Source organism: Bradyrhizobium sp. WBOS08 (genome assembly GCF_024585125.1).
GTDB classification, from domain to species: Bacteria; Pseudomonadota; Alphaproteobacteria; order Rhizobiales; family Xanthobacteraceae; genus Bradyrhizobium; species Bradyrhizobium japonicum_B.
The window spans coordinates 5,469,957-5,526,517 of sequence record NZ_CP028988.1; the positions used below are offsets into that span (position 1 = coordinate 5,469,957).

Here is a 56,561-nt window from a genome sequence, read left to right on the forward strand (position 1 = left end):
GATGCGCGCCGGGCAGTCCTTCAGCTTTGCTGCGGTCTGCGCGCCGATCGTGCCGCCGGTCGTGAGCCCGAGATGGCAGACGATGATGTCGGCGCCGGCGATCGCCATCGCGGCGGCTTCCTTCTCGCTGAAGACGTACGGCGTCGTCAGGAGGTCCTTCTCCCGCGCTTTGGCGATCATGTCGATCTCCAGCGCGTAGGACATGCCGGTTTCCTCGAGGTTGGCGCGGAACACGCCGTCGATCAGACCCACCGTCGGAAAATTCTGCACGCCGGCAAAGCCGAGCGTCTTCAACTGGTCGAGAAAGACGTCCATGTCGCGGAACGGATCGGTGCCGTTGACGCCGGCGAGCACTGGCGTCTTGCTGACCACGGGCAGCACTTCGCCGGCCATCTCCAGCACTATGGCGTTGGCGTCGCCGTAAGCCATCAGCCCCGCCAGCGAGCCGCGACCGGCCATGCGATAGCGGCCGGAATTGTAGATCACGATGAGATCGACGCCGCCGGCCTCCTCGCACTTGGCGGACAGGCCGGTGCCGGCCCCGCCGCCGACGATCGGCTCGCCGCGCTTCGCCATCTCGCGGAATCGTTTCAGGAGTGCAGCGCGCTCAAACCGGGCCATCGGTCACCTCGCTAGCCTCCGCCGCGCCCCGGTGCGGCCGAACAGGGTTCGGAATGCACTGACGATGGCGGCGGCGAAATCGGGATCGTTGATGTTGTTGGGAATGCGGATGAGCTGGCGGTTGCCGGTCTGCCGCACGTCGCGCTCCAGCGCGCGGAACAGGGCGGCATCAGCGTCCGGGTCCCAGAATGGCTGGCCGCGCGCATCGAGTGCGGAGACGCCGCCCTCGGGCAGGAAGAAGCGCACCGGGCCATCCATCTGGTTGAGCCGTTCGGCGATCCAGCGGCCCATCCGCTCATTCTCTTCGACAGTCGTCCGCATCAGCGTCACCTGCGGATTGTGGACGTGGAACTTGCGGCCGCGGTAGCGTTCGGGAATTGTGTCGGGCGCGCCGAAATTGACCATGTCGAGCGCGCCGACCGAGCCGACATAGGGCAGGCGGGTGCGGATGATCGCGCCGAAGCGATCCTCGGTGGCGGGAAACACGCCGCCCATCAGCAAGTCGCAGATCTCGGTCGTCGTAATATCGATGACGCCGGCGAGCTGGCCGGATTCGACCAGCTTCTCCATCGAGCGGCCGCCGACGCCGGTGGCGTGGAAAACGAGACATTCGAAGTCCGCGCCCAGATCCGCCGCGATCTTCTGGACCGCCGGTGTCGTCACGCCGAACATGGTGATGCCGACCGTAGGCAGTGCTGTGTTGGCGGCGCGCTGCCCGGCCTCGCGCTGATCGAGGCGCGCCTTGACCATGCCCGCGATCGCGTTGGCGCCGTTCGACAGCACGGCGCGCGAGATCGAGTTCAGTCCCTGAATGTCGGTGACCGAGTGCATCATGGTGATGTCGGCGGGGCCGACATAGGGCCCGATATCGCCGGAGGCGACGGATGAGATGATCAGCTTGGGCACGCCGACCGGCAGGGTGCGCATGCCCGGGGCAACCAGCGAGGCCGCGCCCGAGCCGCCGGCCGAGATCACACCGGCGACATTGCCCTGGCGCCGCAGCCAGTTGGCGAACGCGTCCGCCATCGCCGTCACGGCCGCGCCGCGGTCGGCGCCGAACACGGCGGCGCCGCCGCGGCCATGGTTCAGCGCGATCTCCTGCGCGGAGACATCGCAGCTGGCGTGCCTGCCGCTGGTGGAGACGTCGACCAGCCGCGTGCGCAGGCCGGTCTCGGCGACGATGTCGCGGATGAAGCGGAGCTCAGTTCCCTTGGTGTCGAGCGTGCCGACGACCAGCACGACCGGCGGCCCCGACGACTGCGACGTCGCCGACTCGCGCTTGCGCCGCGCCGTCTCGTCGAGGCGCGATACCTGCGTCGAGAGCGTGCGTGCCGCCGCTTCGATCCGGGCGATCGGCGCGGGTTGGGACCAGCGTGTCGGCGGCGTCGGGTTGGAGATGTAGATCCGGATCGGGCCGCTCGGTCGGGCGGCCTGCGGCGCCGGCTTCGCCTCCGGGCCTGCCGCCGGCACGTCGAGATCCGGCGTAAGCTCGGCATGCAAGCCGACGCCGAGCAGGCGCTGCTGCAACTCGCGGTCGGCTGCGAGCCGCGCCGAGTCGATGATGCGGTTGATGCGGCCGTTGACCATGATCGCGACGTTGCGCGAGATCGCGGTCGCCACGCCGATGTTCTGCTCGATCACGAGCACGGACATGTCGCCGTCCTCACCCAATCGCAGCAGCATCTCCTCGACCTGGGCGACGATGACGGGCGCGAGGCCTTCGGTCGGTTCGTCCATGACGAGGAGTTGCGGGTTGGTCAGCAGCGCGCGCGCGATCGCCAGCATCTGCTGCTCGCCGCCGGAGAGCTGGCTGCCGCCATGGTCCTTGCGCTCGGCGAGGCGCGGAAACGTGTCGTAGATGCGCTCGACGGTCCAGGCGCCCGACCGCATCCCGCCGGCAAGTTGGAGATGCTCGTCCACGCTGAGCGAGCGCCAGAGGCGGCGGCCTTGCGGCACATAGCCGACGCCGAGGCGCGCGATGTGAGCGGGCGGCCGCCGTGTGATGTCCTCGCCGCGGACCCGGATCGAGCCACCGCTGACCGGCACCAGCCCCATGATGGCTTTGCACAGCGTGGTCTTGCCCATGCCGTTGCGGCCGACGACGGAGAACACGCCGCTCTCCAGCGAAAGGTCGACGCCCTGGAGCGCGTGCGAATGGCCGTAATAGACGTCGAGCCCGCGGACCTCGAGCGCAGCAGAATTGCGGCGGGCCTCATTCATGGCCGCCTCCGAGATATAGCTCCTGCACTTCGGGATCGGACTGAATCTCTTCCGGCGGGCCTTCCTTGAAGATGCGGCCGTTGTGCATCATCGTCACGCTCTCGACGACGCGCAGCGCCACGTCCATGTCGTGCTCGATGATGATGTAGCCGATATGGGTCGGCAGCGAGGTCAGGATCTCGATCAGCTCGGCGCGCTCGGTCGGCGAGAGCCCTGCGGCCGGTTCGTCGAACAGCACGAAGCGCGGGGCGCCGGCGAGCGCCAGCGCGATTTCGAGCTGGCGCTGCTGCCCGTGCGCGAGCTCGGCGACGCGCTGGTCCTTGACCCCGGTCAGATGCACTGCCTGCACCAGGCTGTCGGCGGCGTGCATCAGCGCGTCGTTGTGGCCGGGACGCAGGAACGAGAACCGTCCGCGCGAGACGCCGCGGCAGGCGAGGTAGACGTTGTCCTGCACGGTGAGGCCGGGAAACAGCGCGGAGATCTGATAGGTGCGCCGCAGCCCCCGGCGGATGCGTTCATAGGGTGGGAAATGCGTGACGTCTTCGCCGAAGAAGCGGATCGTGCCCGATGTCGGCGGGAAGTCGCCGGTGATGCAGTTGAACAGCGTGGTCTTGCCGGCGCCGTTGGAGCCGAGCACCGCGCGGCGTTCGCCGGGACGCACGGTGATGGTGACGTCGGTCAAGGCCGCCAGCGCGCCGAACAGCCGCGTCACGCCGCGCAGTTCCAGTGCTGCGCCGGCGCCGACGGCGGAAAGGCGCTGGGCGACGCTATCCATGGCCGCGCCCTCCGCCCTGGCGGCTCGTCTCGCGAAGCCGGCTCTGGCGCCAGCGCTGCCAGAGACCGATGACGCCGTCCGACGACCAGAACACGATGGCGAGAAAGCCGAGGCCGATCAGCAGGCGGAAGCGGTTGCCGTCGAGCCCGATCTTGACCAGGAAGTCGAGCGCGAAGGTGCGCAGGAGCACGAAGACCAGCGCGCCGATATAAGGACCGACCGGGCGGGTGATGCCGCCGACGACGGCGATGATGAGGATGTCGATGCAGGCGCCGACGCTGACCGAGCCGGGCGAGATCTGGCGGTAGTTCCAGACCTGGAGCACACCGGCAAGGCCAGCGATGAAGGACGCCACCGCATAGGCCGCGACGCGGTGGGCATTGACGTTGAAGCCCAGCGCGGACATGCGGCGCGGATTGTCGCGCACGCCCTGGAGGGCGAGACCGAATGGCGCGCGGGAGATGTAGTCGACCGCGAAATAGCAGAGCCCGGCTGTCGCCAGTACGACATAGTAGAACGGAATGTCCGCCCGCCAGTCGACACCCCAGAAACGCGGCGTCGAAACGTTGTTGATGCCGGTGTGGCCGTTGAAGATCGCCCAGTTCTGGTTGGTGAAGTAGTAGAACGCGGCGCCGATCGCCAGCGTGATCATGATGGTGTAGATGCCCTCGGTGCGCACCGCCAGCGCGCCGCCGAGCGTGCCGAAGACGACTGCCAGCGTCAGCGCCATCGGCACCGCCAGCCACCACGGCCAGCCGAGGCTGATATTGGCATTGCCGCTGACGCCGAACACCGCGACCATGTAGGCGCAGAAGCCCGCGATGGTGAGCTGCATCAGGCTGACCATGCCGCCATATCCGGCCAGGAACATCAGGCTGAGCGCGACGGTGCCGAGGATCAAGGTGGTGGCAAAGATCTCGATCAGGAAGAAGCCGTTGGCGATCAGCGGCATGATCAGCAGGATGGCCGCCACGATCCAGGCCGCGGGATTGTTGATGTCGGGCCAGGCGCGCGCAGCCGGCCGTCCCACCGTCGACGCGGGCCTGTGAACCTGAACGCGGGCGTCATGCGTGACGGACATCTCAGCGCCTCGCCAGCAGGCCCTGCGGCCGAAGCGCCAGCACCAGCACCATGATCAGGAAGGTCACGACGATGGCGTAGGTCGGGATGTAGACCGAGCCGAGCTGCTCGGCGAGGCCGATGATCAGCGCGCCGAGCGCGGCGCCGGGAATCGAGCCCATGCCGCCCACGATCACGACGACGAGCGAGGCGAGCAGGAAACGGATGTCCTCGCCGGGCGAGAGCGACTGGAAGGTGCCGCCGACCACGCCGGCGATGCCGGCAAGCCCGGCGCCGAGCGCGAAGACGAGCACGAAGACGACCTGGATGCGGACGCCGGTCGCGGCGAGGATGTCGCGGTCGTCGACGCCGGCGCGGATGATCATGCCTGCCCGGGTGCGGTTGAGCGCGAGCCACATCGCGATGCCGATGACCGCGGAGGCGAGGAAGATCACGAGCCGGACCAGCGGATAGCGCAGATAGACCGGCTCGCCCGAGGATTTCACCGCGGTGAGCAGCGGCAGCTCGATCGGGCCGATCAGCCAGTTTGGGGTCTGGATCTGGTAGAAGTCGCCGCCGCAGGCCCACAGCATGAGGTCGGCGAACACGATCGAGAGCCCGATCGTCACCATGGTCTGGCGCAGGTCCTGGCCCTCCATGCGGCGGAACACGAGAACCTGGAGCAGCACGCCGACCAGCGCGGTCAGGACGAAGGCGACGATGAACGACAGCACCCAGGAGCCGGTGGAGGCGCTGATGGCATAGCCGACATAGCCGCCGAACAGATAGAGCGAGCCGTGCGCGAGATTGACGTTGCGCATCAGGCCGAAGATCAGCGTGAAGCCGCTGGCGACGAGGAAATAGAGACCTCCGAGCGTGATGCCGTTGAAGAGCGCGTTGAGAAACACCCGCTTGCGGCCGACAGCCTCTTCGAGGCCCGGCGGCCATACCGCGAAGATCAGCCACAGCGCCACCGCGACCGCGATGATGACGATCAATGCCCAGGCGGGATGACGCTCGACGAAGCGGCTCATGATTGCCGTTCCGTCTCGATGTCGATCCAACCCTCTCCCTGCAAGCGAGGTGAGGGGGCGCGCAGACCGTCACCGGCCGCAAGCCCTGCCATGAACGTGCGCTCCCTGTCGACCGCGGTCCTCGTGTCGGGACCGCGTTCCGCACATCCTAATGGGGCTGATGGGGACGCATTTGATCGTGAGTATCTTTTCGCGCGCCCGTCAGGCGCGCAAAACCTTGGCGGCGCGGCGATAATCGGTCGGGGCCATCCCGACATTGGCGGCGAAGAAACGCGTGAAGCCGCTTTGCGAGGAGAAGCCGAGATCGAAGCCGATATCGGCGATCGGCGCCTCGCTCGCCACCAGCGCCTCCAGCGCCTGCTCCATCATCAGCGTGTTGAGATAGAGGTGCGGCGTGACGCCGGTCTGGGTGCGGAACAGCCGGTAGAAGTGCGGTCGCGACAGGCCGGATTCGCGCGCGATGGTGTCGAGCTCGATCTCGGCGCCGGGACTTTCCGACATCATCTTGATGCACTTGCGCACGCGAAAATCGGTGACGGAGCCGTTCGCGCGCGGATCGCGCGCGGCCTCCGCCTGTTGCCAACTCTCGTCGTAGCAGATGTCGATCAGCCTTCTCAGCTCGCCGTCGAGGCTGTTGAGCGAGGGGGCGCCGCAGACGAGGGCGGCTGCGTGCCTGATATGCTTGTCCAGCGCGACCGACCGCGTGAACTGGGTCCGGCCGAAGCGCAACCGGTCGGTGCCGGGCGCATCGGGCGCAAACCATTCCGCGTTGACATAGAGCACGAAGAAAACGGCGCCGCCTTCGAGGTCGGACGGCAGGAAATTATGCGGCTCCCATGGATTGACGGCGACGACGGAACCTTCGGTGAGTTCGTAACGTCCATCGCTGACATCGATGCATGCGGGACGCCCCCCGACATGGAAGATCAAATGACCTTCACGATGCGCGTGGATGTTGAAAGGGCGGTTCAACTGATAGACCGTCGCCCGGCCGAAGCGGCCGTGGAAGACGGCGAGCGCCCGGCTCATGCCTTCCCTCCCAGAAGCTCTTCGTTTTTCCGATAGCGTTCAACAACCGGGGAGAGAATGCAAGTGCGCCACGCGTCGCGCCTTTACAAATCTCTCCCCGGTCAGTCATCGCCCGCGATGGGACTACGTCAGTACTTCTTACATTCCGGTACTGTACGGCTTGGCAAACCGATCTTGGCGAACACTGCAGGATCATAGCCCAGCGTCTGGTTGACGTTGGGGATCACCTTCACGACCTTCGAGAACAGCGCGCCCTTGCCGTCGTCGACGACTTCGGTGACGAAGTTCGTGCCGATCGCCTGCCGGTTGGAGTCGAGCTTGATCTTGCCGTTGGGCGCGTCGATCTCGATCTTGGCGAGGGCTTCCTTGTACTTGGCCTGGTTGTTGGAGAGATCGCCGTTGACCTGACGCAGCGCCATGATCAGCGCCATCGTCGAACCGTAATAGTTGGTGGCGAGCAGTGACGGGCTCGGGAAGCGCTTGTTGGGCGGGAAGGCGTCCTGATAGGCCTTCACGAATTTCTGCCAGCCCGGATCCTCCCAGGTGTCGGCCTGTCCGCTCGCCGCGATGGTGCCGATCAGAGCGTTCTTGGCGTTGCCCTTGGACGACAGGATGGTCTGGTCGATCATGATGGAGCCGCCCATCAGATGCGCCTTGCCGCCGGCCTGTTGATATTGGTTGAGGAAGTTGACGGCGTCGGCGCCGCCGAGGCCCAGATAGATCGCATCGACATCGTCGGGCAGCGCCGCGATGACCGAGGCGAAGTCCTTGGTGCCGAGCGGCACCCATTGCCGGTTGGTGACCTGTCCGCCGGCGCCGCAGAATTCGAGCACGAGGCCGAACACCTGGGTGTAGATGAAGGAATAGTCCTCGCCGACGGTCGCGATCTTGCGATACTTCTTCTCCTCATAGGCGTATTTGCCGAGGCCAACCTGCCACTGCGCGCCGTCCATGTTGTAGCGGAAGAAGTTCGGGGCGGGATCGACATAGGTCGTTTCCTGGGCACCCGAGGCGGCGTTGATGAAGGTCAGCTCCGGATGGGTCTTGGCGAAATTCTTGACGGCGATGCCTTCGTCGCCGGATAGCGGGGACAGCAGGATCTGCACCTTGTCCTGCTCGATCAGTTTGCGCACGGCACGGACCGCGGAATCGGGCGTGGCGTCGGTGGAGGCGATGATGAACTCGAGCTCCTTGTCGCCGACCTTCTTGCCCAGCACGTTGAGCGCGGTCTGGTGGCCGCGGATACCGTCCTCGCCGAGCACCGTGTAGGTGCCTTCGAGCGTGGCGGTGACGCCGACCTTGATCTTCTCCTGCGCGATCGCCGCGCCTGAAAGAAACAGGCTGCTCAGCGCGAGCAGTCCCACACTGCATTTCGACATTTTGCTCCTCCCTGTATCGCAGCTTTGTTGCCGCGCGACGCCCGTGGCTCTCGAACAGCCCGCGGCTTTGGAGGGAAGCTAGCCGAAGTCGAATGCGCCTGCCCGCGTGCGCGCCTCGTCCGGTTTAACGGGCAGTCTCATTTTTGAATGTTGCGGCGCAAGTTGTTTTGCAGTGCAAGCGGCCACCAGGCTGTGCCTCGATGCATCGCCGTCCTCGGCATCTCACACCCAGCCGCCATCCACGATGTAGTGCTGAGCGGTGCAGGCGGAGGCTTCGTCGGAGGCGAGAAAGACGGTGAACCTGGCGACCTCGTCGGGCACGAGCTTGCGCTTCAGGCATTGCCGCTGCATCAGCTCCACCTCGCCCTCCGGCGTCATCCATTTCTCGAGCTGGCGCTCGGTCATGATCCAGCCCGGCGCGATCGCGTTCACGCGGATATTGTAGGGACCATAGTCGCGCGCCAAGGAGCGCGTCAGACCGATGACGCCGGACTTGCTGGCCGTGTACGCAGCCATGCCGCCTTGTCCGGCGATCCACGACACCGAGCCGAAATTAATGATGGCGCCGGCCTTTGCCGCCTTCATGTCCGGCAGCACGGCCTGCGCCGCAAAGAACTGGTGCTTCAGGTTCACCGCGATGCGATCGTCCCAATACTCCGGGGTCATCTCCTCGGTCTTGTGCCGTTCGTCATTCGCCGCATTGTTGACGAGGATGTTGATCGCGCCGTGCGCGCTGCGCGCCTCCGCGACGCCGGCTCGCAACGCGGCGATATCGGTGAGGTCGACGTGCCGGAAATGCGCGGCCAGACCCTGATCGGACAACTCGCTCGCGAGGCGTTGACCTTCCTCGGCCTTGATGTCGAAGAACACGACCTCGGATTTCTGTTGCGCGAAGCGCCGCACGATCGCAGCGCCAATTCCCGATGCGCCACCGGTGACAAGAACGACCTTGCGGGCGAGGTCGGAATAAACGGCGGTCATGGACACCTCTCGAGTTGCGTTTGCGGGACGGCGCAGGGCGCCGCCATATCTCCCTGGACCAACCTTAGCTGTTCCCATCTGAGGTCCATAGATCAGAATTTTAGTTGCGCACCTCAAAAATCGAAGGCAGGATTGCGATCAACGAATAAAAGCCGGTGGGAGGATGTGATGAGACTGCTTGGGAAGCTGGGACTCGCCGCTGCCGCCTGTCTGCTTTGGGCCAATTCGGCCGCAGCCGACACCACGATCAAATGGCTGCACATCGAGGTCAACCCGGCCCAGGTGAAGATCTGGGAGGAGGTTGCGCGCAACTACGAGGCGTCGCACCCCGGCGTGAAGGTCGAGATGCAGTTCCTCGAGAACGAGGCTTACAAGGCCAAGCTGCCGACCATCCTGCAATCGAAGGACCGGCCGCACATCATCTATAGTTGGGCCGGCGGAGTGCTGAAGGCGCAGGTCGAGGCGGGCGTGCTGGAAGACATCACCGATTCCGTGAGGAGCGGCGGCTACGGCGACACGATCGCACCGGCGGCGCTCGCCGCCTTCACCCAGAACGGCCGCGTCTTTGGACTTCCGATCGCGCTATCGCAGGTCGGCTTCCTCTACAACAAGGATTTGATGGCCAAGGGTAATGTCGATGCAAGTAAGATCAAGACATGGGACGATCTGCTCGGCGCGGTGAAAACGCTGAAGGCCGCGGGCGTTACGCCGATTGTGGTTGGCGGTGCCGACAAATGGCCGCTGCATTTCTACTGGACGCATCTCGCAGTGCGCGTCGGCGGCAAGCCGGCCTTCGATGCAGCGCTGAAGGGTGAGAATGGTGGCTTCGCCGGGGAGACCTTCCAGAAATCCGGCGAGCTGTTCAAGCAGCTGGTCGATCTCCAGCCGTTCCAGAACGGCTTCCTCGGCTTCAAGAACCCGCAGGCCGTCGGCTATTTCGGTGACGGAAAGGCCGCGATGATCCTGGCCATCTCGTCCTTCTATCACACCCAGCGCGCACTCGCCGCCGACAAGGTCGGTCTCGGCGACGACAAGCTTGGCTGGTTCGATTTTCCGGTCGTACCCGGCGGCAAGGGTGAGCCGTCGGACACGCTCGGCGGCATCACCGGCTGGTTGATCACCAAGGGGGCGCCCAAGGAAGCCACCGACTTCCTGAAATTCTTTATCTCCAAGGACGTGCAGGCGCGGCTTGCCGCCGGCAACTTCATCGTTCCCGTCGTCAAGGGCGGCGAGGCCGGCTTCAACAGCGCCTTCATGAAGCAGATCGCGGCCAATCTGGCGAAGTCCAACTATCACCAGAACTTCTATGACCAGAGCCTGGGCCCCTCCGTCGGCCGCGTCGTCAATGATGTCACCGCGGAAATCGCCGGTGGCAGCATGAACCCGCGGGACGCTGCGAAAGCCATCGAGGCGGCGTGGAAGCAGGGCAATTGAGGTGGCGCGGCGGATCGCGATCGCGCCGGCGATGCGTGTTGCCGCCGAGACGGCGCCGCGGGCCGCGATTCGCGGCCCGAGCTGGGACGGCCGCTTCACGGTCCTGATCCTGTTCCTGCCGCCGGCGCTGCTGTTGTTCACCCTGTTCGTGGTGTTGCCGATCGGCGAGGCCGCCTGGTACTCGGCCTTCAACTGGAACGGGTTCGGCAGGCCAACCAACTGGATCGGATTCGACAATTACCGTTTCGTGCTGGAGACGCGCGCCTTCTGGCTCGCACTGCGCAACAACGGGCTGATCATCGCGGTCTCGCTCGCGATCCAGCTGCCGCTTGCGCTGACGCTGGCGCTGATGCTCGCCGAGCGCTTTCGGGGAGCCGTGGCGCTGCGCATGCTGTTCTTCATGCCCTACATCCTGGCCGAGATCGCGACCGGGCTGATCTTCTCGTTCGTCTATGACGGCGACTACGGCCTGGTCGCCTCGATCTGGCGCGCCTTCGGCGCCGAGCCGCCGCATCTTCTGGCCTCGACCGACACGGCGATGCTGGCGGTGCTGGTCGTGATCGTCTGGAAGTATTTCGGCTTCCACATGATGCTGTTCATCGCCGCGCTCCAGGGCCTCGACAAGAGCCTGGTCGAGGCGGCGAGAATAGACGGTGCGACGCGCTCGCAGGCGCTGCGTCACGTCGTAATCCCCTTGCTCTATCCGACGATCCGGCTCTCGGTGTTCTTCGCCATCGTCGGCTCGCTGCAGCTGTTCGACCTGGTCATGCCGCTGACGCGCGGGGGCCCTGCGGACTCCTCCAACACCATGGTGAGCTTCCTCTACAACAACGGCATCTCGCGCATGCGGGTCGGCTACGGCAGCGCCATCGGCGTGATCCTGTTCGTGATCTGCGTGACCTTTGCCTTCACCTACAAGCGATGGTTCATGCGCGATGAGTAGTGCCGAAATCGCCCGCGCGCCGTTCGATCCCGCCGTGCCGCTCAAGACGGTGTTCCTCGCCGTCGTCACCGTCTTCGTGCTGGTGCCACTGCTCGCGACCGTGCTCGGAGGCTTCAAGTCGCTCGGCGAACTGCGGGTCAATCCGTTCGGCTGGCCCATGCACTGGGAGTGGCAGAATTACGCCGACATCCTGTTTTCGGCGCGTTACTGGCAGCTCCTGCGCAACTCGCTGATCATCTCGACGCTCACGGTGACGTTGACCCTGATCGTCGCGTCGATGGCGGCTTTCACCTTCGCCCATGTCAAGTTCTACGGCAGCTCGATGCTGCTGAGCTACCTGACGCTCGGCCTGCTGTTTCCGGCCGCGACCGCGGTGCTGCCCCTGTTCATCAAGGTACGCGACCTCGGACTGCTCGACACCTATTTCGGCGTCGCGCTGCCGCAGGTGGCCTTCGGCCTCGCCATGAGCGTGCTGCTGCTGCGGCGCTTCTTCAAGGACATTCCGCACGAGCTGCTCGAGGCGGCGCTGGTCGACGGCTGTAGCTACATCAAGTTCTTCCGCTACGTGACATTGCCGCTGTCTCGGCCGATCCTGGCGACCGTCGGCACCATCACCTTCGTCAACAGCTGGAACGCCTATCTGCTGCCGCTCGTGATGCTCAACACCGATGCGCTCTATCCCTGGCCGCTCGGCATCATGGTCTACCAGGGCGAATATTCGTCCGAATGGCACCTGATCCTGGCCTTCATCACGCTCACCATCCTGCCGACGATCATTCTGTTCCTGCTGGCACAGAAACACATCGTCGCCGGTCTCACCGCAGGCGCGGTGAAGGGATGAGGACTTCACGGAGAACGCAATGAGAAAAGTCGGCATCGGAATCATCGGCTGCGGTGTGATCAGCACCGCCTACCTCAAGGCAGCGCAGCGCTTCCCGGTCATGGAGGTGAGAGCGCTGGCCGACATGCGCAGCGACATGGCGGAGCGGCAGGGTGCCGCCTTCGGGCTGCCGGCGATGCGGGTCGATCAGCTGCTCAAGCGTGACGACGTCGAGATCGTCATCAATCTCACCGTGCCGCTCGCCCACACCGATGTCAGCCTCGCGGTGCTGAATGCCGGCAAGCACGTCCATTCAGAGAAGCCACTCGGCATCAACGTCGCGGAGGCCCGCAAGGTGATGGATCTCGCCGCGCAGAAGAATCTTCGCGTCGGCTGCGCGCCCGACACGTTCCTTGGCGGCGGACACCAGACCGCGCGCAAGCTGATCGACGACGGCGTCATCGGCACGCCGGTGGCGGGCAGTGCCTTCTTCGGCTGCCCGGGTCACGAGCGCTGGCATCCGGCGCCGGGGTTCTATTACTTGCGCGGTGGCGGCCCGATGCTCGACATGGGTCCATACTACATCACCGATCTCGTGCAGCTGCTCGGACCGGTCGCCAGCGTGATGGGCTCGACCGCGCGTCCGAAATCCGAGCGTCTCGTCACCAGCCAGCCGATGAACGGCAGCTTGATCCCGGTGGAGGTTTCGACCCATGTCGCAGGCACGCTCGAATTCGAGAGCGGAGCAGTCGTCTCGATCGCGATGAGCTTCGACGTGCCGAAGCACCGCCATGCGCCGATCGAGATCTATGGCGACAAGGGCAGCATGCTGGTGCCGGACCCGAACCGCTTCGGCGGCGAGGTGCAGGTCGCCAAGACCGGCGGTGAATGGGAGACGGTGCCGTTGACCCACGGTCATGTCGAGGGTGAGTTCCGTTCCATTGGTGTCGCCGATATGGCCGCCGCGATCCTCGACAACCGGCCGCATCGCGCCAGCGGCGCGCTCGCCTTTCACGTGCTGGAGGTGATGGAGGCGTTCCAGACCTCCGCCGACGAGGGGCAGCGCGTCAAGATCGAGAGCCGCGTCGAGCGGCCGGCGATGCTGCCCACGGGGCGTGAAACCGGACAGATCGATTGAGGGAATGACCATGCGCAAGGCAATGATTGTTTGGGGCGGCTGGCCGGGACACGATCCGGATCTGTGTGCCTCGATGATCCGCGGCTGGCTCAGGGCGGAAGGTTTTGAGGTCCGGATCGAAACGACGACGGAAGCATTCGGCGATCCGGCGATCCATGATCTGTCGTTGATCATCCCGATCTACACCATGTCGAAGATCGAGAAGCCGGACGCGCTGAATCTCTGCGCTGCGGTGCGCGCAGGCGTCGGGCTCGCCGGCCATCATGGCGGCATGTGCGATGCTTTCCGCGAGTCGGTCGAATACCAGTTTCTGTGCGGCGGGCAGTGGGTCGCCCATCCCGGCAACATCATCGACTACAAAGTCGACTTGACGAAGCCGGACGACCCCATCATGAAGGGCCTGAAGAGTTTCGAGCATCGTTCCGAGCAGTACTACATGCATGTCGACCCCGCCAACGAGGTGCTGGCGACGACGACCTTTACCGGCGAGCACGCGCCCTGGATCGAGGGCGTGGTGATGCCCGTGGTGTGGAAAAAGCGCTATGGCGCGGGCAGGGTGTTCTATTCCTCGCTCGGCCACCGCGCCTACGAGCTCGACGTGCCGGAGATCCGCACCCTGATGACTCGCGGCATGCTGTGGGCGGCGCGCGAATGAGCGCTGGCGCGACGCAGCCGGTGGTTCGCGCAACGCTCGAGGATGTCGCGCGGGCCGCCGGCGTTTCGCTCGCGACCGTCGACCGCGTCGTCAACCGGCGAGAGGGCGTGCGCGCCAAGACCGTCGCGCGTGTCGAGGCCGCCGTCGCCAAGCTGGGCTACCGCGCCGACGTGGCGGCGGCGCGGCTCGCACGCGGGCAGAGCTTTCGCTTCGCCTTCGTGCTGCCGTCCGGCAGCAACAGCTTCATGACCAATTTGGCCGAGCAGGTCCAGCGCACCGCAGACTGGCTTGCCGGCCAGCGCGGCTTCATCGACATCCTCCATGTCGATGTGTTCGATCCGGATGTGCTGGCCGGCACGCTGGAGGACTTGTCGCCGGCCTATCAGGGCGTCGCCGTCATCGCGCTCGACCACCCAAGGGTGCGCGCTGCGATCGACGAGCTAACCGCGCGCGGGGTCGCCGTGGTGACCCTCGTATCGGACGCGCCGAGCTCGCGCCGCCTGCATTATGTCGGCATCGACAACCCGGCCGCGGGACGAACTGCCGCAACGCTGCTGGGACGCTTCCTCGCCGGCCGCGATGGGACGGTCGCCGTGATCGCCGGGTCGTTGTCGCTGCGCGATCACACCGAGCGGCAGTTCGGTTTTCACCAGATCCTCTCCAGCGAGTATCCGAACCTGCGCATGCTACCGGTCATCGAGGGCCGCGACGACAGCGCACGCACGCGGGAGCTCACCACCGCGCTGCTGGCGCGCCATGCCGATCTCCGCGGCATATATTGCTGCGGCGCCGGAAATCGTGGCATCGCCGATGCGCTCGAAGCCTCCGGCCGCGCGCGCGAGGTGGTCTGGATCACCCACGAGCTGACCCAGTACACACGGCGTTTCCTGGTGCGCGGCACACTCGATGCCATCATCAACCAGGATCCCGGCCACGAGGCGCGGTCCGCGGCGCGGGTCCTGCTCGCGCATTGTTCGGGCGAGCCGATCAGCCCCGATCAGGAGCGCATCCGCATCGACATTTTTCTGCGGGACAATCTGCCGTAACGTTGTGCAGCGGTCGCAAGGCTAGCTCAGCGCCTTGTAGCTCGCTTTCTTGCAGCACGAACCTCTGGGAGATCGCGATCAGCATCCGCGCGATCGCGTCCCGCGCCGGATGAGGCCATCATGCTGGTCGCGTTCGACCTGCGCCACGATCAGAGCGTGCGGTATCTGGATGCCGCGACGACGTCGGTGCGGCCGCGGCGGTTGCGCAGGGCTTCGGCAGTGCGCCGGCGGCGGCGACGCGGCAGCCCCGGACCGCGCGGCTAGAACAGCCGTCCGCCGTTCGGCACCGGCTGGCTCGGCTGCACCAGCACGACCTTGCCGTCGGCATCGGGAAAGCCGAGCGTCAGCACCTCCGAGATGACAGGTCCGATCTGGCGTGGCGGGAAATTGACGACGGCCGCGACCTGTTGTCCTACCAACGTCTCGATCGGATGGTTTTCGGTGATCTGGGCCGAGCTCTTGCGCACGCCGATGGCGGGCCCGAAGTCGATCCATAGCCGAAACGCCGGCTTGCGCGCCTCGGGAAACGGCTTGGCGTCGACGATGGTGCCGACGCGGATATCGACGGCGAGGAAGCTGTTGAAGTCGATGGTCGGCGTGGCGGCGGCTGCGGGATCGTGGGTGACGTGCATGGGGATGTCCGTTCGGCGAGGTGGCGTCGTTCGCAATATTGTCGCGCGGAGCGGAGTTTCGTACAACGCCGTGTCCATCACGATGCGTCATGCGCGAGGAAGGTCTTGCCCAACATCATCTACGGCATCAAGAACTGCGACACCATGAAGAAGGCGCGCGCCTGGCTCGACGGCCATGGCGTGCCTTACGCGTTCCACGACTACAAGGCGGCCGGCGTGGAGAAGGACAAGCTCAAGCAGTGGAGCGACAAGGTCGGCTGGGAGACGCTGCTCAATCGCGCCGGGACGACGTTCAAGAAGCTGCCCGATGCCGACAAGGAAGGCCTCTCCGAGAAGAAGGCGCTGGCCTTGATGCTAGCGCAACCATCGATGATCAAGCGGCCGGTGCTGGAAATCGGCGGCAAGCTGCTGGTCGGGTTCAAGCCGGACATCTATGCCAAGGAAGTCGGCGCCAAGTCGCGCTGACGCCAAGTCGCGCTGACGCCAAAGCGCGATGAGAATGTCATCGCGCGTTCCGCGTCTTAGTTCAGCTCGATGATCTCGGTGGCGACGCCGGGATCCGGCTGGTCCGCGAACTCGACCAATTCGGCCGTCGCGATGCGGCCGGGCGCACGATGGAAGAGCTCACGATCGATCAGGGCGCGCAGTTTCGGACGCGGCAGCGCGTCATTTCCGCGCATCAGATTCTTGATCTCGAAGCCGCCGTCCTCGCAGAAGGTCTTGACCGATGCGATGACGTGACAGACCTTGCCGTCGGTCTGGAAAGGCAGCAGCAGCCGTTCATAGGCGACGATGCGCCCGTAGATGTCGTCGACGTCGGCAACGCTGTAGACCGGCAGCCCGCGCGCCACGCATTCGAGATAGATCGGCATCACGAGCGGCGCGAGTCGTGGCCCGAGATACTCCTCGAGCAGAACGCCCTTGCCGGTATGTCCATAGGCGCGCGAGATGCGCGTGTTTTCGCTCTGGATGATCAGGCGCGGGGCCGGCGTCGACGTATCCACCGTATAATAGATGAGATCGGACAGCTCCTCCTCGAGCCGCGCGGGCTGATACTCCCAGACCGCCGGCGCGATCTGCTCGCGCGCATAGAGTCGCAGCCACGTGTTCAGGAGATCACGCTGCCTGATCGACTTGACGACGGAAGGAGCGGCGCTGGCGAAATCCAAGACAATATTCCAGACCATCAAAAACCTGCGCACGATCCCATGTGCGGGAAAATTATTGATGAAGGCTGGCGCACGGAACGAAAGACCGTTAACGACGACTTGACGACCGGTGTCTTGCGAACCGGGAGGCCGGGCAGGCACGACATCACACACCTCCGACTAAGGGAGCATTTGTATCCCAGCCGGAGACCTGATCTGCTCAGCTTTCCGCCTTGCCTAACCCCCGTCACCTCCGGCATATTCCGCGCCCGGAGGCGGCGTTCCGGATGGGCTATCAAGGACAGGCTCCAAGGCCACCGGAAAGCCGAAGCAACAAGGATAGCCACGCAGCTAGCGCGCGGGCAGGGGGAAATCCGTTTGGCCGATGAGTTCATTCTCGAAACGGAAGGCTTGACCAAGGAGTTCGCGGGCTTCTTCGCCGTCCGCGACGTTGCGCTCAAGGTTCGCCGTGGGAGCATTCACGCGTTGATCGGCCCGAATGGGGCCGGCAAGACGACCTGCTTCAATCTTCTGACCAAGTTCCTCAAACCGTCTGCCGGAAAAATCCTGTACAAGGGGCAGGACATCACCGCGATGGCGCCGGCCGACGTGGCTCGCCTGGGGCTTGTTCGTTCGTTCCAGATCTCGGCGGTATTTCCGCATCTCACCGCGCAGGAGAACGTCCGTGTCGCGCTTCAACGCCAGCACGGCTCTTCGTTCGATTTCTGGCGCTCCAAATCGGTCCTCAACCGCTTCAACGACCGCGCCCGCGAGCTCCTCAACGATGTCGGTCTCAGCGAGTTTGCCAACACGCCCGCGGTCGAGATGCCCTATGGACGCAAGCGTGCACTCGAAATTGCAACCACGCTCGCGCTCGACCCGGAGATGATGCTGCTGGACGAGCCGATGGCCGGCATGGGCCACGAGGACATCGACAAGATCGCGGCGCTGATCAAGCGCATCTCCGCGAAATACACCATCCTGATGGTCGAGCATAATCTGAGCGTCGTGGCCAACCTCTCCGACATCATCACCGTGCTGACGCGCGGGCAGGTGCTCGCGCAAGGTCATTACAGCGAGCTCACCAAGGACGAGCGCGTCAAGGAAGCATACTTGGGAGCCGGGCATGCCTGATACTGCGATGGCCGAGGCTCCGGCCAAGATTGCGACCGGCGGAACCATCCTTCAAGTCCGCAACCTCGAAGCCTGGTACGGCGAGTCCCACATCCTGCACGGGATCAACTTCGACGTGAACGCGGGCGAGGTCGTCACCCTGCTCGGGCGCAACGGCGCCGGCAAGACGACCACGCTGAAGTCGATCATGGGCATCATCGGCAAGCGTACCGGCTCGGTGAAGTTCAACAACCAGGAGATCATCCGCGCGAGCTCCGACAAGATCGCGCGCATGGGCATCGCGTTTTGCCCGGAAGAGCGGGGCATATTCGCCAGTCTCGACGTGCGCGAGAACTTGATGCTGCCGCCGGTGGTCCGTGAAGGCGGATTGCCGCTCGAACAGATCTTCGAGCTGTTTCCGAACCTGAAGGAGCGGCTCAACAGCCAGGGCACCAAGCTGTCCGGCGGCGAGCAGCAGATGCTAGCGATCGCGCGCATCCTGCGCACCGGCGCGAGCTTCCTGATGCTGGACGAGCCGACCGAAGGCCTTGCGCCCGTCATCATCCAGCAGATCGGCCACACCATTGCGCGGCTCAAGAAGGAGGGCTTCACGATCCTCCTGGTCGAGCAGAATTTCCGCTTCGCCTCCACCGTCGCCGACCGCTACTACGTGGTCGAGCATGGCAAGATCATTGACGGATTTTCCAATGCCGAGCTTGCCGCCAACATGGACAAGCTCCACACCTATCTCGGCGTGTAGCTGTGCAGGCCGGACCATCGAGAGTAATCATCAAAGCCATACTGGGGAGCGGATCATGAAGCACGGCATTTCGGCAATGTTGCTCGGCACAGCCCTGGCCTTCGGTTCGGCAGGTGCCGCGGTCGCGCAGGATAAGAACATCAAGATCGGCGTGCTGACCGACAATTCGGGACTCTATGCCGACCTCGGCGGCCCCGGCTCGACCGTCGCCGCGCAGATGGCGATCGAGGATTCCGGCCTCGCGGCCAAGGGCTGGAAGCTCGACCTGATCTCTGCGGACCATCAGAACAAGCCCGACATCGGCACCACGATCGCCCGGCAATGGATCGACGTCGAGAAGGTCGACATCTTCATGGATGTCCTGAACTCCGGCGTTGCGCTGGCGGTCAACAATGTCGTCAAGGAGAAGAATTCCATCCTGATCGACACCGGCGCAGCGACGTCGGATCTCACCAACGCGCAATGCTCGCCGAACACGGTCCACTGGGTTTATGACACCTACATGCTGGCCAACAGCACGGGGCAGGCGCTGGTGAAGTCGGGCGGCGACACCTGGTACTTCCTGACCGCAGACTACGCCTTCGGCCATGCCCTCGAGCGCGACACTGCCGCGGTCGTGCTGAAATCGGGCGGCAAGGTGATCGGCAACGTCAAGCATCCCCTCAATACCGCCGACTTCTCGTCGTTCCTGCTTCAAGCGCAAGCGTCCAAGGCCAAGATCATCGGCATGGCGAATGCCGGCGGCGACACCACCAACACGATCAAGCAGGCGGCGGAGTTCGGCATCGTCTCGGGCGGCCAGAAGCTTGCGGGCCTGCTGCTCTTCATCACCGACGTGCACGCGCTCGGCCTGAAGGTGGCGCAGGGCCTGAACTTCACCGAGACCTTCTATTGGGACATGAACGACGGGACGCGCGCGTTCTCCAAGCGCTTCTCCGAGCGCATGAAGAACAAGGCGATGCCTTCGATGGTGCAGGCCGGCGTCTATTCGGGCCTGCTGCACTATTTCAAGGCGCTGGAGGCCATGGGTGGCAATCCGCATGACGGCGCCAAGGTCGTTGCCAAGATGAAGGAGATGCCGACGGACGACGCGCTGTTCGGCAAGGGCACGATCCGCGCCGACGGCCGCAAGCTGCATCCGGCCTATCTCTTCGAGGTGAAGAAGCCCGAGGAGTCCAAGGGACCCTGGGACTATTACAAGCTGATCGGCACGACCCCCGGCGAGCAGGCCTTCCGGCCGCTGTCGGAAAGCGCCTGTCCCCTGGTGAAGAAGTGAGTCGGCCGCGCCCGCGGGCGCGGCAGAATGAATTGGCATAACGCGACCGGGTACGAGATTGATCGATGCAGGCTCTATACGCTCAGCTACTGGTGGGACTGATCAACGGCTCGTTCTACGCGCTGCTCAGTCTCGGGCTTGCCGTGATCTTCGGCATGCTCAACATCATCAATTTCGCCCATGGCGCGCTCTACATGATGGGCGCCTTCGTCGCCTATTTCCTGCTGAATCTCGGCGGCATCAATTATTGGTGGGCGCTGCTGCTTGCGCCCATCATCGTCGGCATCTTCGGCATGATCCTCGAGCGGACCATGCTGCAATGGCTGACCGGGCTCGATCATCTCTACGGCCTGCTCCTGACCTTCGGCATCGCGCTGATCGTGCAGGGCGTGTTCCAGAACTATTTCGGCTCGTCCGGCCTGCCTTACGCCATTCCGGACCAGCTCAGGGGCGGCATGAATCTCGGCTTCATGTTCCTGCCGATCTACCGCGGCTGGGTGGTCGTGTTCTCGCTGGTCGTGTGCCTCGCGACCTGGTTCCTGATCGAGAAGACCCAGCTCGGCGCATATTTGCGCGCCGCCACTGAGAATCCGACTCTGGTGCGCGCCTTCGGCATCAACGTGCCGCGCATGATCACGCTCACTTACGGTCTCGGCGTGGGCCTTGCCGCGCTCGCCGGCGTGCTCTCGGCGCCGATCAACCAGGTGCGGCCGCTGATGGGCGCCGACCTCATCATCGTCGTGTTCGCGGTGGTCGTGATCGGCGGCATGGGATCGATCATGGGCTCCATCATCACCGGCTTCGCGCTCGGGGTGATCGAGGGTCTGACCAAATATTTCTACCCCGAGGCCTCCAACACCGTCGTGTTCGTGCTGATGGTGCTGGTGCTCTTGGTGAAGCCAACGGGATTGACGGGAAGGGCGGCCTGATATGACAACCCTGACGGACGACACGCTGCCGGTGACCCCTCGCGCGATGCGCGACGAGATGATCGTTTTCGTGGTGATGGCGCTGCTGCTCGCGACGGTGCCGTTCACGGGCGTCTACCCGTTCTTCGTCATGCAGGCGCTGTGCTTTGCGCTGCTTGCCTGTGCCTTCAACCTCTTGATCGGCTATGGCGGCCTGCTGTCTTTCGGCCACGCGATGTTCCTGGGCACCGCCGGCTATTGCAGCGCGCATGCGCTGAAAGTGTGGGCCTTGCCGCCCGAACTCGGCATCCTCGTCGGCATCGCCGCGGCGTTCGTGCTCTCGCTCATCACGGGCTACATCTCGATCCGCCGCCAGGGCATCTACTTCTCGATGATCACGCTGGCGCTGTCGCAGCTCTTGTACTTCATCTACCTCCAGGCCCCGTTCACCCACGGTGAGGACGGCATCCAGGGTATCCCGCAGGGACACATGTTCGGCATCTTCGATCTGTCGAAGCCGACGGTGCTGTATTACGTCGTGCTGGCCGGGTTCCTCGCCGGCTTCCTCCTGATCTTCCGCATCATCAACTCGCCGTTCGGGGAGGTGCTGAAGGCGATCCGCGAGAACGAGCCGCGGGCGATCTCGCTCGGCTACCGGACCGACCAGTACAAGTTCCTGGCCTTCGTGCTTTCGGGCACGCTGGCCGGCTTTGCCGGCTCGCTGAAAGTGTTCGTGGCGCAGAACGCCTCGCTCACTGACGTGCACTGGACGATGTCGGGCGAGGTCGTGCTGATGACGCTAGTCGGCGGCCTCGGCACCATCTTCGGCCCCGTGGTCGGCGCCTTCGTCATCATCGCCATGCAGCAATATCTGGCGGGTTTCGGCCAGTGGGTGACGGTGATCCAGGGCGCGATCTTCGTGGTCTGCGTGCTCACCTTCCGCCGCGGCGTCGTCGGTGAAATCGCGCATTACTTCCGCAGATCGCTCTAAGTAATTGATTTAAGGTCAATTTACTTGCCGCGTGAAAGCGGTGGATGATCCGGCTCCGCGGGCGTGAGATGACACGCGCGCGGCGCGAAAATGGTTTATGACAGTTCGATGACGGCCCCTCGGGCCGTGCCATTTTCCAACCGGTAGCCACTCCCCATGATGCGATGGTTTCGTGCTTTCCTGCCCAAGGAAGAACGGTTCTTCGACCTGTTCGACCGACATGCCCAGACGGTGATCCAGGGCTCGATCGCGCTCCAGGGCATGCTCAACGGGGGCGAGGAGACACCGGTCTATTGCCAGCGCGTCAACCAGTTCGAGAACGACGCCGACAACATCACCCGCGAGGTGCTGACGGCGGTGCGCCGCACCTTTATCACCCCGTTCGACCGCGGCGACATCAAGAACCTGATCACCTCGCTGGACGACGCCATCGACCAGATGCAGCAGACCGCCAAGGCCGTGATGCTGTTCGAGGTCCGCACTTTCGAGCCGCCGATGCGCGAGATCGGCGGGCTTCTGATCGAATGCGCCAATCTGGTCGGCCGTGCCCTGCCGCTGATGCAATCGATCGGCCCGAACGTGGCCATGCTCACCGCGATCACGGAAGAGCTGGGCAAGCTGGAGGGCCGCGTCGACGATCTCCACGACATCGGGCTGAAGGAGCTGTTCCTTAAGCACCGCGACGGCAATGCGATGGACTTCATCGTCGGCGTCGAGATCTACGACCACCTGGAGAAGGTGGCCGATCGTTTCGACGACGTCGCGAACGAGATCAACAGCATCGTCATCGAGCAGGTATAGCGCATGATCCGGAAAAGTGTGCAGCGGTTTTCCGCTCAGATCATGCGCAAGCTTTAAGTAGGGCCTCGCCGTGGATGCAGCGTTGGGTCTTCCCATCCTGGTCGGCTTGATCGCCGTCGCGCTGCTGTTCGACTTCCTGAACGGCCTGCACGACGCCGCCAATTCGATCGCCACCATCGTCTCCACCCGCGTGCTGCGGCCGCAATTCGCAGTGTTCTGGGCCGCGTTCTTCAACTTCATCGCCTTCATGGTGTTCGGGCTGCACGTCGCCCAGACCATCGGCACCGGCATCATCGATCCCGCGATCGTCGATCCCCAGGTGATCTTCGCCGCGCTGGTCGGCGCCATCGTCTGGAACCTGGTGACCTGGGCGCTCGGCATCCCGTCCTCGTCCTCGCACGCGCTGATCGGCGGGCTCGTCGGCGGCGGCATGGCCAAGGCCGGGATCTCGGCTGCGGTGTGGACTGGATTGTCCAAGACGGTGCTGGCGATCGTGCTGTCGCCGCTGGTCGGCTTCCTGCTCGCGATGATGCTGGTCGCGATCGTGTCCTGGGCCTCGGTGCGCTCGACGCCGTTCGCGGTCGATCGCGCCTTCCGCATCCTTCAGTTCGCCTCCGCCTCGCTTTATTCGCTCGGCCATGGCGGCAACGACGCGCAGAAGACCATGGGCATCATTGCGGTGCTGTTGTATTCGCAGGGCCATCTCGGCAGCGACTTCTCGGTGCCGTTCTGGGTGGTGCTGTCGTGCCAGGCGGCGATGGCGCTGGGCACCTTGATGGGCGGCTGGCGCATCGTCCGCACCATGGGCCTGCGCATCACCAAGCTGACGCCGATGCAGGGCTTCTGCGCCGAGACCGGAGGCGCGGCGACCCTGTTCATGGCGACCTTCCTCGGAGTCCCGGTCTCGACCACGCACACCATCACCGGCGCCATCGTCGGCGTCGGCGCGGCCCGCCGCGTCTCGGCGGTGCGCTGGAACGTGGCAAGCTCGATCGTCTATGCCTGGGTGATCACGATTCCGGCGTCGGGCATCGTCGCGGCACTGACCTGGTGGGCGGTCCAGCTCTTCGTCAAGTGACGAGCTTCAGCCCGACGATTCCGGCGACGATCAGGCCGATGCTGGCAAGCCGCAGCGCCGTAGCCGGCTCGCCGAACAGGACGATGCCCAGCGTCGCGGTGCCGACCGCGCCTATCCCGGTCCACACCGCATAGGCGGTTCCCACCGGCAGCGATTTGAGCGCGAGGCCGAGCAGGACGACGCTGCCGGCCATGGCCACCAGCGTGACGACGGACGGAACAAGCCTGGTGAAACCCTCGGTGTATTTCAGGCCGATCGCCCAGGTGATCTCGAGAAGCCCGGCGACGAACAGGATGCTCCAGGCCATGACGACCCTCCATTCAGGCAGGGTCGTCCCCGCGGCTGAGTTGCTGAGAAACGGAAGGCCGTCCTTCCCGAAAGGCGATATGGGGCTGGCCGAATGGCTCTGCAATCACCAAATGAGGCTTGATCAGGCCCGTTTTCCCTGCCACACGCTCCCGCCATGTCCGACATCGCCATCACCACAGCCGAATCGCCGGCCCGTTCCCCGCTTGCCGCTGAAGTGGCGCGGCGGCGGACCTTTGCGATCATCTCCCATCCTGACGCCGGCAAGACCACGCTGACCGAGAAGCTGCTGCTGTTCGGCGGCGCCATCAACCTGGCCGGCCAGGTCAAGGCCAAGGGCGAGCGGCGCAACACCCGCTCGGACTGGATGAAGATCGAGCGCGAGCGCGGCATCTCGGTCGTGACCTCGGTGATGACCTTCGAGTTCGAGGGCCTCGTCTTCAACCTGCTGGACACGCCGGGCCACGAGGACTTTTCGGAAGACACCTATCGCACGCTCACCGCGGTCGATTCCGCCGTCATGGTGATCGACGCCGCCAAGGGCATCGAGGCGCGCACCCGCAAGCTGTTCGAGGTGTGCCGCCTGCGCGACATCCCGATCATCACTTTCATCAACAAGATGGACCGCGAGAGCCGCGACGTGTTCGAGCTGCTCGACGAGATCGAGAAGACGCTGGCGCTCGACACCACGCCGATGACCTGGCCGGTCGGCCGCGGCCGCGACTTCCTCGGCACCTATGACGTCGTCAATGGCGGCGTGCGCCTGCTCGAAGGCGGCGGCGCCAAGACCGGCGCGGCGCAGCAGATCGCGATCGAGGAGCTCGCCAAGCTCAACGCCAATCTCGATGTCTCCGCGGTGAAGGACGAGCTCGAGCTCGTCACCGAGGCCTCGAAACCGTTCGAGCTCGAGGCCTTCCGCGAAGGCCATCTGACTCCGGTCTATTTCGGCAGCGCTCTGCGCAATTTCGGTGTCGGCGACCTCCTGGAAGGCCTCGGCAAGTTCGCGCCCGAGCCGCGCGCGCAGGACAGCGACCAGCGCAGGGTCGAGGCCACCGACCCGCGCATGAGCGCCTTCGTGTTCAAGATCCAGGCCAACATGGATCCGAACCACCGCGACCGCATCGCGTTCGCTCGCCTCTGCTCGGGCAAGCTCAGCCGCGGCATGAAGGCCAAGCTGGTGCGCACCGGCAAGAGCATGCCGCTGTCGAGCCCGCAATTCTTCTTCGCCCAGGACCGCTCGGTCGCGGACGAAGCCTTCGCCGGCGACGTCGTCGGCATTCCCAATCACGGCACGCTGCGCATCGGCGACACCCTGACCGAAGGCGAGGATTTCAACTTCGTCGGCGTGCCGAGCTTCGCGCCGGAAATCGTCCGCCGGGTGCGGCTCACCGACGCGATGAAGGCCAAGAAGCTGAAGGAAGCGCTGCAGCAGATGTCGGAAGAGGGCGTGGTGCAGGTGTTCCGCCCGCGCGACGGCGCCCCGGCATTGGTCGGCGTCGTCGGCGCACTGCAGCTCGACGTGCTGAAGGCGCGGCTCGAGGCGGAATATTCATTGCCGGTCGAGTTCGAGGTCAGCGAGTTCCAGCTGGCGCGCTGGGTCTCCTCGGACGACCGCAAGAAGCTCGACGCCTTCATCGCCGCCAACACCTCCAGCATCGCCGACGACGTCGACGGCGATCCGGTGTATCTCGCCCGGAACGAGTTCTATCTCGGCTACACCAAGGAGCGCGCCGAGGGCATCGAGTTCATCAACGTCAAAGACGTCAAGAAGAAGGGGTAGCGGGGGGCGTTGTGGCCCCGCGGTTAGCTACACACTGTCATTCCCAGCGAAGGCGGGGAATCCAGTACTCCGCAGCCCATCGATTCGATCATTGTCGTCACGGCGTACTGGGTCGCCCGGTCAAGCCGGGCGAGGACGCCGGAGTTGAACGCGAGCATGTGAACGCGTCTCGGCTTGACGTGTTCATTCCCGATGCCGCGTTCGCGTGATGTGGCGCAGCATTCCCGTCATCATCCTGCTGACGATCTCGACGGCTGCCGCCGGCGCGCGACCTCGCCAGATCAATCCGATCCCGTTTGCGCACGAGCCGTGCAGCGTGCTCGACGGCCGGTCATGCACGCCGTCCTATTGCAGCCCGCTCGAGCCCGGGCCCTGCATTCCCGAGATCGATTACCCCTATGGCCAGAACCTCCAGCTCACTATCCAGAGCGTTCCATTGGAGGCGGACCGCGCCAAATATCAAAAGCCCGATCACGACCTCGAGACGATCGGCGACCTCTTCGCCGCGTTGCGCAGCTGCTGGTCGCCGCCATCGGACAATGCGCGCGCGGGCATGCAGATGTCGGTGCGTTTCAGCTTCAACAGGGACGGCGGCCTGATCGGCCCGCCGCGCCTCACCTATGCGACGCCCGGGGTGCCCGCACAGACCCGAACCAGCTATCTCAACGCGATCAATTCATCGCTGAAAGCCTGCCTGCCGCTGAAGTTCACCGGCGGTCTCGGCGGCGCGCTGGCAGGGCGGCCGATCGCCATCCGTTACGTCGATAATAGGGAGCTCGGCAAGTAGACGAAGCTCTTACCCCTCATCCTGAGGAGCGCGCTCGCGCGCGTCTCGAAGGATGAATGGCCTCGCTTGTTGCAATCAGCCGGGCCTGCATGGTTCGAGACGGCGCTTACGCGCCTCCTCACCATGAGGCTTCAGAGTTGCGACGCGCGGCCAATCGATGATACCTCAGAGCCGGGGGCTGCTTTGCGGGGAGGATATCGTGGGTCTGCTGGTCATGATCCTGGGGCTGGTGTTGTTTTTCGCGGCCCATGTTTTCACAACCAAACGAGATGCGCGCGCGCAGGCGATCGCGAAGCTGGGTGAGGGCACCTACAAGATGCTCTACGCGCTGGTCTCGTTCGCCGGCCTCGCGCTGATCATCTGGGGCTTTGCCCACTACCGAGCCACCGGCTGGATCGACGTCTGGTATCCGCCGAAGGCGATGAAGCACATCACGCTCGCGCTGATGCTGCCTGCGGTGATCCTGGTGGTCGCCTCTTATTTGCGCGGCCGCATCTACGCGACGCTGAAGCATCCGATGCTGGCCGGCATCAAGCTGTGGGCTGCGGCGCATCTTTTGGCCAATGGCGATCTCGGCTCCATCATCCTGTTCGGCTCGTTCCTGGGCTGGGCCGTCTATGACCGCATTTCGTTGAAGCATCGCACCGATGCCGGCGGCCCGCCGATTCCCGTCGGCGGCGTCACCAACGATCTGATCGCGGTCGCGGTCGGTGTGGTCGCCTATGTGGCCCTGGCGTTCGCGTTCCATCCGGTCGTGATCGGCGTGCCGGTCGTCGGGGTGTAGCTAGCCGCTCAGCGCAAGACCAATCCGCGCAGCCGTGCGCGGAAACGTGACAAAAGCAACAAGCCGAGGGCGTTCCGATGGACTGGTCGCAATCTCAGATTCCGCCGATGCGGCTCGAGGCGCGGTTCGGCGATCGGGTGGTGCCGGCCTTTTGCGACCGGCCGGCGAGCCTGTGGACGATGATCGCGGACGCCTGCGCCCGCAATCCGGATGGCGAGGCATTGATTGCCGGCAATGTCCGGCTCAGCTGGCGGCAGGCCGTGGAGCAGGCGACACGGATCGCGGCGGGGTTTCGCAAGCTGGGCTTGCAGCGCGGCGACCGCGTCGCGATCCTGCTCGGCAACCGCATCGAATTTCCGCTGCTGCTGTTTGCCGCCGCGCATGAGGGACTGGTCACGGTGCTGCTGAGCACGCGCCAGCAGAAGCCCGAGATCGCCTACGTGCTTGCCGATTGCGGCGCGAAGATCCTGATCCACGAGGGCTCGCTGGCCGAGCGGCTGCCCGACGCGCAGGACGTGCCCGATCTGATCCATCGCGTTGCCATCGACGAGGATCCGGCCCGATCGCGTTTCGCCGCGCTCGCCGACAACGCGCCGGCACCGGCGCCTGTCGAGGTGAGCGAAGAGGACACCGCGATGATCCTCTACACCTCGGGCACCACGGGCAAGCCGAAGGGCGCGATGCTGGCGCATTGCAACATCGTCCATTCCTCGATGGTGTTCGTGTCCTGCCTGCAATTGACGGGGGCGGACCGCTCGATCGCGGCGGTGCCGCTCGGCCATGTCACCGGCGTCGTCGCCAACATCACCACCATGATCCGCTGCGGCGGCGCGCTGATCATCATGCCGGAGTTCAAGGCCGCCGATTATCTCAAGCTCGCCGCGCGCGAGCGCGTCACCTACACGGTGATGGTGCCGGCGATGTATAATCTCTGCCTGCTGCAGCCGGATTTCGACGGCTACGACCTGTCGAGCTGGCGCATCGGCGGCTTTGGCGGCGCGCCGATGCCGGTCGCGACCATCGAGAAGCTCAAGGCGAAGATTCCCGGCCTGAAGCTGATGAACTGCTATGGCGCGACCGAGACGACGTCGCCTTCGACGATCATGCCGGGCGAGCTGACCGAGAGCCATATCGACAGCGTCGGCCTGCCGTGCCCCGGCGCGCGCATCGTCGCGATGGATCCGGATGGGCGCGAACTGCCGCGCGGCGAGATCGGCGAGCTCTGGATCCAGAGCGCCTCCGTCATCAAGGGCTACTGGAATAATGCCAAGGCGACCGCCGAGAGCTTCACAGGCGGATTCTGGCACTCCGGCGATCTCGGCTCGGTCGACGCGGAAGGGTTTGTCCGCGTGTTCGACCGGCAGAAGGACATGATCAATCGCGGCGGCCTGAAGATCTATTCGGCCGAGGTCGAATCCGTGCTGGCCGGCCATCCCGCCGTGGTCGAGAGCGCGATCATCGCCAAAGCCTGCCCGGTGCTGGGCGAGCGCGTCCATGCCGTGGTGGTGACGCGGGCGCCGGTGGCCGACAGCGACTTGCGGGCCTGGTGCGCGGAGCGGCTGTCCGACTACAAGGTTCCCGAAACCATGGCGATCACGGCCGACCCGTTGCCCCGTAACGCCAACGGCAAGGTCTTGAAGCGGCAGCTCCGGGAGCTGCCCGGAGCTTGAGCCGGGGAGGGCCCATCCGGGCTCTCCCGGGTGGTTAACGCCTTGATTGGGCTCGCTTTGCCTTGCCTCCGCCATATCGTTAGGGTACCTCGCCGCCACACGGGGGACGGGATTCCTGACGCGGACGCTTCGGCGCGCGCACCCGGACGGGTATGGGATTAGCATAAGTGTCTGAATTATTTGACGAAGTCGACGAGGAAGTACGTCGCGAACAGTTCAAGAAGCTGTGGGACAAGTATTCGATCTACTTCATCGCCCTGATGGTGCTGGTCGTGGCCGCGGCCGCTGGCTGGCAGGGCTACAAGTACTTTGAGGCCAAGAAGGCCGCCGAGGCCGGTGCCGCCTTCGAGAAGGCGGCGGAGCTGTCCGAGCAGGACAAGCACGCCGAGGCTGAGGCCGCCTTCACCGAGCTCGCCGCCAAGGCGCCATCGGGTTATCGCACCCTGGCGCGGCTGCGCGCCGCCGCCGAGGCTGCCGCGCGCGATCCCAAGGCCGCCGCGAAGATGTACGACGATCTTGCTGCCGACCGCAGCGTCGGGGGTGAGTGGCAGGACTTGGCGAAGATCCGCGCCGCCGGCCTCGTGCTCGACAGCGCCAGCTATGCCGACATGCTGCAGCGGCTGGAGCCCTCCGCGGCGCCCAAGGCGACCTACCGCCACAGCGCACGCGAGATGCTGGCGTTGTCGGCCTGGCGCAACAACGACATGACCGCGGCCCGCAAATGGCTCGACGCGATTGCCGAGGACAATGAAACGCCGCCTGGCCTGCGCTCGCGCGCCGAGGCGCTCCAGGCCCTGCTGCCGCCCGTCGCCAAAAGCTGACCCAAGAGCTGATAAGAGCTGACAAGAGCTGACGACAGACGGGCCCTCTGACGTAAACGAGACACACGATGCGCCGTACGCCACGCTTGATCGCAGCCGCCGTCCTGATCGCCTTCACCGGCGTCCTGGGCGGCTGCTCCAGTTTCGATCCAAGCGACATGCTCGACTTCCTCGACACCAAGAAGAAACTGCCGGGCGACCGCAAGCCGGTCTTCCCCGAAGGTGTGCCGGGCCTCGAGCAAGGCGTGCCGAAGGATCTCTACAAGGGCGCGCAGCAGCAGCCCGATCCGAACGCGCCTGCCGTCGCGGCTTTGCCCGCGGAGCCGCCGCCCGAGCCGGCCAGGCCGGGGAAGGGCGCCAAGGCGAAGCAGACCAGGCAGCCGGCCGCTGCCGTCGCGCCGGCCGAGGCACCTGCTGGCGAGGTCGACGGCGAGGCCCAGCCCGAGGCGGCGCCGCCCACGGCCGCTCCGCCGCCCAAGCACAAGATCGTCCGCAAGCGCACCACCGCGCCGCCGCCGGATCAGCCGGTCCAGCAGGCGCAGCCGACCCAGACCACGCAGCAGCAATCGCAGGGCGCTTTCCCGGCGCCGCTGCCGAGCGGCAGCTTCTCGCGCTGATCATTCATTTCATTGACACGCGCAGCCCCGGCAGCGCACGAATGCCCGATGTCCTTCACAATCGCCATCATCGGCCGGCCCAATGTCGGCAAATCGACGCTGTTCAACCGCCTGGTTGGACAGAAGCTCGCGCTCGTCGATGATTTGCCGGGTGTCACCCGCGATCGCCGCGAGGGCGAGGCCAGGCTCGGCGATCTCCACTTCACCATCATCGACACCGCCGGCCTCGACGAGGGCGCCAAGGGCTCGCTGACCGCGCGCATGCAGGAGCAGACCGAGGCCGCGATCGCGCAAGCCGACGCGCTGTTCTTCGTCATCGATGCCCGCATTGGCCTCACCCCGACCGATCGCGCCTTCGCCGATTTCGCCCGCAAGGCCAACAAGCCGGTGCTGCTGATCGCCAACAAGAGCGAGGGCAAGCACGGCGATGCCGGCGCGATGGAAGCCTTCGCGCTCGGCCTGGGCGATCCCATCCAGATCTCGGCCGAGCACGGCGAGGGCATGGGCGAGCTCTACGATGCGCTCGCCAAGCTGATGCCGGAGCCCGTCGACGAAGACGAGATCGAGGACGATGCGCCGCTCTCCGAGGAAGAGGCCGCAACGCGCCCGATCCGCGTCGCCATCGTCGGCCGGCCCAATGCCGGCAAGTCGACGCTGATCAACCATCTGCTCGGCGAGGAGCGGCTGCTGACGAGCCCGGAGGCCGGCACCACGCGCGATTCCATCGCGGTCGAGATCAACTGGAGGGGCCGCGATTTTCGCGTGTTCGACACCGCCGGCCTGCGCCGGCGTTCGCGCATCGAGGAGAAGCTGGAAAAGCTCTCGGTCGCCGATGCGCTGCGCGCGGTGCGCTTTGCCGAAGTCGTCGTGCTGATGATGGACACGCAAAACCGCTTCGAGGAGCAGGATCTGCGCATCGCCGATCTGATCGAGCGCGAGGGCCGCGCCATCGTGCTCGCCGTCAACAAATGGGACCTGATGGAGACCAAGGGCGGCGGTGCGATCTCGACTTTGCGCCGTGATGCCGACCACTGGCTGCCGCAGGTCAAGGGCGTGCCTATTGTCGCCGTCTCGGGCCTGATGGGCGAAGGGATCGACCGCCTGATGCAGGCGATCCAGGACGCCTATGCGGTCTGGAACAGGCGCGTGCCGACCTCGGCGCTCAATCGCTGGTTCGAGCAGGCGGTCCAGGCCAACCCGCCGCCGGCGGTGTCCGGCCGCAGGCTGAAGTTGAACTACATCACGCAGAACAAGGCGCGTCCGCCGAGCTTCGTGCTGTTCTGCTCGCGCGCCGATGCGGTGCCGCAATCCTATTTGCGCTACCTCACCAATTCCATGCGCGAGAGCTTCGATCTGCCCGGCACGCCGGTGCGCATCACGCTGCGCGAGAAGGCCAATCCGTTCGCGCACAAGCGCAAGCGCCCGTCGTGAGTGACGGCGCCGGCGAGGCGGCGGCGCAAGGCGCTGTGCCGGCGAGGGGCGGCGCGGTCGTTTTCATCTTCGTCACCATCCTGCTCGACATGCTCGCGCTCGGCGTGATCATGCCGATCCTGCCGAAGCTGATCGAGAGCTTCGTCGACAACGACACCGCGCACGCGGCCCGCATCTTCGGCCTGTTCGGCACCGCCTGGGCGCTGATGCAGTTCGTGTTCTCGCCGCTGCTCGGCGCGCTCTCCGATCGCTTCGGACGGCGGCCGGTGGTGCTGCTGTCGAATTTCGGGCTGGCCGCCGACTACGTGCTGATGGCGCTGGCCCCGTCTCTGCTCTGGCTGTTCATCGGCCGCGTGATATCGGGCATTACCTCCGCCAGCATCTCGACCGCCTTTGCCTATATCGCCGACATCACGCCGCCGGAGCGGCGCGCGGCGGTCTTCGGCAAGGTCGGCGCTGCCTTCGGGGCTGGCTTCATCTTGGGCCCGGCGCTGGGCGGCCTGCTCGGCGACATCGATCCGCGCCTGCCGTTCTGGGCCTCGGCAGCGCTGAGCTTCGCCAATGCGCTCTATGGATTGTTCGTCCTGCCGGAATCGCTGGCGCCCGACAAGCGCGCGCCGTTCCGCTGGAGGAGTGCCAGTCCGGTCGGGGCGCTGCGTCTGTTGCGATCCAATGCGGTGCTGGCCGCCTTGTCGGTCGTGAACTTCATCGCGCAGGTCGCGCATGTCGTGCTGCCCTCGACCTTCGTGCTCTATGCGACCTATCGCTACGGCTGGGATTCCAAGACCGTGGGATTGACGCTGGCGATGGTCGGCATCTGCGCCATGGTGGTGCAGGGGCTCGCGATCGGCCCCATCGTGCGCGTGCTGGGCGAGCGGAACGCGCTGTTGCTCGGCCTGTGCTGCGGCGCGCTCGGCTTCGCAGTCCTGGGCGCGGCGCCGACCGGGCGCTGTCCTGGATCGGCATTCCTATTCTGGCGCTGTGGGGGATCTCCGGCGCCGCGTCGCAAGCCCTGATGACGCGGCTCGTGTCGCCCGATCAGCAGGGCCAGCTGCAGGGCGCGACCGCGAGCGTGCAGAGCGTCTCGCAACTTGTCGGCCCGTTCCTGTTCACGCTGACCTTTTCCTACTTCATCGGCAGCAGCGCGCCGCTGCATTTGCCCGGCGCGCCATTCCTGCTCGCAGCGGTGCTGATGGTGCTGTGCACGGCCATCGCCGCGCGCTCGCTGGCGGCCACGAAGACGGTCTCGTAGGGTGGGCAAAGGTGCGCAAGCGCCGTGCCCACGATCTGTTCATGAAACGAAGAAATCGTGGGCACGCTTCGCTTTGCCCTACAGCGGCGTTTTCTGAAGCCCCAAACGAAATGCCCGGGACAAGCCCGGGCATGACGTCGTTGAGGCTGTGCGGAGCGCTACGCGCTCACTTCTTCACCAGCGGGCAGTCGCTGTCCTTGAGCGGCTTCGCCGCGTCTTCCGCCGAGATCGTGGCGATCTGCTTGTAATAATCCCACGGTCCCTTCGACTCCTCGGGCTTCTTCACCTCGAACAGATAGGCCGGGATGAGGCGGCGTCCGTCCTGGCGCAGCGGCCCGTTGCCGAACAGCGGATCGTTGGTCGGCAGCTCCTTCATCTTGGCGACGACCTTGGCGCCGTCATGCGGATTGCCGCCGAGCGCTTCCATCGCCTTGAGATAGTGCAGCACCATCGCGTAATTGCCGGCCTGGGTCATCGAGGGCATCGCGTTCTTGCTGGCGAGCTTGGAGAACCGCTTGGACCATTCGCGGGTCTTGTCATTCATGTCCCAGTAGAACGATTCGGTGAAGGTCAGGCCCTGCGCGGTCTTCAGGCCGAGCGAGTGCACGTCGTTGATGAACAGCAGCAGCGCGGCGAGCTTCTGGCCGGCGGAGACGATGCCGAATTCGGCCGCCTGCTTGATCGAGTTCGTGGTGTCGCCGCCGGCATTGGCAAGGCCCACGACCTTGGCCTTGGACGATTGTGCCTGCAGCAGGAAGGACGAGAAGTCCGCGGTGTTGATCGGATGCTTGACGCTGCCGAGCACCTTGCCGCCGTTCGCGGTCACGACCGCGGTGGTGTCACGCTCGAGCGCGTGACCGAAGGCATAGTCCGCGGTCAGGAAGAACCAGCTGTCGCCGCCGGCCTTGGTCAGCGCCTTGCCGGTGCCGTTGGCCAGCATGTAGGTGTCGTAGGTGTAGGAGATCGTGTTCGGCGTGCAGGCCTTGCCGGTCAGGTCGGCGGAGGCGGCGCCGGAGTTCAGCAGCACCGCGTTCTTTTCCTTGACGAGGTTGCTGACGGCCAGCGCAACGCCGGAGTTCGGCGTGTCCGCGATGGCGTCGACCTTCTCGTTGTCGATCCACTGCCGGGCGATGTTGACGCCGACGTCGGGCTTGTTCTGATGGTCGCCGCTGATGACGTCGATCTTCCAGCCCTTCGCGAGCAGACCGGAATCCTCGACCGCCATCTTGATCGCGACCACGGAGTTCGGGCCGCCGATGTCGGCATAGAGGCTCGACATGTCGTTGAGCACGCCGATCTTGACGGTCTTGTCCTGCGCGTAGGCGGATGTGGCAAAACCGAAGGCGGCACAGGCCAGCAGGGCCGCGGAGCGGCGGGCGAACGTCGTCGTCATAAAAGTTTCCTCCATTGTCAAATATGCGGACGCTCTCTTGCGGAGTCTTGGTCCTTCCGATGGCTCTAGCCTGTCCGAAGCCCGGCGGCAATGCACCTAAAGCCGGATGACGCTGCGTCGTAGCGTCATCACTCGGTTAACCTTTGGGCAAAATGCGTTGAGACGCTATTTCAGCGTGTCCGATGTCAGCCTGAACTTCCGGATGCGCGTTCCGGTGTCGACCTCGGCGGTATAGGCGTTACCCTTGGCGTCGACCGCCATGGCGCCAATCAGGCCGGCGCGCGGAAGCTCATCAGCGTGCGGGTCTTGTAGTCGTAGAACTTGCCGGTATCGGTCCAGTCGGGCGCGCACATCGGCACGATGAACTCGGCGACCTGCTCGGGCGTGTCGAGCGTCGCGGGATCTTCGCCCGGCATCAGCGTGGCGCGCATGCGGGTGCGGACCGGGCCGGGGTTGAACAGGTTGACGCGCAGCTTGGTGTTCGCGGTCTCCTGCGCCCAGGCGCGCGCCAATGTTTCCAGCGCGGCCTTGGAGGCGGCGTAGGGGCTGACATAGGCGGTCGCCTTGTTGGCTGCGCCCGAGGTGATGAACACGGCGCGGCCGGCGTCGGACTGCCTCAGCAGCGGCTCCATGCAGCGGATCAGCTGGAAGTTGGCGGAGACGTTGACGGCGATCACGTCGGTGAAGCTCTTCAGCTCGATATGGCCGATCGGCGAGGAGGGGCCGAGCACGCCGGCATTGCCGACGAGGATGTCGAGCTTGCCGTAGCGCTCGTGCAGGCCGGCGCCGAGCCGGGCGATGCCGTCGAAATCGGTGAGGTTGAGCGGCACCAGGGTGGCACTGCCGCCGAGCTTGCGGATCTCGTCGTCGAGCTCTTCCAGCCCGCCTTGCGTGCGCGCGGTGGCGACGATATGCGCGCCGGCCTTGGCCAAGGCGAGGGCCGTGGCATAGCCGATGCCGCGCGAGGCGCCGGTGACGAGAGCGATGCGGTCAGCGAGGGGTTTGGTCATGGCGGGGTTTTACAGGCGTGGATGGCCGGGACAAGCCCCCACATGGTCGTCATTCCGGGGTGGTCCGCAGGACCGAACCCGGAATCTAGAGGTTCGAGGCAACACATCGAGATCCCGGGTTCGATGCTTCGCGTCGCCCGGGATGACGGCTGCGCCGTCAGCTCGCCTCGGCCAGCAGCGACAGCTGCCGCGGCTGCTGCTCGGTCTGAGTCTGGTCGGTGAGGTGGGTCGGATAGGCCCCGGTAAAGCAATGATCCGAGAATTTCGGATTGGCGGGGTCGCGGCCGGGCTCGCCCATGGCGCGGTACATGCCGTCGATCGACAGGAAGGCGAGCGAGTCGGCGCCGATGATCTCGCGCATCTCCTCCAGCGAATGCGTCGCCGCCAGAAGGCCGCCGCGGTCGGGCAGGTCGATGCCGTAATAATCGGGATAGAGGATCGGGGGCGAGGCGAGGCGGAAGTGCACTTCCTTGGCGCCGGCATCGCGCATCATGCGCACGATCTTCTTCGAGGTGGTGCCGCGCACCAGCGAGTCGTCGATCAGGATGATGCGCTTGCCCTCGATCGCGGCGCGGTTGGCCGAGTGCTTCATGCGCACGCCGGATTCGCGGATCGCCTGGGTCGGCTGGATGAAGGTGCGGCCGACATAATGGTTGCGGATGATGCCGAGCTCGAACGGCACGCCGGAATGCTGGCTGTAGCCGACCGCGGCCGGCACGCCGGAATCCGGCACCGGCACGACGACGTCGATCGGCACGTGGCTCTCGCGCGCCAGCTGCGCTCCGAAGGCCTTGCGGACCTCGTAGACCGAGCGGCCGTGCACGATGGAATCCGGCCGGGAGAAATAGATGTACTCGAAGATGCAGGGACGCGGCGCCATCGGCGGGAACGGCTTGTGGATGTCCTGGCCGTTCTCGTCGAACACGATGACCTCGCCCGGCTCGATGTCGCGGATGAAGCGCGCGCCGATGATGTCGAGCGCGCAGGTCTCCGAGGTCAGGATCGGACAGCCGTCGAGTTCGCCGAGCACCAGCGGGCGGATGCCGCGCGGATCGCGCGCGCCGACCAGCTTCTTGTTGGTCAGCGAGACCAGCGCATAGGCGCCCTCGATCTCGCGCAGCGCGTCGATGTAGCGCTCGATGAAGCGGCTGCGGCGCGAGCGCGCGACCAGGTGCAGGATCACCTCGGTGTCGGTGGTCGACTGCATCATGGCGCCGCTTCGGACGAGCTCGCGGCGCAGCGTCAAGCCGTTGGTGAGGTTGCCGTTGTGGGCGACGGCGAGACCGCCGGCATTGAGCTCGGCGAACAGCGGCTGCACGTTGCGCAGGATGGTGGCACCGGTGGTGGAATAGCGGACATGGCCGACCGCCATGTTGCCGGGCAGGCGGTCGATCACCTCGCGGCGGGAGAAGGTGTCGCCGACGAGGCCGAGCCGGCGTTCACTGTGAAAACGGCCGCCGTCGTAGGAGACGATGCCGGCGGCCTCCTGGCCGCGGTGCTGAAGCGCATGCAGGCCGAGCGCGGTGATGGCGGCGGCGTCGGGGTGGCCGTAGATGCCGAAGACGCCGCATTCCTCGCGCAGCGTATCCCCCTCCAGATCGTCCTGAACCTCGAGCCCGGCCGGACCGGGACCGGCGTGTGGATCGAGATCGAATTGGGCGTCCTGGTCAGGGTGTCGCATCTCGTCCGCGCCTCTCTTTAAGGGCAATCAACGCGCCGCAGGTTTCTCGATCAGTTTCTTCAAACTGTCACGAGCAGGTTTACTGTATCCGTCGCCACTGCCCGAAGGCTGCTGCTCGGAATCAGCTTGATCATCATCTGGTTTGTTTTTCTTGAATCTCTTCAAGATGGTGTTCTCGGGGTCGTCAGGCAAGAGGGCCATCAGCCAATCGCCGGTTCCCTGCAGCACCACGCGGGACTTGGCGCCCGTGACCCAGTCCGGACGCTGCTTGTCCGGCACCAGCCAGGTGAAGAACAGGAAGGCGACCACGACGATCAAAAGCCCGCGAGCGAGGCCAAACAGGAAACCGAGGGTGCGGTCCAGCGCGCCGATGCGCGAATCCAGGATCATGTCGGAGATCCGCACCGTGATCACGGAGACCACGACGAGGGTGCCGATGAACACGCCCGCGACCACGACGACGCTCGCCACCGTGTCGTTGTTGAAATAGGTCTTGGCGGTCGGCAGCAGCTTCGAGAACGAATAGAGCGTCACGATCGCCGCCGCGCCCCAGGCCGCGATCGACAGGATTTCGCGCATGAAACCGCGGACCATGGCGAGCAGGCCCGAAATCAGCATCACACCGAGCAGGATCAGGTCGAGGATGGTTACTGGCATCGGCTGGTCTGGTCCGCTCGTACTTCAAAGGTGCTCTGGCGAATCGGTGCTTGGCCGCTGCCTTAAAAGAGGGGCAGACGGCGTTCCCGGCAAGGCCGCAACCACGCAATCCCATGCTGCTTTTGTGACGGCTGTATAGCGGCGGAGGCCTTCGGCGTCACCTCCGCCTAGCCCTCTCCGCGGCGGAATCTTGCCGGTGTGGCATTTTTCTCGGCCGGCGCGCTCGATTCGCCGCGGCGGGAGCCGCGAGCCGCGATCTCGGCCACCAAAGTCGTCAGGCTGTTGATCGCGTTCAGCGACAATCCGGCATCGCCGCCGCTCTCGCCGCGCGCCGATTCGGGCAGCACGGCGCGCTGAAAGCCGAGTTTGGCGGCTTCCTTCAGCCGGGCCGGGGTCTGCGCCACCGGGCGCACCACGCCGGACAGCGAGATCTCGCCGAAATAGACCGCATCGCTCGGCAATTGCGCGTTAACCAGGGACGACACCAGCGCCGCCGCCGCGGCTAGGTCCGCTGCCGGCTCGTGGATGCGCAGGCCGCCGGCGACGTTCAGGTAGACGTCGTGGCCGGACAGCTTGACCCCGCAATGCGCCTCCAGCACCGCCAGCACCATCGAGAGCCGGCTCGGATCCCAGCCGACCACCGCGCGCCTGGGCGTGCCGAGCGAGGTCGGCGCCACCAGCGCCTGCAATTCCACCAGAACGGGCCGCGTGCCCTCGATACCCGCAAAGACTGCGGTGCCGGGCGTGCCGAGATCGCGTTCGGACAGGAACAGCTCCGAGGGGTTGGTGACCTCGCGCAGACCGAGGCCCGTCATCTCGAACACCCCGATCTCGTCGGTCGGGCCGAAGCGGTTCTTCACCGCGCGCAGGATGCGGAATTGCTGCGAGCCTTCGCCCTCGAACGACATCACGGCATCGACCATGTGCTCGACCACACGGGGGCCGGCGATCTGGCCGTCCTTGGTGACATGGCCGACCAGGATGATGGCGGCGCCGGTTTTCTTGGCAAACCGGATCAGCGCCTGCGCCGAAGCACGCACCTGGGTCACCGTGCCGGGCGCCGATTCCACCGTGTCGGTCCACATGGTCTGGATCGAATCGATCACGATCAGCCGGGGCACCGCGCCCTCCGACAGCGTCGAGACGATGTCCTCGACCGAGGTCTCGGCCGCGAGCTGCACCGGCGCGTCCGACAGCCCGAGCCGTTCGGCACGCAGGCGCACCTGCGCGACCGCCTCTTCGCCGGAGATGTAGACGACGCGATGGCCGGCGCGCGCTAACAGGCTGGTCGCCTGCGTCAGCAGCGTCGATTTGCCGATGCCGGGATCGCCGCCGACCAGCAGCACCGAGCCGCGGACGAAGCCGCCGCCGGTGACACGGTCGAGCTCGGCCATGCCTGAGGACAGGCGCGGCGCATCCGGGCTCTTGCCGGAAAGGCTCTCCAGCGCGAACGTCCGCCCCTTGCGCCTGGAGCGGATCGAGACCGGCACGCTGCCGCTGGTGTCCTCTTCCGCGAGCGTATTCCATTCGCCGCAGGACTCGCACTTGCCCTGCCAGCGATTATAGGCCGCGCCGCAGTTCTGGCAGACGAAGGAAAGCGTGTTCTTGGCCATGGCACCGGTTGAGTCGAGGTTTCGGCTTGGTGATAGCACGGAATGGCGGGGTGATCGCCGGCGCTTCGATGATCTCGGCCCGGCACGCCAGTTATACTTTCATTAGCCCTGTACCGCTGTGACCGGGTGGATTTTGCGAAGTGTTAGCGGACGCGGGTCCAATTTCGGAACCATCGGGGGGCGGCGACGAGACATGACGAGATTCCTGCGAATATTGCTCGCTGCGGGCATGACCTGTGGCGTTTTCGCCTCCGCCAGCCCCAGCCTTGCCAAGCCGCTCAAGATCGTCTTCGTCAATCCCGGCAAGTCCGGCGAGGTGTTCTGGGACATGGTCGGGCAGAGCATGCAGGCCGCCGCGCGCAAGCTCGACGCCCATGTCGAGGTGCTGACCAGCGAACGCAATTATCGCACCATGCAGGAGCTCGGCCTCGGCGTGCTGGCACGTCGCGACAAGCCCGATTTCCTCATCCTGTCGAACGAGGAATCCGCCGCCGTTCCGATCCTGGAGGCGGCCGAGGCTGCCGGCGTCAAGACGCTGCTGCTCTCGAACACGTTGATCGGCGAGGATGCGGCGCGCCTTGGGCCGCCGCGGCAGAAGCTCAAGACCTGGCTCGGCGACATCACGACCGATCTCCAGACCGCGGGCGCGCGGATGGCGGGCGCCCTGATCGCGGCGGCGCGTGCCGAGAAATGGCAGAGCGCGGACGGCAAGATCCATATTCTCGGCATCGGCGGCGACGAGATCACGCCCGCCTCGATCGCGCGCAACACAGGTCTCAAGCTGGCGGTGGATGCCGCGCCCGACGTCGTGGTGGACCGGCTGCTGTTTGCCAACTGGACGCAGTCGGAGGCCGAGCGGGTCACCGCGAATTATCTGGGCTGGGCCGCGCGCAAGGAGATCCGCCCCGCTGGCATCTGGGCCGGAAACGATCCGATGGCGCTCGGCGCGCTGCGCGCGGTGCTCGCCGCCGGCCTCGTGCCCGGCCGCGACATCCAGCTGGTCGGCCTCAACTGGTCGGAGGATGCGCTGCGCGAGATCAGGGCAGGCCGCCTGCTGCTGAGCGACGGCGGGCATTTCCTGCTCGGCGGCTGGTCGATCGTCCTGCTGCGCGACTATGCCGACGGCTGCGATTTCGCAGGCGTCTCGCCCCGGGTCGAGGTCAAGACGTCGGCGATCACCCGGCAGAATCTCGGCTCGGTCGGCGACCTCATCAAGACACGTGCGTTCGACCGGATCGACTTCGCGCGCTTCCGGGCGAAGCCGGGACGATGCGGTCATTACGACTTCTCACTCGATGCGCTGATTTCGTCCCTGCCGCTTCCCGAAGGCGCCGCCGACTGATGCGCAAGGATGAGGCGATGACCGGTCCCGAACGCAGCGACCAGGCCGCACCGCGCTTGCGTTCGGTCGTTCGCGCCATGATCTGGGCCACCGTGCCCGTCCTGGTGCTGGTGCAATTGCTCGCCTCCGCCGGCGTCGAGGTTTCGAGCTTCTGGTCGCAGGTCAGGCAGCTCGACGCCCGCATGGCTCGCCTCGCCGAGAGCCGGGCCGAGCTGATCGCCGAGCCGCTCTGGAAGATGCGCTACGACCAGGTCACGGGCGTGCTCAACGAGATCATGCTCGACGAGACCATCGCGGCGGCGGCCGTCTATGACGATACGGGCGCGGCGATTGCCCGCGTGGCGGCGCGCCCCGAACGCCAGGCGGTCGCGGAGGTCTCGCGTCCGATCCATTACAGCAACGGCAACATGGCCGCCGAGGCCGGCCGCATCGCGATCGCCTATTCCAATGCGGCGCTCTACGCGGACGCCGGCAGCCGGCTGGTGCTGCTGCTTATCGTGGGCTTGCTCGCGACCTTTGCGACCCTGATCGCCATGCGGATCTCCGCCAGCATCTTCATCGGCAGGCCGCTCGCCGCCATGATGTCGGCGATCCAGCGCAGCAAGCAGGATGGCCGGGCCTATCCGGCGGACGTCACATCCTCGAACGAATTCGGCCAGCTCGCGCGTGCCTTCAACGCCATGCAGCATACGACGTCAGGCGCGCTCGACCGGCTTGGACACATGGCCGCGCACGATCCGCTCACCGGGCTGCCCAACCGGCGCTCCCTGACCGAGCGCCTGGCCGTCGCGAGCCGCCATCGCGGCAGGGCGGACGCGCTGGTCGCGTTCTGCTTCATCGATCTCGACGACTTCAAGGGCATCAACGACACTTTCGGCCATGAGGCCGGCGACAGGCTCCTGGTTCAGATTTCCGAGCGTCTCCGGAGCGCGGTCGAAGCGGAGGATTGGGTCGCCCGGCTCGGCGGCGACGAATTCGTCGTCATCCGCCCCGAGGTGAGCGACGAGGCATCGGCGCACGCATTCGCACAGCAGGTGCTGGCCGCCATCTCCGAGCCGATCCGGCTCCACGACAAGCAGGTGGTGCCGCGCGCCAGCATCGGCCTCGCCGTGCGCCGCGCCGACGATCCGGAATTGTCGCATCTGCCGACGCTGGCCGACATCGCGCTCTATCATGCCAAGAGCAAGGCGCCGGGCACGGTCGCCGTGCTGGACGAAGCGCTTCAGCGCGACTACCGCCGCTGCAGGGATCTCGAGCTCGCCATTCCCGCCGGCTTTGCCGAGGGACAGTTCGAGGTCTGGTACCAGAGCCAGGTCGACCTCGAAAGCCACGAGGTCGTCGGCCTGGAAGCCCTGATCCGCTGGCGTCATCCCGACCATGGCGTGATCGGTCCGGCCGAATTCCTGCCGCTGATCGAGCGCAGCGGCAACAATGGGCGGCTGACCCGCTACGTGCTGACGGATGCCTGCTGGGCACTGCAACGCCTGGCCGCCGCCGGCAGGCCCCAGATCCGGATTGCGATCAATCTGCCGCCGTCCGAGCTCGCCGACCATTCGCTCGCCGCCGCGCTGGGCGCGACCTGCGCACGCTTCGATGTTGCGCCCTCGCTGCTGGAGCTTGAGATCACCGAGGGCTCGCTGATCAACAACATCGCCAGCGCCGCCGAGACGCTGCATCGGTTGCGCCGCTTGGGTGCCACCATCGCGCTCGACGATTTCGGCACCGGCTACAGCTCGCTCGCGCATCTCAGGCACTTCCCGCTCGACAAGGTCAAGATCGACAAGGCCTTCATCAGCGAGATTCCCGATAGCGCCGAAGACAAGGCCATCGTCGGCGTGATCGCATCGCTTGCCGGCACCCTGGGGCTCACGCTGGTCGCCGAGGGCATCGAGCGCCCCGAACAGGCCGCGGCCATGCGCGAGATGGGGGTGAGGTTCGGGCAGGGCTATTTCTATCAGCGGCCGCAGCCGCTCGACACCGTGCTGCGATGGCTCCAGACGCAGCCGGCGGCCGAGAGCCGCGTCCTCGCCGGCAGCCCCTCGATCGCGCCCGAATTCGCCGCCTGAGCGCAGTTGCCTAGGTCTGCGTCGCGTTCCACAGCATGGAGAGCCCGGCCGCGATCATGATCGCGTCCATCAGCACGCGGAACATGTCCGGCTTCAGGTGCAGCACGAAGCGCTTCGCGAGGAAGGCGCCCGACATCAGCGAGGCGCCCGCGATCAGGCCCTTCATGAAGACCTCGCCGGTCAGCGCGCCGAAACGTTCGAAGGTCACCGACTTCGCGAAATAGAGGCCGAGCGAGGCGGCGGCTTCGGTGGCGAGGAAGGCGCCCTTCGAGAGGCCATAGAACAGGAACAGCGGCACGCTGAGCGGGCCGGTCGAGACCACGATGCCGGTGAGATAGCCGATGATCGCGCCGCCGAGCGCCAGATGCCAGAGATTGGCCTTGAGGTCGTGCCGCGCCAGAAAGTGCCGCACCGGCACCATCGCGATCAGGAACACGCCGATGGCGAGATCGACGGCGTGCGAGGGCAGCGCCAGCAGCGTCCGCGCGCCGAGCGCCGCGGCCGGAATGCCCGTGACCGAATAGGCCGCGCAGGCCCGCCAATCGACCTCGCGCCACCAGGCCAGGATGCGCGAGAAGTTCGCCATCACGGACGCCACCGCCATGATCGGCACGGCCTCCTTCGGCCCGTAGGCATAGACCAGCACCGGCATCAGCATGATCGACGAGCCGGTGCCGACGATGCCTGAGATGGTGCCGGCAACGAGCCCGACGGCGAGGACGAAGAGAAAGGCCAAAGGGAACGCTCCGGGAATCGGAGCAGTCTAGCCGGACGGGCCGGCGGGCGCGATGCCGGGCGCGGTTTGGTGTGCTTCCGGCAGGCGGAACCCTAAAGCGCGATGCGATCAGGATGGATCGTCATCGCGCTTCAGGTTGTTGTTTAAGCATGATCTTTTCGGAAGAGTGCGCTGCGCACTTTCCCGGATCATGCCTCAGCCGGGCAGCGGCGCTTCCACGACGTCGAGCAGGGCTCCGAGACCTTGCCGCAGGCGCCGCGTTGCCGCGCTCTCGGTGGCGAGGCCGAAGACGACGAGCGACCGTCCCGTCACCGCGTAAGCGTGGCCGAACTCGAATGCAGGCATCTGGGCCTCGGGCTGATTGGTGTCGATCAACCCCAGCCAGCGGCTTCCGTCGGTGACCGGCGGAAGTGTGAAGTTCACGACGTCGTAGTGAGCGTTGTAGACCAGAAGCATGGTCGCGTCCGAGCCGCGGCGCTTGACGCCGGTCTCCTGGGCACGTCCGTCGAGCAGCATGCCGAAGCACTTGGCGTTGCCGTCCTCCCATTGCTCGCTGGTCATCTCGTCGCCGGAGGGCGACAGCCAGGTCACGTCCTTGACGTCGAGCTCTTCATTGTGGGAGCCGACCAGGAACCGGCTGCGATAGAGGATCGGGAAGGCCTTGCGCGTCGCGATCAGCTTGCGGGCGAATTCACGCAGGCTGCGGCCGTTTGCCGTGATGCCCATCCAGTCGAGCCAGGAGGTCTCGTTGTCCTGGGCATACGCATTGTTGTTGCCGTTCTGAGTGTGCCCGAATTCGTCACCCGCCAGCAGCATCGGCGTGCCGTGGGACAGCAGCATGGTCGCAAGCAGATTCCGCTTCTGGCGTTCGCGCAACGCGATGATCTCGGCATCGTCGGTCGGCCCCTCGGCGCCGCAATTCCAGGAATGGTTGTTGCTGTGACCGTCGCGATTGTCCTCGCCATTCGCCTCGTTGTGCTTGTCGTTGTACGAGACGAGATCGTTGAGGTTGAAGCCGTCATGGGCCGTGACGAAGTTGACACTGGCCCATGGCCGGCGGCCCCGCTTATTGAAGAGATCGCCGGATCCCGACACGCGCTTGGCGAAGTCCGCGATCGATCCCTCGTCGCCTTTCCAGAAGGCGCGCACGGTGTCCCTGAACTTGTCGTTCCACTCGGCCCATCCCGGCGGGAACTGGCCGACCTGATAACCGCCCGGGCCGATGTCCCATGGCTCCGCGATCAGCTTGACGCTGGAGAGCACCGGATCCTGGCGGCAGGCGTCGAGAAAGCCGCCGCCTTCATCGAAGCCATAGGGCTCGCGCGCCAGAATGGTGGCGAGGTCGAAACGGAAGCCGTCGACCCGCATCTCATTTGCCCAATAGCGCAAGGAATCCGCAACCAGCTGAAGCACGCGCGGATGCGACAGATTCACCGTGTTGCCGGTCCCGGTATCGTTGATGTAGTAGCGCTTCTGGTCCGGCAGCAGGCGGTAATAGCTGGCGTTGTCGATGCCCTTGAACGACAGCGTCGGACCGAGCTCGTTGCCTTCCGCGGTGTGATTGTAGACGACGTCCAGGATGATCTCGATGCCATGGGCGTGGAACTGGTTGACCATTTCCTTGAACTCGTTCGCGAACGGCGTCTTCAGGTAACGCGGTTCAGGCGCGAAGAAGGCGATGGAATTGTAACCCCAGTAATTGCGCAGGCCCTTGTCGACCAGGTAGCTGTCGTCGACGAAGGCGTGGATCGGCAGCAGCTCCGCGCTGGTGATGCCGAGCGAGCGGAGATAAGCGGGGATTTCGCCATGCGCGAGGCCTGAGAACGTGCCGCGGTCTGCTTCTGGCACCAGCGGATGCCGCTGCGTGAAGCCCTTGACGTGCATCTCGTAGACGATCGTCCGCTCCCAGGGCACTTCGGGCTTGCGCGCCGCGCCCCAGGTGAAGGCAGGGTCGATGACGCGGCACTTCTGCATCAAGGGCGCGCTGTCGCGCTCGTCGAACGAGAGGTCCTTGTCGGCGTGGTCGAGCTGGTAGCCGAACAGTTCGGGTCCCCAGCGCAATTGTCCGATCAGTTGCTTGGCGTAGGGATCGAGCAGGAGCTTGTTGGGATTGAAGCGGTGGCCGGCATCAGGCTCGTACGGCCCGTGGACGCGATAGCCGTACACGGTACCGGGACGGGCCGAGGGCAGATAGCCGTGCCAGACTTCATCGGTGTATTCGGGAAGCTCGACCCGCTCCAGCTCGGTTTCACCGTCGTCGTCGAACAGGCAGAGCTCGACCTTCGTGGCATGGGCCGAGAACAGCGCGAAGTTGACGCCGAGGCCGTCCCAGGTGGCGCCGAGTGGAAACGGTTTGCCTTCGGTGACCCGCGATCGGCGCAGGCTCGACGCCGCCCGCGTCAGGGCGTCGTCTGATTGCGTTTTTTGGTCCATGTCTGCCCCCCGATGACGATCCGGTCAGGACGTCGGCGTTGTTGCTGGTAGTTCAGTCGCCGCCTGTTCGGCAGCCGTTGCCGAGGCGATCACGGCCGCCGGCGGAACGTCGGCAGGCTTGGGCAGGACGCTGGCGCGCTGCTGGGCAGCCTCCTTGCTGATCGCGGTGATTGAATTGCCGATCCGCCCGACGATCGCGGTCAGCTCGGCATCGGACAGGCCCAGACGTTTTCGCACGAGGCGCATCTGAGCGCGGTCGGTCAGGTCGAGCTTGTTGCGGATCGGCTTTGATGTCGGGCGGCGCATGGCGGGCAACTCCTGTGTGTGATCGTAACCGTTACCCGATGATTCCGTTCCAGTTGCCCGGCGAGCGGCGCGCTGACCGAGGGATCGAGAGGCAAGGCCGCCTCATGGCGGGCTCACGTCCATGGCGAGGAACGAAAGAGTGCACGCCTGCTTTTCATTCGCGGGCATCCTTGAAGCGACCGGAACGTCTCGCTCGAACCGCATTTCGCCAATGCATGCCTGCGATCATGTGAGCGCGAAAGGCGGACAGATTGGTTCAGACACACAGATCGGTTCAGACACTGGGAATAGCCGGACAGGCCCGGCGCCACGGCGCTCAGATCGTCGATGATGGGGTCAGCTTCAACCTCTGGGCGCCGACGGCCCGGTCGGTGGAGTTGCTGGAGACCGGCCGGCCGCCGCGGCGGATGTCGCGCGATGACGACGGCTGGTATCAGATGCTCAGCCCGACCGCACGTGCCGGCACGCGCTATCAGTTCAGGATCAACGAGGACCTGATCGTCCCGGACCCTGCCTCCTTCTTCCAGCCGGATGACGTCGGCGCCGCAAGCGAGGTGGTCGATACGGCGGCACTGCGGGATCCCATCCCTTATCCGGGCCGCCCATGGGCGGAGGCCGTCATCTACGAGCTGCATGTCGGCACCTTCAGCGAGGAGGGGACCTATGCGGGGGTCGAGAAGCGACTGCCTTATCTGCGCGATCTCGGCGTCACCGCGGTCGAGCTGATGCCGGTCAACGATGTCCCCGGCCGGCACAATTGGGGCTATGACGGCGTGCTGCTGAACGCGCCCAATGCCCGCTACGGCAGTCCGCACGATCTCAAGCGGCTGTTGCGGGCAGCCCACGCGCTCGACATCATGGTCTATCTCGACGTGGTCTATAACCACTTTGGCCCGCAGTTGAACTACCTGCACAGCTACGCGGAGAATTTCTTCAACAAGCGTCACACCACCGGCTGGGGACCGGCGGTCAACCTGGAGGGACGCGACGGCGCGTTCGTGCGGGAGTTCCTGGTCGAGAATGCCTTGATGTGGTTGCGCGACTACGGCTTCGACGGGCTGCGCTTCGATGCCGTCCACGCCCTGAAGGACGATTCCGAGCGGCATTTCCTCATTGAGCTTGCCGAGAGCGTCAGGCACGAATTGCCGGGCCGGCGCGTGCATCTGATGCTGGAGAATGAAGCCAATCAGGCGCACCTGCTCGATCGCGGGGCAGGACGCCCGAAATATTACGACGCCCAATGGGGCGACGATTTCCACAATGCGCTTCATGTCCTGCTGACGGGAGAAGACGAGGGATATTACCGCGCATTTGCGGACAAGCCGCTCGAGCACCTGGCGCGATCGCTCACCGAGGGTTTTGCCTATCAGGGTGAAGTCTTCGCCCTTCACAACGAGCGGCGCGGCGAGCCAAGTGCGCATCTGCCGCCGGAAGCCACGATCTTCTTCGCGCAGAACCATGACCAGATCGGCAACCGGGCTCTGGGTGAGCGACTGTCACGATTGGTCGGCCCGGACAAGCTCGGCCAGGCGATGGCGCTGGTCCTGCTCAATCCGCACATTCCCATGCTGTTCATGGGTGAGGAAGCCGCCGTCGGAACGCCGTTCCTGTTCTTCGCAGACTGGACCGGAGAAGCTGCCGAGTTGACGCGGGAAGGGCGGCGCAAGGAGTTTTCGCACTTCAAGGCGTTTTCGACTCCCGAGATGCGCGCCAGGATTCCGGACCCGTGCGACGAGGGGACCTTTCAGGCCTCGAAGCTCGACTGGAGCAGCATCGATCAGTCTCCCGGCTGCGCGGCCTTTCGGGCTTTGACGACGCGATTGCTGACGATCCGACGCGAGAGGATCGTGCCGCTCATCGCGCAAGGTTTCGTTTCGGCGCAGCGCGAGCTGATCGGCGGCGATCCTCGTCAGGGCGCGATTGATGTGCGCTGGCAGACGAGGAGGGGAGAGACTTTGCAGATCGTCGCCAACTTCGCCGACCATCCGCTGCCGATGCCGGCTTTGGTCGCAGGCGAATGCCTGTGGCGCGGCGGACCGGCAGACGAACGAGCGCTGCGGCCTGGCGACATCATCGTACGACTTGGTCAGGCATGACCGGCGCAATCCCGGCCTGATGGCGGTACGATCTTGCGGCGCCCGCTGCCGGTTGCAATCATCCGTGCAAACCGCGATCATGATGCAGTGACCGTCTCGTCTCTCAGAAGCAACGTCCGCCGCCTGTACGAGGGCGCAACGCCGAGCGGCGTGCGCTTCCGCTATGCGCTGCTCGTGTTCGATATCGTGACGGTGTTGTTCATCATCGCCACCTCGTTCCTGCATCCCAGCGAGATCATCGAAGCGCTCGACATCGTGTTCGGCCTGCTGCTGCTGGCCGATTTCTCGGCGCGGCTCCTCGTCGGCCGGCATCCGTTCCGGAGGTTCCGGCAGCTCGCGACCTGGGCCGACATGGTTGCGATCGTATCCTTCCTGGCACCGCTTGCCGGCGAGGCGGGCGGCTTTCTCCGGATCCTGCGAACGCTGGGGATGCTGCGCGACTATCAGATGCTGGTGCGACTGCGCATCGATTCTCCGTTCTTTCGTCGCAACGAAGAGGTCATCTTCGCCGTCACCAACCTCGCCGTTTTCATCTTCGTCATGACCGGGATCGTTTACGAGACCCAGAAGTTTCGCAACGATCAGATCCACAATTATGCCGATGCGCTGTATTTCACGGTCACGGCGCTGACGACGACCGGCTTCGGAGACATCACCCTGCCGGGTACGGTCGGTCGTCTCATCACCGTCGTGATCATGATCTTCGGGGTGACCCTGTTCTTCAATCTTGCCCGCGCGCTGCTCAGTCCCAACAAGGTGCGGTTTTCGTGTCCGGCCTGCGGGCTCCAGCGGCACGATGCCGACGCCGTGCATTGCAAGGCTTGTGGCAAGCTTCTCAATATTCCGGACGAGGGCGCGGTGTGAGGCGCGTCTGTGGGAATGATGCCGTTGGACCCCATGATGAGCCGAAATCGGTGGGCGCTAACCCATTGAATCGACTGGGGCCGGCTACTGTGCATGGGGTTGTTTTTCATATTTTGGGCATGGGCCGTCATCGCAGCACCAGCCATGCCGGCGCGTGATCGCTGGCCCCTTCCTCGCCGCGGACCTTCTTGTCCACGCCAGCCTTCGCCAGCCGTGAGGCCAGGGCAGGGCTGAGCAGGAGATGATCGAGCCGCAGGCCCGCATCGCGCGGCCACCGGTTCCGCTTGTAATCCCAGAACGTGTAGATGCGCTTGTCCGGATGCAATTTGCGGACCGCATCGCACCAGCCCTGCGACACCAGCGAGGCATAGGCCGCGCGGCTCTGGGGCTGGACCAGCGCATCCTTGTCCCATGAGCGCGTCGGATAGATGTCGATCTCGGTTGGCGCGACGTTGTAATCGCCGGCGAGCACGACGGGCAGATCCTGCTGGATGAAAGTGTTGGCGTGACGCTTGAGGCGCGCGAACCAGTCGAGCTTGTAGTCGAATTTCGGTCCCGGCTGCGGATTGCCGTTGGGCAGATAGATGCTGGTGACGATGATGCCGCGCACGGCGGCCTCGATGTAGCGGGCTTCGTGATCCCCGGGTCTTCCGGGCAAGCGGTCGCGGGTCAGGATCGGCGCGGCGTTGCGGGCAAGGATGGCGACGCCGTTCCAGGTCTTCTGTCCGCGCCACACCGCGCCATAACCGGCTTTTTCGATCGCGGCCGCCGGAAATTCGCCATCACTTGCCTTCAATTCCTGAAGCGCAACGATATCGGGCTTTGCCGCGCGCAGCCATGCCAACAGATTGGGCAAGCGGCGATTGATGTTGTTGATGTTGAATGTCGCGATCTTCATGTAGAGCTGCCGACTCCCGCCTTCCGTACCCGGAGACACAATGTCCAAGTTGAACTTTGCCGCCATCGTCGCAGCTGTCGCGCTCTCCGGGCTCGCGTCGGCACAATCGTCCGACCCGCGCGGCGCCTGCAAGGCAGATTACGACAAATTCTGCGCCGGCATCGCGCCCGGTGGCGGCCGCGTCGTCGCCTGCCTCACCGACAAGCGCGATCAGCTCAGCGCAACCTGCAAAGAGGCGCTGGACAACAGGAAGAAAAAGTAAGCGTTCCGTGTCCCGGACGCGCGCAGCGCGAGCCGGAACCCCGAAGGCCACACGGTCAGAATGTAGAGAGATGGGCCCCGGCTCTGCAGCGCACCGCTGAAGGAGCGCTGCGCTGCGTCCGGGGCACGAGAACTTAGCCCGGCAGCGCCGGCGGGGCCGCGGGCTGCTCGATTGGCGGCGGGGCGGGCGGCGGCTCGGCTCCGCTCACGGCAGCCGGCTTCACCAGCGGCTCCTCCGCATTGCCGCCCTTGTAGATGCGGGCATAGCGGTGGCCGAGGCTGGTCAGCACCTCATAGCCGATGGTGCCGAAATGATGCGCGAGCTCGTCGACGGTGATGCCCTCGCCGAGCAGCGTCACCATATGGCCGCGCCGCGCCGCGTTCGGCGGCAGATCGGTGATGTCGATCGCGATGAGGTCCATGGAGATGCGCCCCGCCACCGGGCAGCGCTTGCCGGCGACGATGACCTCGGCACCGCGGGTGCCGTCATTGGAGCTGGCCGCGCGGAAATAGCCGTCGGCATAGCCGACTGCGATGATCGCAAGCTTGGTCGGCCGCCGCGCGGTCCAGGTGCCGCCATAGCCGACGGTCTCGCCGCGCTCGATGCTGCGGGTCTGCACGATGCGCGCCTTGAGGTCGACCACCTGCTGCATCGGATTGTCGGCCTCCGGCGTCGGGTTGACGCCGTAGAGCGCAGCTCCCGGCCGCACCAGGTCGAACTGGAACGGCGCGCCCAGGAAGATGCCGGAGGAATTGGCGAGCGCGGCCGGCACGCCGGCGAATTCGCTGGCGATGCTGCGGAAGGCGGCGAGCTGCCGGGCGTTCACCGGGCTGTTGAGCTGTTCGGCCGAGACCAGATGGCTCATCACCAGCGTGATGCCGTGATCGCCGGCGTTGATGCGGGGGATGATGGCCTGCGCTTCGGTCAGCGTCAGGCCGAGCCGGTTCATGCCGGTGTCGATGTGGATCGCAGCCCCTCCGTTCCAGCCGGTGCGGCGGCAGAACACGTCCCATTCGGCGAGCTCGTTGAGATCGCCGATCACCGGGCGGCAATTGATCTTGGCGTAGTGCTCGCCGGTGTTCTGGAAATAGCCGCCGAGCACGTAGATGGTGGGCTCGGGAACGGCGGCGCGCACCTTGCGCGCTTCCTCGATGGTGGCGACGAAGAATGTCTTGCAGCCGGCCTTGCTCAGCGCACGCGCGACCTCGGCGGCGCCGCAGCCATAGGCGTCGGCCTTGATCACCGCCGAGCACTCGGCCGGCACCGCCGTCTTCTCGAGCTTGCGCCAATTGGCGATGATCGCGTCGAGATCGACGGTCAGGACGCCGCCATAGGCGGCGAGCGCGGCCGCCTGGTTGGCCTCGGCAGAGAGAAGGCCGGATTGCGAGAGGGTTTTCGGGTCGGACGCCATTGTCATGGCGCCGTTTTACGCAAGAGACCCGCGCGGTTCAACCCAAGGAGCCTAGTAGTCGCTGCTGCGGTCCGGCAGCTGGCCGTCATGCGCGAGGTCGCCGAAGCGGGTGACCGAGGCGTCGAAGTGCAGCTCGACCGTGCCGGTCGGACCGTGACGCTGCTTGCCGATGATGACTTCGGCCCGGCCCACCGTGCGCTCCATGTCGGCCTGCCATTTGGCGTGCTCCTCGGTGCCGGGGCGGGGCTCCTTCATGGCGAGGTAATATTCCTCGCGGAACACGAACAGCACGACGTCGGCGTCCTGCTCGATCGAGCCGGATTCACGCAGGTCCGACAGCTGCGGCCGCTTGTCGTCGCGCGATTCGACCTGACGCGACAGCTGCGACAGCGCGATCACGGGGACGTTGAGCTCCTTGGCCAGCGCCTTCAGGCTGGTCGTGATCTCCGTGATCTCCTGGACGCGATTATCGCTTCGCTTGCCTGAACCCGAGAGCAGCTGGATGTAGTCGATCACGAGCAGATCGAGGCCCTTCTGGCGCTTCAGCCGCCGCGCGCGCGCCATCAGCTGCGCGATCGACAGGCCGCCGGTGGCGTCGACGTAGAAGGGCAGCGATTGCAGCTCGATCGAGACCTGGCGGATCTTTTCGAAATCGGCTTCCGTGATGCCGCCGCGGCGGATGTGGGACGAGGGGATGCCGGTGCGCTCGGCGACGATACGCGTCGCGAGCTGGTCAGCGGACATTTCGCACGAGAAGAACCCGATCACGCCGCCGTTGGCGGCCTTCATGGTGCCGTCGGCCTGAAGCTCCGGCACGTAGGCCTTGGCGACGTTGTAGGCGATGTTGGTGGCCAGCGACGTCTTGCCCATGCCGGGACGCCCCGCCACGATGATGAGGTCGGAATGCTGCAGGCCGCCCATCTTGGTGTCGAGGTCGCGCAGGCCCGTGGAGATGCCCGACAGCTTGCCGTCGCGCTGAAACGCTTTGGCCGCGAGATCGACCGCGACCGTCAGCGCCTGCGAGAATTTCTGGAAGCCGCCGTCATAGCGGCCGGATTCGGCGAGTTCGTAAAGCTTGCGCTCAGCGTCCTCGATCTGCGCCCGCGGCTGGAAGTCGACCGGCGCGTCATAGGCCACATTGACCATGTCTTCGCCGATGCCGATCAGGTCGCGCCGGAGCGACAGGTCGTAGACGGTGCGGCCGTAATCCTGGGCGTTGATGATCGTGGTTGCTTCGGCCGCGAGCCGCGCAAGATATTGCCCGATGGTCATGCCGCCGACATCGGTATCGGCGGGCAGGAAGGTCTTCAGCGTGACCGGGGTTGCGATCTTGCCCATCCGGATCAGGCTGCCGGCGGTCTCGAAGATGGTCTGGTGCAGCGGCTCGAAGAAATGCTTCGCCTCCAGGAAGTCGGAGACGCGATAGAAGGCATCGTTGTTGACCAGGATCGCGCCCAGAAGGCTCTGTTCCGCCTCGATATTGTGCGGTGCGCTCCGATAGGCGGGAGTTCCGGCATCGGGCGCGAGTTTGAGAACGTTCGAATCAGTCAGGGCCATGGTCGGACGTGCTTAGCAATTTTCTTGGGCGGATGCGGGGCCGGGATAAAGCGCCGCCGGAGGTCAAAGCGGAAGCGAAAGCTGGCCGCTATCAACCGCTCAGTGAAAGTGGTGGATGACTGGCAGCCGCAGCACGCGCCGCGCTTGACGGATTTTTGCGGAACCGGCCCGGGCCTGAAGTGGCCGCGGCCGCGCCACGGAAGAATCCTGAAACCGTGAACTTTATGGACTGGCGCGCAGACGTAACCAAAGAGGCGTGCGACCTGCGCACGCTGGCCGCGTTCGGCTCGGCTTCAGACCAGCAGGAGGTAGACCAGCGCAACCAGAGCCGCCCCGACGCCGGTGGCGATCAAGGCGTAATCGGTGCGGAGGTCGTCCTGCACGTCGAGCGAGGTTTGGGTCTCTTTGCTCATGGCGACGATCTAGGCCAAGCCCGACCAGACTTATGTGAAGTGGATCACATCCTCCCGGATATTTTCGGGGGTAGGACCGGAACAGGCGGACGGGACGGGAATTGTCTCCCGCGGTCCGTCACAGGGAACGAGGCAAGCGATGCGGCCAGAACGGCAGCTCCAGACTTGGCAGCCCGAGACTCGGCAGCCCCAGACCTGGCGGAGCGAGGCGGGTAGCCGGCTTTGGCTGTCGGGGCTAATTGCGGCCATGGAGCACGCTGAACGGCCCGACGTGCGTCGCCAGCCGGCCGCACCCGAAATCCTCCTGGAACTGCGGGCGCAACTGGCGTTAACGGCCCTGGTCCGATTTCCCCGGGTTTCGACGCTGCGTCACTAGGATCTATTCACCAGCCAGCTTGAGCCTCGGTCCAGCCACGCCTTCGCGAGCGCGCAGCCGGGCTTCTTCGCGCGGCAAGTAGTCACGGGTCATCGGCACCACGCCCTGGCGGCGCGTGAGCTGGATCTGGAAATTCATCATGGCTTGCTTGCGGAACGTCATCTCGCAAGCCGCCAGATAGAATTCCCACATCAGCGCGAAGCGCTCGTCGTAGAGCTGCACGGCCTCCTCGCGGCGCGCCATGAAACGTTCCCGCCAGGCCTTCAGCGTTTCCGCGTAGTGCAGGCGCAGGATCTCGATATCGCAGACCAAGAGGCCGGCGCGCTCGATCGCGGGCAGGACTTCCGACAAGGCAGGGATGTAGCCGCCGGGGAAGATGTACTTGGCGATCCAGGGGTTGGTCGAATCCGGGCCCTGCGAGCGGCCGATCGAATGCAGCAGCATGACGCCGTTCTCGCTGAGCAACTCGGCGCAGCGCTGGAAATAGGTATCGTAGAAGCCGGCGCCGACATGCTCGAACATGCCGACCGAGACGATGCGATCGAACGGGCCTTCGGCGTCGCGATAGTCCTGGAGCAGGAATCGGGCCGAGCCGGACAGGCCCTTTTCCGCGGCGCGCGCATTGGCGATCTGCAATTGCTCGGTCGACAGCGTCACGCCGGTGACATCGGCGCCGGTGGTCTCGGCGAGATAGAGCCCGAGCCCGCCCCAGCCGGAGCCGATGTCGAGCACGCGCTGTCCGGGCCTGACGAGCAACTTGGCGGCGATGTGGCGCTTCTTGGCGAGCTGCGCGTCGTCGAGCGTCGTCTCCGGCGTCTCGAAATAGGCGCAGCTGTATTGCTTATCGGCGTCAAGGAAGAGCGAATACAGCCGTGCGTCGAGATCGTAATGATGCGCGACGTTGCGGCGGGAGCGCGAGCGCGGATTGAACTGCTTCAGGTGCCGCGCCAGGTAGCGCAGGTGCCACCACGGTTTTGCCCACTGCGGCAATAGGTCGGGTTGATCGAGCAGGATCGCGAGGGCATCAGCTATGGTGCCCCGTTCGACGACGAACTCGCCGTCCATATAGGCCTCGCCGAGCCCGAGCTCGGGATTGACGAGGATCTTCCGCTCCGCCTCCGCAGTGACGAAGCGCACCGCCACCGGCTCGCCGGTGCCGTCGCCGACGGTGAATGTCGATCCGCTGGAGCCGGTCACCGTCATCGACCCGCGGCGGATGAATTGAGACAGGAATTTACGCAACAATCGGTCCATCGCCACCTTCCTCTCGAGCGAACCCCAAGAGAACACCAAGAGATGCGACTAACCCGGCCTTCACATCGGACGCTCAGGTCCCGCTCTGGTTCCTATGCGTTTGCATCCAAATCTAGGGAGGGCGGCCCGGCTGCACTATTGCGCTGTGTTCACAGCCGATATTCCAAAAGGGCTTAATCACATCCTTGCGCGCGGAGGCTGCTTCCATTCGCGGCTCAATCGGATAAAAGGTGACCCGCCGCCGCCCCGGAGGCCGGCTGCACCTCTCGGAATCAATGGAGATGTTGGGAATGTCGAGCCGAGCGCTCAGCCTCGCGACGGTGCTGCTTCTGATCGGCTTCGGCGCGACCGATACCGTCTTTGCGCAGCCGACGAATCTCGAGGCCGGCAAAACTCCGTCCCAGCTTTTCGCCCAGACCTGCAACGCCTGCCACAAGAGCCCACGCGGGCTTCTGAAGACCGTCGCGCCGGGTTCGCTGCCAGGCTTCCTGCGCCAGCATTACACCACGAGCTCGGACATGGCGGGCGTTCTTGCCTCCTATCTCGTCTCCAACGGTGCCACCGACACCCGCTACCAGGCCAAGGACGGCAAGAAGGACGGCGCCAAGGACAAGGACGCGAGCAGCAATCCCGAGCCTCACGGGCGTCGCCCGCGCTCCCAGGACGCCAGGCCGGACGGCGAGGCTGTTGCGCCCGCGGCCGAGGGCGCCCGCCAGAAGCGTGCGACACGGCCGGCCGAGGACGGCTCCAAGCCCGAGTCACAGGCTGCGACCGAGGGGCGCAAAGGTAAGCGCCGCGACAAGCCCGGCACCGAGGAGGCGCCGAAGGCCGACGCCACCGCGCCAGCCACTGAAGACAAGAAGAGCGCACCGGAGCCGAAGCCGGCGGCCAAGCCGGACGCGGC

The 56,561-nt window shown here is 65.3% G+C and carries 51 protein-coding genes and 1 pseudogene (2 of these 52 cut by a window edge); 29 read left to right on the forward strand and 23 right to left on the reverse strand.

Annotation, left to right across the window (positions count from 1 at the left end; translation table 11 throughout):
• The 8 genes from DCM80_RS25655 to DCM80_RS25690 form a co-directional block, all read right to left on the reverse strand.
• A protein-coding gene (locus DCM80_RS25655) for a phosphoenolpyruvate hydrolase family protein (protein ID WP_028136902.1) crosses the window boundary here: on the reverse strand, positions 1 to 621 show its 5' portion. It extends 213 nt beyond the left edge of the window; the window shows 621 of its 834 coding nt (coding positions 1-621); its start codon is at positions 619 to 621; its stop codon lies off the left edge, out of view.
• 3 nt (positions 622 to 624) lie between these two features.
• On the reverse strand, positions 625 to 2,841 hold the full coding sequence (locus tag DCM80_RS25660; protein ID WP_257194278.1) for an ABC transporter permease: 2,217 nt from the start codon (positions 2,839 to 2,841) through the stop codon (positions 625 to 627).
• Complete coding sequence (locus tag DCM80_RS25665; RefSeq protein ID WP_257194279.1) at positions 2,834 to 3,616, reverse strand: ABC transporter ATP-binding protein; 783 nt, start codon at positions 3,614 to 3,616, stop codon at positions 2,834 to 2,836. The genes DCM80_RS25660 and DCM80_RS25665 overlap by 8 nt, the downstream gene beginning before the upstream one ends.
• The gene (locus DCM80_RS25670; protein WP_257194280.1) at positions 3,609 to 4,697 is read right to left on the reverse strand and encodes a branched-chain amino acid ABC transporter permease; all 1,089 of its coding nucleotides are present in this window, start codon (positions 4,695 to 4,697) and stop codon (positions 3,609 to 3,611) included. Before DCM80_RS25670 ends, DCM80_RS25665 begins: the two co-directional genes overlap by 8 nt.
• Before the next feature lies 1 nt (position 4,698).
• A complete protein-coding gene (locus tag DCM80_RS25675; protein WP_257180435.1) occupies positions 4,699 to 5,709 on the reverse strand; it encodes a branched-chain amino acid ABC transporter permease in 1,011 nt (336 codons plus the stop codon).
• A 201-nt stretch (positions 5,710 to 5,910) separates the two neighbouring features.
• Positions 5,911 to 6,738, reverse strand: a complete 828-nt coding sequence (locus DCM80_RS25680; protein ID WP_028136897.1) for an AraC family transcriptional regulator — start codon at positions 6,736 to 6,738, stop codon at positions 5,911 to 5,913.
• A 128-nt stretch (positions 6,739 to 6,866) separates the two neighbouring features.
• Positions 6,867 to 8,117 (reverse strand): ABC transporter substrate-binding protein, encoded by a 1,251-nt coding sequence (locus tag DCM80_RS25685; protein ID WP_257194281.1) that lies wholly within the window; start codon positions 8,115 to 8,117, stop codon positions 6,867 to 6,869.
• Between the two features lie 222 nt (positions 8,118 to 8,339).
• Positions 8,340 to 9,098 (reverse strand): SDR family NAD(P)-dependent oxidoreductase, encoded by a 759-nt coding sequence (locus tag DCM80_RS25690; protein ID WP_257194282.1) that lies wholly within the window; start codon positions 9,096 to 9,098, stop codon positions 8,340 to 8,342.
• Between the two features lie 168 nt (positions 9,099 to 9,266).
• Here DCM80_RS25690 and DCM80_RS25695 point away from each other — a divergent pair, with 168 nt between their 5' ends.
• The 7 genes from DCM80_RS25695 to DCM80_RS25725 all read left to right on the forward strand — a co-directional run bounded on the left by DCM80_RS25695 (position 9,267) and on the right by DCM80_RS25725 (position 15,398).
• Entirely contained in the window at positions 9,267 to 10,532 is a 1,266-nt protein-coding gene (locus tag DCM80_RS25695; RefSeq protein WP_257194283.1) for an extracellular solute-binding protein, read from the forward strand.
• A 1-nt stretch (position 10,533) separates the two neighbouring features.
• Positions 10,534 to 11,475 carry a carbohydrate ABC transporter permease gene (locus DCM80_RS25700; protein ID WP_257194284.1) on the forward strand — a complete coding sequence of 314 codons (942 nt, stop codon included), beginning with the start codon at positions 10,534 to 10,536 and terminating at the stop codon, positions 11,473 to 11,475.
• Entirely contained in the window at positions 11,468 to 12,316 is an 849-nt protein-coding gene (locus DCM80_RS25705; protein ID WP_257194285.1) for a carbohydrate ABC transporter permease, read from the forward strand. The genes DCM80_RS25700 and DCM80_RS25705 overlap by 8 nt, the downstream gene beginning before the upstream one ends.
• A 19-nt stretch (positions 12,317 to 12,335) precedes the next feature.
• The gene (locus DCM80_RS25710) at positions 12,336 to 13,433 is read left to right on the forward strand and encodes a Gfo/Idh/MocA family protein (RefSeq protein WP_257194286.1); all 1,098 of its coding nucleotides are present in this window, start codon (positions 12,336 to 12,338) and stop codon (positions 13,431 to 13,433) included.
• 10 nt (positions 13,434 to 13,443) lie between these two features.
• Complete coding sequence (locus DCM80_RS25715; RefSeq protein ID WP_257194287.1) at positions 13,444 to 14,088, forward strand: ThuA domain-containing protein; 645 nt, start codon at positions 13,444 to 13,446, stop codon at positions 14,086 to 14,088.
• Complete coding sequence (locus tag DCM80_RS25720; RefSeq protein ID WP_257194288.1) at positions 14,085 to 15,134, forward strand: LacI family DNA-binding transcriptional regulator; 1,050 nt, start codon at positions 14,085 to 14,087, stop codon at positions 15,132 to 15,134. Before DCM80_RS25715 ends, DCM80_RS25720 begins: the two co-directional genes overlap by 4 nt.
• A 120-nt stretch (positions 15,135 to 15,254) precedes the next feature.
• Positions 15,255 to 15,398, forward strand: coding sequence for a hypothetical protein (locus tag DCM80_RS25725; protein WP_257194289.1), 144 nt, complete (start codon positions 15,255 to 15,257; stop codon positions 15,396 to 15,398).
• Here the strand turns inward: DCM80_RS25725 and DCM80_RS25730 are convergent.
• Positions 15,395 to 15,766 (reverse strand): tRNA-binding protein, encoded by a 372-nt coding sequence (locus DCM80_RS25730; RefSeq protein WP_028136888.1) that lies wholly within the window; start codon positions 15,764 to 15,766, stop codon positions 15,395 to 15,397. The two genes, DCM80_RS25725 and DCM80_RS25730, sit on opposite strands and share 4 nt — an antisense overlap.
• 105 nt (positions 15,767 to 15,871) lie before the next feature.
• On the opposite strand from DCM80_RS25730, the gene DCM80_RS25735 reads away from it, so the two are divergent.
• Complete coding sequence (locus tag DCM80_RS25735; protein WP_257194290.1) at positions 15,872 to 16,231, forward strand: ArsC family reductase; 360 nt, start codon at positions 15,872 to 15,874, stop codon at positions 16,229 to 16,231.
• A gap of 56 nt (positions 16,232 to 16,287) precedes the next feature.
• Here the strand turns inward: DCM80_RS25735 and DCM80_RS25740 are convergent, their stop codons facing one another.
• Positions 16,288 to 16,953: a hypothetical protein gene (locus DCM80_RS25740; RefSeq protein WP_257194291.1), complete on the reverse strand. Its 666-nt coding sequence runs from the start codon at positions 16,951 to 16,953 to the stop codon at positions 16,288 to 16,290.
• Between the two features lie 339 nt (positions 16,954 to 17,292).
• Here DCM80_RS25740 and DCM80_RS25745 point away from each other — a divergent pair, with 339 nt between their 5' ends.
• The 7 genes from DCM80_RS25745 (at position 17,293) to DCM80_RS25775 (ending at position 23,841) form a co-directional block, all read left to right on the forward strand.
• Complete coding sequence (locus DCM80_RS25745; protein ID WP_028136885.1) at positions 17,293 to 18,048, forward strand: ABC transporter ATP-binding protein; 756 nt, start codon at positions 17,293 to 17,295, stop codon at positions 18,046 to 18,048.
• Complete coding sequence (locus DCM80_RS25750; RefSeq protein WP_257194292.1) at positions 18,041 to 18,787, forward strand: ABC transporter ATP-binding protein; 747 nt, start codon at positions 18,041 to 18,043, stop codon at positions 18,785 to 18,787. Before DCM80_RS25745 ends, DCM80_RS25750 begins: the two co-directional genes overlap by 8 nt.
• 55 nt (positions 18,788 to 18,842) lie before the next feature.
• On the forward strand, positions 18,843 to 20,063 hold the full coding sequence (locus tag DCM80_RS25755; protein ID WP_257194293.1) for an ABC transporter substrate-binding protein: 1,221 nt from the start codon (positions 18,843 to 18,845) through the stop codon (positions 20,061 to 20,063).
• 65 nt (positions 20,064 to 20,128) lie between these two features.
• Positions 20,129 to 20,992: a branched-chain amino acid ABC transporter permease gene (locus DCM80_RS25760; protein WP_145641006.1), complete on the forward strand. Its 864-nt coding sequence runs from the start codon at positions 20,129 to 20,131 to the stop codon at positions 20,990 to 20,992.
• 1 nt (position 20,993) lies between these two features.
• Positions 20,994 to 21,962 (forward strand): branched-chain amino acid ABC transporter permease, encoded by a 969-nt coding sequence (locus DCM80_RS25765; RefSeq protein WP_257194294.1) that lies wholly within the window; start codon positions 20,994 to 20,996, stop codon positions 21,960 to 21,962.
• 156 nt (positions 21,963 to 22,118) lie between these two features.
• Positions 22,119 to 22,763, forward strand: coding sequence for a DUF47 domain-containing protein (locus DCM80_RS25770; protein WP_028136881.1), 645 nt, complete (start codon positions 22,119 to 22,121; stop codon positions 22,761 to 22,763).
• A 70-nt stretch (positions 22,764 to 22,833) separates the two neighbouring features.
• Complete coding sequence (locus DCM80_RS25775; RefSeq protein ID WP_028136880.1) at positions 22,834 to 23,841, forward strand: inorganic phosphate transporter; 1,008 nt, start codon at positions 22,834 to 22,836, stop codon at positions 23,839 to 23,841.
• Here the strand turns inward: DCM80_RS25775 and sugE are convergent.
• Entirely contained in the window at positions 23,834 to 24,148 is a 315-nt protein-coding gene (gene sugE, locus DCM80_RS25780) for a quaternary ammonium compound efflux SMR transporter SugE (RefSeq protein WP_257194295.1), read from the reverse strand. The two genes, DCM80_RS25775 and sugE, sit on opposite strands and share 8 nt — an antisense overlap.
• 156 nt (positions 24,149 to 24,304) lie before the next feature.
• Between sugE and DCM80_RS25785 the strand changes: the two genes are divergently transcribed.
• The 8 genes and pseudogenes from DCM80_RS25785 to DCM80_RS25820 all read left to right on the forward strand — a co-directional run bounded on the left by DCM80_RS25785 (position 24,305) and on the right by DCM80_RS25820 (position 33,289).
• Positions 24,305 to 25,927: a peptide chain release factor 3 gene (locus DCM80_RS25785; RefSeq protein WP_257194296.1), complete on the forward strand. Its 1,623-nt coding sequence runs from the start codon at positions 24,305 to 24,307 to the stop codon at positions 25,925 to 25,927.
• A gap of 208 nt (positions 25,928 to 26,135) precedes the next feature.
• On the forward strand, positions 26,136 to 26,714 hold the full coding sequence (locus DCM80_RS25790) for a hypothetical protein (protein ID WP_257194297.1): 579 nt from the start codon (positions 26,136 to 26,138) through the stop codon (positions 26,712 to 26,714).
• A 199-nt stretch (positions 26,715 to 26,913) separates the two neighbouring features.
• Positions 26,914 to 27,498 carry an NnrU family protein gene (locus DCM80_RS25795; RefSeq protein ID WP_257194298.1) on the forward strand — a complete coding sequence of 195 codons (585 nt, stop codon included), beginning with the start codon at positions 26,914 to 26,916 and terminating at the stop codon, positions 27,496 to 27,498.
• Between the two features lie 77 nt (positions 27,499 to 27,575).
• Complete coding sequence (locus tag DCM80_RS25800; RefSeq protein WP_257194299.1) at positions 27,576 to 29,168, forward strand: class I adenylate-forming enzyme family protein; 1,593 nt, start codon at positions 27,576 to 27,578, stop codon at positions 29,166 to 29,168.
• A gap of 167 nt (positions 29,169 to 29,335) precedes the next feature.
• Positions 29,336 to 29,989, forward strand: coding sequence for a tetratricopeptide repeat protein (locus tag DCM80_RS25805; protein WP_257180418.1), 654 nt, complete (start codon positions 29,336 to 29,338; stop codon positions 29,987 to 29,989).
• Positions 29,990 to 30,057: 68 nt separating this feature from the next.
• A complete protein-coding gene (locus DCM80_RS25810) occupies positions 30,058 to 30,606 on the forward strand; it encodes a hypothetical protein (RefSeq protein ID WP_257194300.1) in 549 nt (182 codons plus the stop codon).
• Positions 30,607 to 30,654: 48 nt separating this feature from the next.
• A complete protein-coding gene (gene der, locus DCM80_RS25815) occupies positions 30,655 to 32,037 on the forward strand; it encodes a ribosome biogenesis GTPase Der (RefSeq protein ID WP_257194301.1) in 1,383 nt (460 codons plus the stop codon).
• Positions 32,034 to 33,289 (forward strand): annotated as a pseudogene (locus DCM80_RS25820) (TCR/Tet family MFS transporter). Before der ends, DCM80_RS25820 begins: the two are co-directional and overlap by 4 nt.
• 166 nt (positions 33,290 to 33,455) lie before the next feature.
• On the opposite strand, the gene DCM80_RS25825 reads toward DCM80_RS25820, so the two are convergent.
• The 5 genes from DCM80_RS25825 to radA form a co-directional block, all read right to left on the reverse strand.
• A complete protein-coding gene (locus DCM80_RS25825; protein WP_257194302.1) occupies positions 33,456 to 34,682 on the reverse strand; it encodes an ABC transporter substrate-binding protein in 1,227 nt (408 codons plus the stop codon).
• 269 nt (positions 34,683 to 34,951) lie between these two features.
• The gene (locus DCM80_RS25830; RefSeq protein WP_257194303.1) at positions 34,952 to 35,692 is read right to left on the reverse strand and encodes an SDR family NAD(P)-dependent oxidoreductase; all 741 of its coding nucleotides are present in this window, start codon (positions 35,690 to 35,692) and stop codon (positions 34,952 to 34,954) included.
• Positions 35,693 to 35,849: 157 nt separating this feature from the next.
• Positions 35,850 to 37,373 carry an amidophosphoribosyltransferase gene (gene purF / locus DCM80_RS25835; RefSeq protein WP_257194304.1) on the reverse strand — a complete coding sequence of 508 codons (1,524 nt, stop codon included), beginning with the start codon at positions 37,371 to 37,373 and terminating at the stop codon, positions 35,850 to 35,852.
• Between the two features lie 27 nt (positions 37,374 to 37,400).
• Entirely contained in the window at positions 37,401 to 38,030 is a 630-nt protein-coding gene (locus DCM80_RS25840; protein ID WP_028136867.1) for a CvpA family protein, read from the reverse strand.
• A 167-nt stretch (positions 38,031 to 38,197) separates the two neighbouring features.
• Positions 38,198 to 39,643 carry a DNA repair protein RadA gene (gene radA, locus DCM80_RS25845; RefSeq protein WP_257194305.1) on the reverse strand — a complete coding sequence of 482 codons (1,446 nt, stop codon included), beginning with the start codon at positions 39,641 to 39,643 and terminating at the stop codon, positions 38,198 to 38,200.
• A gap of 193 nt (positions 39,644 to 39,836) precedes the next feature.
• Here radA and DCM80_RS25850 point away from each other — a divergent pair, with 193 nt between their 5' ends.
• Positions 39,837 to 40,985 carry an ABC transporter substrate-binding protein gene (locus DCM80_RS25850; protein WP_257194306.1) on the forward strand — a complete coding sequence of 383 codons (1,149 nt, stop codon included), beginning with the start codon at positions 39,837 to 39,839 and terminating at the stop codon, positions 40,983 to 40,985.
• Positions 40,986 to 41,002: 17 nt separating this feature from the next.
• Positions 41,003 to 43,051 carry a putative bifunctional diguanylate cyclase/phosphodiesterase gene (locus tag DCM80_RS25855; RefSeq protein WP_373569371.1) on the forward strand — a complete coding sequence of 683 codons (2,049 nt, stop codon included), beginning with the start codon at positions 41,003 to 41,005 and terminating at the stop codon, positions 43,049 to 43,051.
• Positions 43,052 to 43,061: 10 nt separating this feature from the next.
• Here DCM80_RS25855 and DCM80_RS25860 read toward each other — a convergent pair whose 3' ends face one another.
• From DCM80_RS25860 to DCM80_RS25870, 3 genes are all read right to left on the reverse strand, one after another.
• On the reverse strand, positions 43,062 to 43,787 hold the full coding sequence (locus DCM80_RS25860) for a sulfite exporter TauE/SafE family protein (protein WP_257194308.1): 726 nt from the start codon (positions 43,785 to 43,787) through the stop codon (positions 43,062 to 43,064).
• A gap of 195 nt (positions 43,788 to 43,982) precedes the next feature.
• Complete coding sequence (glgX, locus tag DCM80_RS25865) at positions 43,983 to 46,220, reverse strand: glycogen debranching protein GlgX (protein WP_257180407.1); 2,238 nt, start codon at positions 46,218 to 46,220, stop codon at positions 43,983 to 43,985.
• Between the two features lie 24 nt (positions 46,221 to 46,244).
• Positions 46,245 to 46,526, reverse strand: coding sequence for a DUF3606 domain-containing protein (locus DCM80_RS25870; protein WP_257180763.1), 282 nt, complete (start codon positions 46,524 to 46,526; stop codon positions 46,245 to 46,247).
• Positions 46,527 to 46,777: 251 nt separating this feature from the next.
• Here DCM80_RS25870 and treZ point away from each other — a divergent pair, with 251 nt between their 5' ends.
• Positions 46,778 to 48,622, forward strand: coding sequence for a malto-oligosyltrehalose trehalohydrolase (gene treZ / locus DCM80_RS25875; protein ID WP_257194309.1), 1,845 nt, complete (start codon positions 46,778 to 46,780; stop codon positions 48,620 to 48,622).
• 87 nt (positions 48,623 to 48,709) lie between these two features.
• Entirely contained in the window at positions 48,710 to 49,486 is a 777-nt protein-coding gene (locus DCM80_RS25880; protein ID WP_257194310.1) for a potassium channel family protein, read from the forward strand.
• A 127-nt stretch (positions 49,487 to 49,613) separates the two neighbouring features.
• On the opposite strand, the gene DCM80_RS25885 is transcribed toward DCM80_RS25880, so the two are convergent.
• A complete protein-coding gene (locus DCM80_RS25885; protein WP_257194311.1) occupies positions 49,614 to 50,384 on the reverse strand; it encodes an exodeoxyribonuclease III in 771 nt (256 codons plus the stop codon).
• Positions 50,385 to 50,424: 40 nt separating this feature from the next.
• On the opposite strand from DCM80_RS25885, the gene DCM80_RS25890 reads away from it, so the two are divergent.
• Positions 50,425 to 50,646: a cysteine rich repeat-containing protein gene (locus tag DCM80_RS25890; protein ID WP_028136857.1), complete on the forward strand. Its 222-nt coding sequence runs from the start codon at positions 50,425 to 50,427 to the stop codon at positions 50,644 to 50,646.
• A 133-nt stretch (positions 50,647 to 50,779) separates the two neighbouring features.
• Here DCM80_RS25890 and alr read toward each other — a convergent pair whose 3' ends face one another.
• The 3 genes from alr to DCM80_RS25905 form a co-directional block, all read right to left on the reverse strand.
• Positions 50,780 to 52,057, reverse strand: a complete 1,278-nt coding sequence (gene alr, locus DCM80_RS25895) for an alanine racemase (protein ID WP_257198049.1) — start codon at positions 52,055 to 52,057, stop codon at positions 50,780 to 50,782.
• Between the two features lie 51 nt (positions 52,058 to 52,108).
• Positions 52,109 to 53,614 (reverse strand): replicative DNA helicase, encoded by a 1,506-nt coding sequence (locus DCM80_RS25900; protein ID WP_028136855.1) that lies wholly within the window; start codon positions 53,612 to 53,614, stop codon positions 52,109 to 52,111.
• Between the two features lie 792 nt (positions 53,615 to 54,406).
• Positions 54,407 to 55,657: a cyclopropane-fatty-acyl-phospholipid synthase family protein gene (locus DCM80_RS25905; RefSeq protein ID WP_257194312.1), complete on the reverse strand. Its 1,251-nt coding sequence runs from the start codon at positions 55,655 to 55,657 to the stop codon at positions 54,407 to 54,409.
• Between the two features lie 290 nt (positions 55,658 to 55,947).
• Here DCM80_RS25905 and DCM80_RS25910 point away from each other — a divergent pair, with 290 nt between their 5' ends.
• Positions 55,948 to 56,561, forward strand: the 5' portion of a protein-coding gene (locus DCM80_RS25910; RefSeq protein ID WP_257194313.1) for a hypothetical protein. Its footprint extends 316 nt past the window's final position; 614 of the gene's 930 nt are visible here — the first part of the coding sequence; the start codon lies at positions 55,948 to 55,950; the stop codon falls past the right edge of the window.

What these genes read in the sequence shown, in the direction of transcription:
- DCM80_RS25695 (WP_257194283.1), top strand. Translation starts at nt 9,267, where the DNA reads ATGAGACTGCTTGGGAAGCTGGGACTCGCCGCTGCCGCCTGTCTGCTT.
- DCM80_RS25725 (WP_257194289.1), top strand. Translation starts at nt 15,255, where the DNA reads ATGCTGGTCGCGTTCGACCTGCGCCACGATCAGAGCGTGCGGTATCTG.
- DCM80_RS25680 (WP_028136897.1), bottom strand. Translation starts at nt 6,738, where the DNA reads ATGAGCCGGGCGCTCGCCGTCTTCCACGGCCGCTTCGGCCGGGCGACG.
- radA (WP_257194305.1), bottom strand. Translation starts at nt 39,643, where the DNA reads ATGGCCAAGAACACGCTTTCCTTCGTCTGCCAGAACTGCGGCGCGGCC.
- purF (WP_257194304.1), bottom strand. Translation starts at nt 37,373, where the DNA reads ATGCGACACCCTGACCAGGACGCCCAATTCGATCTCGATCCACACGCC.
- DCM80_RS25770 (WP_028136881.1), top strand. Translation starts at nt 22,119, where the DNA reads ATGATGCGATGGTTTCGTGCTTTCCTGCCCAAGGAAGAACGGTTCTTC.
- DCM80_RS25660 (WP_257194278.1), bottom strand. Translation starts at nt 2,841, where the DNA reads ATGAATGAGGCCCGCCGCAATTCTGCTGCGCTCGAGGTCCGCGGGCTC.
- DCM80_RS25670 (WP_257194280.1), bottom strand. Translation starts at nt 4,697, where the DNA reads ATGTCCGTCACGCATGACGCCCGCGTTCAGGTTCACAGGCCCGCGTCG.
- DCM80_RS25750 (WP_257194292.1), top strand. Translation starts at nt 18,041, where the DNA reads ATGCCTGATACTGCGATGGCCGAGGCTCCGGCCAAGATTGCGACCGGC.
- DCM80_RS25665 (WP_257194279.1), bottom strand. Translation starts at nt 3,616, where the DNA reads ATGGATAGCGTCGCCCAGCGCCTTTCCGCCGTCGGCGCCGGCGCAGCA.
- DCM80_RS25885 (WP_257194311.1), bottom strand. Translation starts at nt 50,384, where the DNA reads ATGAAGATCGCGACATTCAACATCAACAACATCAATCGCCGCTTGCCC.
- DCM80_RS25785 (WP_257194296.1), top strand. Translation starts at nt 24,305, where the DNA reads ATGTCCGACATCGCCATCACCACAGCCGAATCGCCGGCCCGTTCCCCG.
- DCM80_RS25690 (WP_257194282.1), bottom strand. Translation starts at nt 9,098, where the DNA reads ATGACCGCCGTTTATTCCGACCTCGCCCGCAAGGTCGTTCTTGTCACC.
- DCM80_RS25870 (WP_257180763.1), bottom strand. Translation starts at nt 46,526, where the DNA reads ATGCGCCGCCCGACATCAAAGCCGATCCGCAACAAGCTCGACCTGACC.
- DCM80_RS25800 (WP_257194299.1), top strand. Translation starts at nt 27,576, where the DNA reads ATGGACTGGTCGCAATCTCAGATTCCGCCGATGCGGCTCGAGGCGCGG.
- DCM80_RS25790 (WP_257194297.1), top strand. Translation starts at nt 26,136, where the DNA reads ATGTGGCGCAGCATTCCCGTCATCATCCTGCTGACGATCTCGACGGCT.
- DCM80_RS25720 (WP_257194288.1), top strand. Translation starts at nt 14,085, where the DNA reads ATGAGCGCTGGCGCGACGCAGCCGGTGGTTCGCGCAACGCTCGAGGAT.
- DCM80_RS25730 (WP_028136888.1), bottom strand. Translation starts at nt 15,766, where the DNA reads ATGCACGTCACCCACGATCCCGCAGCCGCCGCCACGCCGACCATCGAC.
- DCM80_RS25830 (WP_257194303.1), bottom strand. Translation starts at nt 35,692, where the DNA reads ATGACCAAACCCCTCGCTGACCGCATCGCTCTCGTCACCGGCGCCTCG.
- DCM80_RS25740 (WP_257194291.1), bottom strand. Translation starts at nt 16,953, where the DNA reads ATGGTCTGGAATATTGTCTTGGATTTCGCCAGCGCCGCTCCTTCCGTC.
- DCM80_RS25715 (WP_257194287.1), top strand. Translation starts at nt 13,444, where the DNA reads ATGCGCAAGGCAATGATTGTTTGGGGCGGCTGGCCGGGACACGATCCG.
- DCM80_RS25710 (WP_257194286.1), top strand. Translation starts at nt 12,336, where the DNA reads ATGAGAAAAGTCGGCATCGGAATCATCGGCTGCGGTGTGATCAGCACC.
- DCM80_RS25890 (WP_028136857.1), top strand. Translation starts at nt 50,425, where the DNA reads ATGTCCAAGTTGAACTTTGCCGCCATCGTCGCAGCTGTCGCGCTCTCC.
- DCM80_RS25810 (WP_257194300.1), top strand. Translation starts at nt 30,058, where the DNA reads ATGCGCCGTACGCCACGCTTGATCGCAGCCGCCGTCCTGATCGCCTTC.
- DCM80_RS25675 (WP_257180435.1), bottom strand. Translation starts at nt 5,709, where the DNA reads ATGAGCCGCTTCGTCGAGCGTCATCCCGCCTGGGCATTGATCGTCATC.
- DCM80_RS25765 (WP_257194294.1), top strand. Translation starts at nt 20,994, where the DNA reads ATGACAACCCTGACGGACGACACGCTGCCGGTGACCCCTCGCGCGATG.
- DCM80_RS25855 (WP_373569371.1), top strand. Translation starts at nt 41,003, where the DNA reads ATGACCGGTCCCGAACGCAGCGACCAGGCCGCACCGCGCTTGCGTTCG.
- DCM80_RS25825 (WP_257194302.1), bottom strand. Translation starts at nt 34,682, where the DNA reads ATGACGACGACGTTCGCCCGCCGCTCCGCGGCCCTGCTGGCCTGTGCC.
- DCM80_RS25905 (WP_257194312.1), bottom strand. Translation starts at nt 55,657, where the DNA reads ATGGACCGATTGTTGCGTAAATTCCTGTCTCAATTCATCCGCCGCGGG.
- DCM80_RS25900 (WP_028136855.1), bottom strand. Translation starts at nt 53,614, where the DNA reads ATGGCCCTGACTGATTCGAACGTTCTCAAACTCGCGCCCGATGCCGGA.
- der (WP_257194301.1), top strand. Translation starts at nt 30,655, where the DNA reads ATGTCCTTCACAATCGCCATCATCGGCCGGCCCAATGTCGGCAAATCG.
- sugE (WP_257194295.1), bottom strand. Translation starts at nt 24,148, where the DNA reads ATGGCCTGGAGCATCCTGTTCGTCGCCGGGCTTCTCGAGATCACCTGG.
- glgX (WP_257180407.1), bottom strand. Translation starts at nt 46,220, where the DNA reads ATGGACCAAAAAACGCAATCAGACGACGCCCTGACGCGGGCGGCGTCG.
- DCM80_RS25755 (WP_257194293.1), top strand. Translation starts at nt 18,843, where the DNA reads ATGAAGCACGGCATTTCGGCAATGTTGCTCGGCACAGCCCTGGCCTTC.
- alr (WP_257198049.1), bottom strand. Translation starts at nt 52,057, where the DNA reads ATGGCGTCCGACCCGAAAACCCTCTCGCAATCCGGCCTTCTCTCTGCC.
- DCM80_RS25685 (WP_257194281.1), bottom strand. Translation starts at nt 8,117, where the DNA reads ATGTCGAAATGCAGTGTGGGACTGCTCGCGCTGAGCAGCCTGTTTCTT.
- DCM80_RS25760 (WP_145641006.1), top strand. Translation starts at nt 20,129, where the DNA reads ATGCAGGCTCTATACGCTCAGCTACTGGTGGGACTGATCAACGGCTCG.
- DCM80_RS25705 (WP_257194285.1), top strand. Translation starts at nt 11,468, where the DNA reads ATGAGTAGTGCCGAAATCGCCCGCGCGCCGTTCGATCCCGCCGTGCCG.
- DCM80_RS25840 (WP_028136867.1), bottom strand. Translation starts at nt 38,030, where the DNA reads ATGCCAGTAACCATCCTCGACCTGATCCTGCTCGGTGTGATGCTGATT.
- DCM80_RS25850 (WP_257194306.1), top strand. Translation starts at nt 39,837, where the DNA reads ATGACGAGATTCCTGCGAATATTGCTCGCTGCGGGCATGACCTGTGGC.